The sequence below is a fragment of the Parachlamydia sp. AcF125 genome (genome assembly GCF_018342475.1).
GTDB lineage: Bacteria > Chlamydiota > Chlamydiia > Chlamydiales > Parachlamydiaceae > Parachlamydia.
In genome coordinates, this window is sequence record NZ_JAEMUD010000002.1 from 230,687 (window position 1) to 288,357 (window position 57,671).

Annotated in this window: 42 protein-coding genes, 3 tRNA genes and 2 pseudogenes (2 of these 47 running past the window's edge); 25 read left to right on the forward strand and 22 right to left on the reverse strand. The window is 40.3% G+C overall.

What is annotated here, in order from left to right; all coding sequences use genetic code 11:
- The 5 genes from PARA125_RS05150 to PARA125_RS09965 form a co-directional block, all read right to left on the reverse strand.
- Nucleotides 1-353, reverse strand: the 5' portion of a protein-coding gene (locus PARA125_RS05150) for a citrate (Si)-synthase (protein WP_213157663.1). The gene continues 811 nt to the left of window position 1, outside the view; the window shows 353 of its 1,164 coding nt (coding positions 1-353); the start codon lies at nucleotides 351-353; its stop codon lies off the left edge, out of view.
- Nucleotides 354-376: 23 nt separating this feature from the next.
- Nucleotides 377-1,366, reverse strand: a complete 990-nt coding sequence (locus tag PARA125_RS05155) for a malate dehydrogenase (RefSeq protein ID WP_213157664.1) — start codon at nucleotides 1,364-1,366, stop codon at nucleotides 377-379.
- Nucleotides 1,367-1,791: 425 nt separating this feature from the next.
- Nucleotides 1,792-3,315 (reverse strand): F-box-like domain-containing protein, encoded by a 1,524-nt coding sequence (locus PARA125_RS05160; RefSeq protein ID WP_213157665.1) that lies wholly within the window; start codon nucleotides 3,313-3,315, stop codon nucleotides 1,792-1,794.
- 159 nt (nucleotides 3,316-3,474) lie between these two features.
- Nucleotides 3,475-4,671: an F-box protein gene (locus tag PARA125_RS05165; RefSeq protein ID WP_213157666.1), complete on the reverse strand. Its 1,197-nt coding sequence runs from the start codon at nucleotides 4,669-4,671 to the stop codon at nucleotides 3,475-3,477.
- A gap of 520 nt (nucleotides 4,672-5,191) precedes the next feature.
- Nucleotides 5,192-5,323, reverse strand: a complete 132-nt coding sequence (locus PARA125_RS09965) for a hypothetical protein (RefSeq protein WP_283248334.1) — start codon at nucleotides 5,321-5,323, stop codon at nucleotides 5,192-5,194.
- 125 nt (nucleotides 5,324-5,448) lie between these two features.
- Between PARA125_RS09965 and PARA125_RS09795 the strand changes: the two are divergent.
- The 3 genes and pseudogenes from PARA125_RS09795 to queC form a co-directional block, all read left to right on the forward strand.
- Nucleotides 5,449-5,652, forward strand: a pseudogene (locus tag PARA125_RS09795) (hypothetical protein); the annotation flags it as partial.
- A 1,100-nt stretch (nucleotides 5,653-6,752) separates the two neighbouring features.
- Nucleotides 6,753-7,427 (forward strand): radical SAM protein, encoded by a 675-nt coding sequence (locus PARA125_RS05170; RefSeq protein WP_213157667.1) that lies wholly within the window; start codon nucleotides 6,753-6,755, stop codon nucleotides 7,425-7,427.
- Nucleotide 7,428: 1 nt separating this feature from the next.
- The gene (gene queC / locus PARA125_RS05175; RefSeq protein ID WP_213157668.1) at nucleotides 7,429-8,091 is read left to right on the forward strand and encodes a 7-cyano-7-deazaguanine synthase QueC; all 663 of its coding nucleotides are present in this window, start codon (nucleotides 7,429-7,431) and stop codon (nucleotides 8,089-8,091) included.
- Here the strand turns inward: queC and PARA125_RS05180 are convergent.
- Together PARA125_RS05180 and PARA125_RS05185 are read right to left on the reverse strand one after the other, a co-directional pair.
- Nucleotides 8,088-9,353 carry a DNA-directed RNA polymerase subunit alpha C-terminal domain-containing protein gene (locus tag PARA125_RS05180; RefSeq protein ID WP_213157669.1) on the reverse strand — a complete coding sequence of 422 codons (1,266 nt, stop codon included), beginning with the start codon at nucleotides 9,351-9,353 and terminating at the stop codon, nucleotides 8,088-8,090. The genes queC and PARA125_RS05180 overlap by 4 nt on opposite strands.
- A gap of 176 nt (nucleotides 9,354-9,529) precedes the next feature.
- Entirely contained in the window at nucleotides 9,530-12,724 is a 3,195-nt protein-coding gene (locus PARA125_RS05185; RefSeq protein WP_213157670.1) for a coiled-coil domain-containing protein, read from the reverse strand.
- A 214-nt stretch (nucleotides 12,725-12,938) separates the two neighbouring features.
- Between PARA125_RS05185 and PARA125_RS05190 the strand changes: the two genes are divergently transcribed.
- Entirely contained in the window at nucleotides 12,939-15,014 is a 2,076-nt protein-coding gene (locus PARA125_RS05190; RefSeq protein ID WP_213157671.1) for a thioredoxin domain-containing protein, read from the forward strand.
- A gap of 188 nt (nucleotides 15,015-15,202) precedes the next feature.
- Nucleotides 15,203-16,021, forward strand: coding sequence for a hypothetical protein (locus PARA125_RS05195; protein ID WP_213157672.1), 819 nt, complete (start codon nucleotides 15,203-15,205; stop codon nucleotides 16,019-16,021).
- 138 nt (nucleotides 16,022-16,159) lie between these two features.
- Here the strand turns inward: PARA125_RS05195 and PARA125_RS05200 are convergent, their stop codons facing one another.
- From PARA125_RS05200 to PARA125_RS05210, 3 genes are all read right to left on the reverse strand, one after another.
- Nucleotides 16,160-16,462, reverse strand: a complete 303-nt coding sequence (locus PARA125_RS05200; protein ID WP_213157673.1) for a hypothetical protein — start codon at nucleotides 16,460-16,462, stop codon at nucleotides 16,160-16,162.
- A 143-nt stretch (nucleotides 16,463-16,605) separates the two neighbouring features.
- Nucleotides 16,606-16,884: a type II toxin-antitoxin system YafQ family toxin gene (locus PARA125_RS05205; RefSeq protein ID WP_213157674.1), complete on the reverse strand. Its 279-nt coding sequence runs from the start codon at nucleotides 16,882-16,884 to the stop codon at nucleotides 16,606-16,608.
- A complete protein-coding gene (locus PARA125_RS05210) occupies nucleotides 16,862-17,173 on the reverse strand; it encodes a hypothetical protein (protein ID WP_213157675.1) in 312 nt (103 codons plus the stop codon). Before PARA125_RS05210 ends, PARA125_RS05205 begins: the two co-directional genes overlap by 23 nt.
- Nucleotides 17,174-17,530: 357 nt before the next feature.
- On the opposite strand from PARA125_RS05210, the gene PARA125_RS10155 reads away from it, so the two are divergent.
- Entirely contained in the window at nucleotides 17,531-17,749 is a 219-nt protein-coding gene (locus PARA125_RS10155) for a type IV secretion system DNA-binding domain-containing protein (protein WP_213157676.1), read from the forward strand.
- Between the two features lie 395 nt (nucleotides 17,750-18,144).
- Nucleotides 18,145-21,453, forward strand: a complete 3,309-nt coding sequence (locus PARA125_RS05220; RefSeq protein WP_213157677.1) for an ankyrin repeat domain-containing protein — start codon at nucleotides 18,145-18,147, stop codon at nucleotides 21,451-21,453.
- 689 nt (nucleotides 21,454-22,142) lie between these two features.
- Here PARA125_RS05220 and PARA125_RS05225 read toward each other — a convergent pair.
- Nucleotides 22,143-24,290 (reverse strand): mechanosensitive ion channel domain-containing protein, encoded by a 2,148-nt coding sequence (locus PARA125_RS05225; RefSeq protein WP_213157678.1) that lies wholly within the window; start codon nucleotides 24,288-24,290, stop codon nucleotides 22,143-22,145.
- Between the two features lie 125 nt (nucleotides 24,291-24,415).
- On the opposite strand from PARA125_RS05225, the gene PARA125_RS05230 reads away from it, so the two are divergent.
- The 5 genes from PARA125_RS05230 to PARA125_RS05250 all read left to right on the forward strand — a co-directional run bounded on the left by PARA125_RS05230 (nucleotide 24,416) and on the right by PARA125_RS05250 (nucleotide 28,335).
- Complete coding sequence (locus tag PARA125_RS05230; protein ID WP_213157679.1) at nucleotides 24,416-26,671, forward strand: Tex family protein; 2,256 nt, start codon at nucleotides 24,416-24,418, stop codon at nucleotides 26,669-26,671.
- A complete protein-coding gene (locus PARA125_RS05235; RefSeq protein ID WP_213157680.1) occupies nucleotides 26,668-27,960 on the forward strand; it encodes a 3-deoxy-D-manno-octulosonic acid transferase in 1,293 nt (430 codons plus the stop codon). The genes PARA125_RS05230 and PARA125_RS05235 overlap by 4 nt, the downstream gene beginning before the upstream one ends.
- A gap of 93 nt (nucleotides 27,961-28,053) precedes the next feature.
- Nucleotides 28,054-28,126 (forward strand) — tRNA-Met (locus PARA125_RS05240).
- Nucleotides 28,127-28,130: 4 nt separating this feature from the next.
- Nucleotides 28,131-28,203 (forward strand) — tRNA-Met (locus tag PARA125_RS05245).
- 59 nt (nucleotides 28,204-28,262) lie between these two features.
- Nucleotides 28,263-28,335 (forward strand) — tRNA-Met (locus tag PARA125_RS05250).
- 100 nt (nucleotides 28,336-28,435) lie between these two features.
- Here PARA125_RS05250 and PARA125_RS05255 read toward each other — a convergent pair.
- Complete coding sequence (locus PARA125_RS05255; RefSeq protein WP_213157681.1) at nucleotides 28,436-29,587, reverse strand: hypothetical protein; 1,152 nt, start codon at nucleotides 29,585-29,587, stop codon at nucleotides 28,436-28,438.
- Nucleotides 29,588-29,602: 15 nt separating this feature from the next.
- Nucleotides 29,603-30,454, reverse strand: coding sequence for a hypothetical protein (locus PARA125_RS05260; protein ID WP_349305681.1), 852 nt, complete (start codon nucleotides 30,452-30,454; stop codon nucleotides 29,603-29,605).
- Between the two features lie 235 nt (nucleotides 30,455-30,689).
- On the opposite strand from PARA125_RS05260, the gene PARA125_RS05265 reads away from it, so the two are divergent.
- From PARA125_RS05265 to PARA125_RS05290, 6 genes are all read left to right on the forward strand, one after another.
- Nucleotides 30,690-31,427, forward strand: a complete 738-nt coding sequence (locus PARA125_RS05265; protein WP_213157682.1) for a DUF8085 domain-containing protein — start codon at nucleotides 30,690-30,692, stop codon at nucleotides 31,425-31,427.
- A gap of 84 nt (nucleotides 31,428-31,511) precedes the next feature.
- Entirely contained in the window at nucleotides 31,512-32,660 is a 1,149-nt protein-coding gene (locus tag PARA125_RS05270; protein ID WP_213157683.1) for a DUF3419 family protein, read from the forward strand.
- A 507-nt stretch (nucleotides 32,661-33,167) separates the two neighbouring features.
- Nucleotides 33,168-33,671 (forward strand): tetratricopeptide repeat protein, encoded by a 504-nt coding sequence (locus PARA125_RS05275; RefSeq protein ID WP_249274210.1) that lies wholly within the window; start codon nucleotides 33,168-33,170, stop codon nucleotides 33,669-33,671.
- A 193-nt stretch (nucleotides 33,672-33,864) separates the two neighbouring features.
- Nucleotides 33,865-35,925, forward strand: a complete 2,061-nt coding sequence (locus PARA125_RS05280) for an SEL1-like repeat protein (RefSeq protein ID WP_213157684.1) — start codon at nucleotides 33,865-33,867, stop codon at nucleotides 35,923-35,925.
- Nucleotides 35,926-36,565: 640 nt separating this feature from the next.
- Nucleotides 36,566-38,611 carry an SEL1-like repeat protein gene (locus PARA125_RS05285; RefSeq protein ID WP_213157685.1) on the forward strand — a complete coding sequence of 682 codons (2,046 nt, stop codon included), beginning with the start codon at nucleotides 36,566-36,568 and terminating at the stop codon, nucleotides 38,609-38,611.
- 203 nt (nucleotides 38,612-38,814) lie between these two features.
- On the forward strand, nucleotides 38,815-39,270 hold the full coding sequence (locus tag PARA125_RS05290; RefSeq protein ID WP_213157686.1) for a DoxX family protein: 456 nt from the start codon (nucleotides 38,815-38,817) through the stop codon (nucleotides 39,268-39,270).
- 4 nt (nucleotides 39,271-39,274) lie between these two features.
- Here the strand turns inward: PARA125_RS05290 and ribH are convergent, their stop codons facing one another.
- The 6 genes from ribH to PARA125_RS05320 all read right to left on the reverse strand — a co-directional run bounded on the left by ribH (nucleotide 39,275) and on the right by PARA125_RS05320 (nucleotide 45,180).
- Nucleotides 39,275-39,739, reverse strand: a complete 465-nt coding sequence (gene ribH, locus PARA125_RS05295) for a 6,7-dimethyl-8-ribityllumazine synthase (protein ID WP_213157687.1) — start codon at nucleotides 39,737-39,739, stop codon at nucleotides 39,275-39,277.
- Nucleotides 39,740-39,750: 11 nt separating this feature from the next.
- Nucleotides 39,751-40,962 (reverse strand): bifunctional 3,4-dihydroxy-2-butanone-4-phosphate synthase/GTP cyclohydrolase II, encoded by a 1,212-nt coding sequence (locus PARA125_RS05300; RefSeq protein WP_213157688.1) that lies wholly within the window; start codon nucleotides 40,960-40,962, stop codon nucleotides 39,751-39,753.
- Nucleotides 40,959-41,594, reverse strand: coding sequence for a riboflavin synthase (locus PARA125_RS05305; RefSeq protein WP_213157689.1), 636 nt, complete (start codon nucleotides 41,592-41,594; stop codon nucleotides 40,959-40,961). The genes PARA125_RS05300 and PARA125_RS05305 overlap by 4 nt, the downstream gene beginning before the upstream one ends.
- A 2-nt stretch (nucleotides 41,595-41,596) precedes the next feature.
- Nucleotides 41,597-43,456, reverse strand: coding sequence for a hypothetical protein (locus PARA125_RS05310; RefSeq protein ID WP_213157690.1), 1,860 nt, complete (start codon nucleotides 43,454-43,456; stop codon nucleotides 41,597-41,599).
- Between the two features lie 26 nt (nucleotides 43,457-43,482).
- The gene (locus PARA125_RS05315) at nucleotides 43,483-44,337 is read right to left on the reverse strand and encodes an AAA family ATPase (RefSeq protein WP_213157691.1); all 855 of its coding nucleotides are present in this window, start codon (nucleotides 44,335-44,337) and stop codon (nucleotides 43,483-43,485) included.
- A 99-nt stretch (nucleotides 44,338-44,436) separates the two neighbouring features.
- Nucleotides 44,437-45,180: a tRNA lysidine(34) synthetase gene (locus tag PARA125_RS05320; RefSeq protein WP_213157692.1), complete on the reverse strand. Its 744-nt coding sequence runs from the start codon at nucleotides 45,178-45,180 to the stop codon at nucleotides 44,437-44,439.
- A gap of 365 nt (nucleotides 45,181-45,545) precedes the next feature.
- Between PARA125_RS05320 and PARA125_RS10160 the strand changes: the two are divergent.
- Nucleotides 45,546-45,614, forward strand: a pseudogene (locus tag PARA125_RS10160) (SEC-C metal-binding domain-containing protein); the annotation flags it as partial.
- 594 nt (nucleotides 45,615-46,208) lie between these two features.
- Nucleotides 46,209-46,544, forward strand: a complete 336-nt coding sequence (gene rbp, locus PARA125_RS05330; RefSeq protein ID WP_213157694.1) for an RNA-binding regulator — start codon at nucleotides 46,209-46,211, stop codon at nucleotides 46,542-46,544.
- Between the two features lie 67 nt (nucleotides 46,545-46,611).
- On the opposite strand, the gene PARA125_RS05335 is transcribed toward rbp, so the two are convergent.
- The 3 genes from PARA125_RS05335 to PARA125_RS05345 form a co-directional block, all read right to left on the reverse strand.
- Nucleotides 46,612-49,380, reverse strand: coding sequence for a hypothetical protein (locus tag PARA125_RS05335; RefSeq protein WP_249274211.1), 2,769 nt, complete (start codon nucleotides 49,378-49,380; stop codon nucleotides 46,612-46,614).
- 77 nt (nucleotides 49,381-49,457) lie between these two features.
- Nucleotides 49,458-50,735 carry a YihY/virulence factor BrkB family protein gene (locus tag PARA125_RS05340; RefSeq protein ID WP_213157695.1) on the reverse strand — a complete coding sequence of 426 codons (1,278 nt, stop codon included), beginning with the start codon at nucleotides 50,733-50,735 and terminating at the stop codon, nucleotides 49,458-49,460.
- Nucleotides 50,736-50,863: 128 nt separating this feature from the next.
- Nucleotides 50,864-51,214 (reverse strand): DUF488 domain-containing protein, encoded by a 351-nt coding sequence (locus tag PARA125_RS05345; RefSeq protein WP_213157696.1) that lies wholly within the window; start codon nucleotides 51,212-51,214, stop codon nucleotides 50,864-50,866.
- Nucleotides 51,215-51,778: 564 nt separating this feature from the next.
- Between PARA125_RS05345 and PARA125_RS05350 the strand changes: the two genes are divergently transcribed.
- The 5 genes from PARA125_RS05350 to PARA125_RS05370 form a co-directional block, all read left to right on the forward strand.
- Nucleotides 51,779-52,018 carry a type II toxin-antitoxin system Y4mF family antitoxin gene (locus tag PARA125_RS05350; protein ID WP_213157697.1) on the forward strand — a complete coding sequence of 80 codons (240 nt, stop codon included), beginning with the start codon at nucleotides 51,779-51,781 and terminating at the stop codon, nucleotides 52,016-52,018.
- The gene (locus PARA125_RS05355) at nucleotides 52,005-52,322 is read left to right on the forward strand and encodes a HipA N-terminal domain-containing protein (protein WP_213157698.1); all 318 of its coding nucleotides are present in this window, start codon (nucleotides 52,005-52,007) and stop codon (nucleotides 52,320-52,322) included. The genes PARA125_RS05350 and PARA125_RS05355 overlap by 14 nt, the downstream gene beginning before the upstream one ends.
- A 132-nt stretch (nucleotides 52,323-52,454) precedes the next feature.
- Nucleotides 52,455-53,027 (forward strand): HipA domain-containing protein, encoded by a 573-nt coding sequence (locus PARA125_RS05360; protein WP_213157699.1) that lies wholly within the window; start codon nucleotides 52,455-52,457, stop codon nucleotides 53,025-53,027.
- 421 nt (nucleotides 53,028-53,448) lie between these two features.
- Nucleotides 53,449-55,314 (forward strand): F-box-like domain-containing protein, encoded by a 1,866-nt coding sequence (locus PARA125_RS05365; RefSeq protein WP_213157700.1) that lies wholly within the window; start codon nucleotides 53,449-53,451, stop codon nucleotides 55,312-55,314.
- Between the two features lie 758 nt (nucleotides 55,315-56,072).
- Nucleotides 56,073-57,671 carry the 5' portion of an F-box/WD repeat-containing protein gene (locus PARA125_RS05370; protein ID WP_213157701.1) on the forward strand. It continues 270 nt past the right edge of the window, so 1,599 of the gene's 1,869 nt are visible here — the first part of the coding sequence; its start codon is at nucleotides 56,073-56,075; its stop codon lies beyond the right edge, outside the window.

Genomic DNA, 57,671 nt, shown 5'->3' on the forward strand with positions numbered 1-57,671 from the left:
TCATTTTGTCCTTCAACCATTCCGCATATAAATAAGGCGGCACAAAATAGCTGCATAGGATGGCCTTCACTGGGAAGCTTGCGAATATGCTCAATCACCTTTGAAGAACAAACCGCATTTTTTTTGAGCGACTGGGAAAATTCTTCGATTTCCTCGGCGGAGCCATCTTTTCCGGCATATAGTAAATGGATAGCGCGCTCAGGTTCCCAGTAAGCAATGTCTGCTACTGGATAGTTGAGATAGAATAAACCTTTGATTGGATCTACGTGTGATGTTGTGCAATAACCGACAGGATATCCCCTTAACCCTGTGTCGAGATTGTCCTCTGTTATTTCAAAAAGAACCTTACCCATTTTGCTCTCTCCTCACCAAGTTTTTATGACTGTTTTATAACGATATTCTTTTCTTCAATCAACTCTTTCTCTGTTAAGCGAATTTTTTCTTCTAAAAATGGATTGAGTTCTAATCCTTTTACTATTTCCCAGCCTCCCTTTTGGTCGAGGCGGCAGGGGAAAGAAAAAATGAGGTCCTCTTGGATTCCATAAGGATTTCCATCGCTGCAAACAGCCGAAGAAAACCATTGCCCTTCGGGTGTAGGGAGAATCAAGGCTTGCACGGCCTCAATCAGCGCATGCGCAGCGGAAGCAGCAGAAGACTTGCCCCGAGCCGCTATAATGGCGGCCCCTCTTTGCTGAACATTTCTAATAAAGGTTGTTTTTAGCCATTCTTCGTCTTTAATCACTTCAAGCACTGGCTTCTCGTGAATGCGAGCATGATAAAAATCAGGGACTTGAGTTGAAGAGTGATTTCCCCAAATGGCAAGTTGGCTAACTGCCTGAATCTCTGTTTTGGCGTAATTCGCTAGGGAGGCAACTGCGCGATTTTGATCTAAACGGGTCATGGCATGAAAATTTTGACGCGGAAGATGAGGGGCGTTTTTCATGGCTATCAGGCAATTTGTATTGCAAGGGTTTCCCACTACAAATACTTTTACCTGGCGATTGGCGCTGACATTGAGAGCTTTTCCCTGGTCGACAAAAATTTTGCTGTTTCCATGGAGCAATTCCACCCGCTCCATGCCAGGACCGCGAGGCTTAGATCCAAGTAAAAGGGCGTAATCGACATCGCCGAATAGCTGGAAAGGATCGGAGCCCAGCTGGATTTCTTTTAGAAGAGGAAAAGCGCAGTCCTCTAATTCCATTTTAATTCCCTCTAAACTTTTCAGAGCTTCGGGTATTTCTAAAAGATGCAAAGCGAGCGGTTGATCCTTTCCGAGCATCTCTCCATTTGCAATTCTAAATAGCAGACTATAAGCAATTTGGCCTGCTGCTCCGGTCACAGCCACGCGCTTTAAGGGTTTTGGCATCGCATTCCTCCTGGTCACTTGATTGCATATTAAGGCGAAGAGAGAATTATTTCAAAAAAGTTATTTCAAAAACGAGCTTTGTATGTTTGTAGTTTTTTTTAATCCATTTTTTAGAGGAGCTGGGTTTTACCTTGCTTTCTGCCATTCCCAAATGGGGTAGGCAAAAAATACTGAACAAATCTTAAAAATTTAAAAAAGGATTCAAAAGAGAGGGATGAAGCTTAAGTGAAAGAATTTTATAGGATTAAATGCAGGCTACAAATGATGAAATAACGTTAGTTCAATGCTTGGTACGCCAAGCAACTTGTTTTAAACATCCTGTCCTAGCCCGATGCACCTACATTAGGCCTCTTCTGAAACTCACCGAAGCCGCTACAAATATAAGGTGTAGGAGAACATCACGAGTATCAGCCTATTTTGACCTGCTAGATAGAGAAAATCTTACTTAAAACAAGGCTTTTAATAACCTCATCATGAATCATGCATGCAACTTCTGTTGCTTCTTTGAGCTGGTGTTTTATTAATAAGTTAAAGGATATATTTTCGAGAAATTCGGGACGAGTAATTTTTTTAGCAATTTTAACCACTAGTTCGTATTGGCCTTTCCCTATTAATTTTAAAGATATTGCTGTGAGTTCTCTTCCTCGGGAAATAATTTTTTCAGAAATTTTAACCGCTAGTTCGTATTGACCTTTTCCTATTAATTTTAAAGATATTTCTTCAAGTTCTTTTCCCTTGCATGGAGCAATTTTTTCAGAGATTTTAACTGCTAGTTCGTATTGGCCTTTCTCTATGAATGCCTCAGATATTAATCCGAGCATTGTATCACGAGAAATGAACTTCTCAGAGATTTTAGCCGCTAGTTCGTATTGCTCTTTTTCTATTAAATTATAGCAGGCGTGGCCGAGAATTGCCTTTTCAAAGGAGACCCCAGGCTTAGCACTCTGAAGGGTGCTGATTATCTCAGCGACCTCAAAAACTTTTTCATATTGTTTTTTTTCGATTAACCTTGCAATTTTTCTATGGGTATAGCAGGGGTCATTAACAGTACCTGTGTTAAAAATATCGTTAAAGAGCCAAGGTAACTCTATGCTTTTGGCTTTGGCTTCTAAAGATTTGCAGAAAAGTTTCCCGTTTCCCAACATAGCTAAAATTTTTATTTTTTCACCCAGCAGAGAAATTTTCAATTGAAAGAGGGTTGCCACATTTGAAAAATTGAGGTCATTTAACACTTTTTCTAGATAGTCTATCAGTTCTTGTGGGGTATTTTCTGTAGCCTTCCGGCTAAGCCTGAGATTTTGGTGTGGAATTAAACCTTTTATTAAAAGTTGGATAAAGCTTTTAATTAAGAAAAATTCTTTCCTTTTAGCTTCTTCTACCATTACAGCGTACCATTCTCTCTTCACTTGGGCGCAATTTTCATAGTCTTTACTTGTAAGATAGCTAAATATATGGCTAAGCACTTCTGGAGGAAAATTTTTGAGGGAGGCTTGGTTCTCATTTTTAAGCAAATTTTCGGGTTTAGCGCTTATGGGAAGGGGCGGTGGGGGCGCTTTTTCAGATTTTGTTTCTTTAGTTTGCAAACCTCTAATTTTTGCGATTATCTCATCAATCGCTTTTTTTTCTTTTCCATGGACGTATTTGCGACATTTAATTTTAAGCCTCCCAACAACATCCATTAAAACTGCTCGATCATTCTCGAGTAAGAATTTTTGGTGCTTTATTGCGAATTTACTCACCTCTCGAGCGACTTTTAAAGGGGCTGTTTGAGCAATATGCACCTTAGGAAAAAGAGAAAGGATCCAATACACTATTCTGCGGAATTTGCCTTGCTCAGCAGAGCCTCTTAATTTGGTATTGAGAAAGAGGTCTTTTGAATCACTGATTTTTTTTAAGTTCATCACTTCTGTGTGGAAGTTATCTTGAGTGGCACAAACCCGAAAAGGCATAATCCCTCGCTTACTTTTGTTTATTTTCTAAAAGGGCTAAAACATGCCTACTCATAGGCATGGGGTCTAGTTGAAGCCAAGAGAAAGCTTCGATATATCTTGCAATTTCCCCTAAAAAATAGAGAGGCAAAGGATTTACTAGGAATTTCATTTGCAGTTTTATAATTCCCTACTTTTTGCTAATTCATCTTGAAAGTTGAAGAATTGTTGGCTTACTCTTTTTCTCGCTTTTTTTTCTCTAATTCTTTTTGCGATTTCGATAGCTTCGTCAACTTTGTATTTTTTTAATAAGCTAGAGGATATGTTTTCGAGAGCTTCGGGATGAGTAACCTTTTTAGAAATTTTAACCGCTAGTTCGTATTGGCCTTTCTCTATTAATTTCAAAGATATGTTTTCGAGAGCTTTGGAACTAAAGGAGTATATTCCTTTCATCTTTTCAGAAGTTTTAACCGCCAATTCGTATTGGCCTTTCTCTATTAATTGTAGAGATATTTTTTCGTGCTCTTCTTTAAAAGTAGCAAACTTTTCAGAGATTTTAACTGCTACTAGTTCGTAGTAGCCTTTCTCTTTTAATTTTAAAGATGTTTTTTCGAGTTCTTCTTCAAAAGGAGTAATCTTTTCAGAAATTCTAACCGCTAGTTCGTATTGCTCTTTTTCTATTAATTTTAAGCAGATATGGGCGAGAATTGCCTTTTCAGAGCAAGTTCCAGGTTTAGCTCCCTGATGAGTACTAATTGTTTCTGCAATTTCAAAAACTTTTTCATATTGCTTTTTTTCAATTAGCTTTTCAATGCTTTTAAGAATAAAGGAATCATTAGCCATATCCGGATTAAAAATATCGGTAAAAAGCCAAGGCAACTCTAGGCTTTTGGTTTTGAATTCTAAAAAATTGCAGGCGAGCCTCGCTTTTTTCAACATAACCAAAATTTTTATTTTTTCACCCAGCATAGAAATTTTCAATTGAGAAAGGGTGACCACATTTGAAAAATTGAGGTCATTTAAAACTTTTTCTAGATAGTCTGTTAGTTTTTCTAGGAAGCTTGTTGTAGCCTCACCAAGATGATCTTTATCCAGGATAGATTTTTTGTGTGAAGTTAAACCTTCTATTAAAAATTGGATAAAGCTTCTCATTAAGAGAAGTTCTTTTCTTTTAGCCTCTTCTACAGTTGCATTATACCATTCTCTCTTCACTTGGGCGCAATTTTCATAGTCTTTGGCTGGCAGATAGCTAAATATGTGTCTAAGCAATTCTAGGGGAAAATTTTCGAGGGAGGCTTGATTCTCATTTTTAAGCGAAATTTTTGGCGTATCGCTTATGAAAAGGTTGTCTTGAGGCGCACAAACTCGAAAAGTCATAATCTCTCGCTTAAATGTGTTTATTTTCTAGAAGGTAAAAATTTAAATCCTATTTAAACTATTATTCCCAACGGTATAAAAAACAATCATTAATTCCAATATTAATTACAGTCTTAGATGGCGTTTTGGAAATTTGCAATATGCTAATAATTAACAATTTGTATTACAAATCATAAAAACTAGTAGATAAAATGAGTAAAAAAGCTTGCCCCGATGATTTAACGGCTGAAGAACGGGAAAAAACAAAAATAGATAGAAATTAAGCATACGAAAAGAGGCCGAAAACTGAAGGGGAGCAAAAGAAGAAGGATGTCCTTGTAGACATATGGCACATGAATTTCCTCATCAGACATTGACGAGACAAGGCCATATTTGGAAGAATCCATAGCAATTAAGGGAGCTTCTTGGCAAAAATATAGAAGCCTCGGGAGTGGTTATCGATAGCCAATCCATTAAGATCCAGAAAGGAGCTCTGTAGGATTTGATGGGGGAAAAAGTAAAGGGCAGAAAAAGGCATGCTTTAGTAGATACCCCAGGCTTTTTGCTCGATATCTGTATCGCAAGTGGTAGCGTGAGTGATAACCAAAGGTTTTTCAGTAAACTCTATTGTTTTTCTATCGGCTCGGAAAATATAGGGGATCATAGTTATCAAGGAGCGCCTCTAAAAAAATCGCTTCTAGTTAGAGTGTTGAGCTTGAAATTGTTAAAAAGCCACCTGGTAGGTTCCGCATTTATAATGAAAAGTGGGAAGTTGAATGGATCCCTATTCAGAGGGAATTTACCATTTTGCCTAGGCGATAGGTAGTCGAGCGAACATTTACTTGGCTTGGAAGATATCGTCAAATGAGTAAAGATTATGAATCCCTGACTTCAACGAACCGAGCAGAGGTTTTTATGTGTAGCTTTAGGGCAACCTCAGACCCTTATGTAGAAAAGGATAGTATTTCAAAACGCCCTTTTAGAGACTGTCTACGAACCTAGCATAAATTACTTAATCTTTTAGGCATTATTCTACATATTCCCAAATAAAACCTATTCAAGCTCGTATCCTCGCGTTGGACTCGTAGCCTTTGCTTAACTGTTGTAAGTTTCTTAGCCAAGCGAAAGTTCTTTCAACTTTTCGGTTCTATCTCAAATGTTTTTATATTTTCTTTCTACTGGCTCCCGCTCAATTTCATCTAATAACATTCTATCTTTCATATCATTTCTTACTGGAACCAAGATCTGCATGAACCTTTTTTAGGTAGGTTTACTCGCTTTTGATTTAACCAGCATAGGGCTCCTCATCCATCACGATCTATACAGCTGTTTTTACACCTTGGCTATCAACTATTTCGACTGGACCGTTGCCATTTCACCCTGATGCCTTTCGCAGAATATACCTCAAGTGCTCATAGAGGGTTATGAACAGCCTCTTTTTCTTCCGTCGCATAAATTGGGTTTAAGGCAGCTTTCCATAGAGGAAAAGTGCGAGGCATGTCTCCCTATTGGCATCCTGCGCGTAAAATATAAAAAATAAGATTCAACATTTCCCGCCTGCAAAATTTAGGATGGCTCTTGGGATCCCAACAGCTCTCTTTTTTTATTAAAGGCTCTCTTCTATTCATCCTCGGAAGGTTTGCTCGGATAGACAAGTGGTTTCTTATTTTTCATAGTATTGCTTCTTGTGAGAACAATTCCTATACAGGGATTAAAATTTTCGTAGACAGTCTCTAAATAAAAATTGAAAATCTTTAATTTTCTTTTATTCAGAAATATTAATAAAAGTTATTCTGCATCAAAATCTCGCTAATAAGACACGTATTCTTCGATAAATAGCAAGAATTGCATGCGCTCCTAGAAAAATAGCTCTTAAATTTTGTTTGTTTGTCAGAGCTTATTTAGCTTGCTGGAATTTGCTGACTTAGTGGAAGTGGGGATTAGCTTATCTTCTTTTAAATAATTGAAATTGCGTTAGACGATTGAGTTTTCCTCTTTTTAAATTCCACTCTTCAAATTTAATCTTCAGTAGTGCTATAATCCGTACCTTTCATGCGTATTGATTGCAAGATATAAAGTAAACGCTCTTTAAAAGGAATGGGATGACAGAACCACTCACATTTGCTTCGAAAGAACAATTAAATATCATTGAGGTTTTCTCAAGTGTTCAAGGAGAAACAAGCTTTGCTGGTCTTCCGACAACTTTTATCCGACTAGCTGCTTGTAATTTGCGTTGCGCTTGGTGCGATACTTCCTATTCGTTTGGAAGGGGAGACGCCCGCTTGATTTCCCAAATTTTAGAACAAGTAGAAGCTTTTGGATGCCAAAATGTTTGCGTGACCGGTGGGGAGCCTCTTTTACAAAAAAATGTGCATATTCTTATGAGCTCCTTATGCGACAAAAACTATACAGTAAGCTTGGAGACTGGAGGTTCATTGCCCATCGATCGAGTTGACCCACGCGTGCATATTATTTTGGATGTGAAATGCCCCGATAGCCAAATGAGCGATCGCAATTTTTGGCCCAATTTAAGCGAAATACGCCCGCAAGATGAGGTTAAATTTGTAGTCAATGGGTACCAAGATTATTTATATGCGAAAGAAGTTTGTGAAAAATTTCAGCTTTTTTCTCGAAAAATCCCGGTTTTATTATCTCCTGTGTTTGATGTTTTGGAGGCCAAAGAGCTTGTAGGTTGGATTTTGCAAGATAAGTTACCGGTACGCTTAAACATGCAATTACATAAGTTTATTTGGTCTTCAACAACTCGGGGAGTATAACATGCAAGCAATTGTGTTATTGAGTGGAGGCTTAGACTCTACCGTGATGCTTGCCCGTCTTCATGAGCAGCAAATAGAAACCCTAGCGATTAGTTTTGATTATGGGCAGCGCCACCGCATTGAATTGGAATGTGCTAAAAAGATAGCAGCTTTCTATCAGGTTGAACATGAAATTATTCCGATTGAACCATCTATCTTCCAGGGAGGCTCAGCTTTAACCTCATCCACGGCACCCCAAAAAGGAAAATCCAAAGGCGATATTTTAAAGCAAAGTATTCCCATCACTTACGTGCCTGCACGCAATACTCTTTTTTTAGCTTATGCTTTAGTTAAAGCTGAAATGCATGGGGTTCAGCAGATTCATTTTGGTTCAAATGCCATGGATTTTTTGTCTTATCCAGACTGTCGCCCAGGCTACTTTGAAGCAGCTCAGAACCTTTTCAATCAGGCTACAAAACAAGCTGTTGAAGGAAAAGCTCCCCAAATTGTGACCCCTCTTTTGAACTGGTCGAAAGAGGAAATCGTCAAAGAAGGTTATCGATTAAAAGTCCCTTTTGAATTAACTTCAAGCTGTTACGATCCTACGGAAACGGGATTAGCATGCCAGCAATGTGATGCTTGTGTGTTGCGGCGTGAGGCTTTTCTTTCTCACTCTTTAGGCTAGCTAAGCCGGATTTCCAATTGATGGGAGGCCCCTTTTCTTACACTAAAGAGGGGGGATAAGCGTAACATTTTTTGCATATCGGCTCGCGCGTAACAGTTCCATTCTTTCATGGCTTCTTTTTCAAGTAAGTCTATAAAGTGATCCAAGTTGTAGCTGACTTTGAGAGAGTAAAAATAGGTCGAAGCTTTTTTTGTTAAATCTTCATAGACCGCTGCGGTAGGGCGATCCACGCAAAAAAGATCTTTTTCCACTTCAGGCAGGAAAGAAGCTAAGCAAAAATGGTTGGAATAGAAAAGCTGATTAAAAAATTCTAGAGCGCGAGGGGCGATTTTAGAAGAAGAGGAGACTTTTTGCAGGCGTTCTTTTAATTCTTGCAAAGTAGCAATGCCTGATCGATTGAGCATCCAAGGCTTAATGAAAGTGTCTACAACTTCCTGCATGCGCTTCTGAACTTGGGCGCATTTCAAAGGAGAGGTGCAGAACTGTTTTACATCTAAACTCCACTCTTCTTTCTTTTGAGCGCTTAATTTTCTGATTTCCATACTTTCTAAGGGAGAAAGCGAAAGAAGACTACTTAGATCAAACTTTTCCAAAAAGATATAGCTTTTTTTTCGGTCGTAAGATCCCACCAGGCTTTTAATCCAGGACCCCCATCCTAACGAGTAATCCTTCTCAAGAGAGCGATTTTTTAAATATTTTTTAAGAGCTTGCTGAATCTCATCGATATGCCCTTGCCCCATCCCTTTTAAAAATACCAGATCTGGCGTATCTGCTTTTAAAAGATCTTGGAGCGTATACTTCCCATTTTTTTCTAAACATTTCTCAGCGGGAGAAGATAGCCCTAATAGATGAATGGGTTCTTCTAGAAAGAGAGGGGCCATCCACTCGCGAAAACCCTGGCCAAAATCAAATTCTAATTGCTTTTTTTCTAAAACTGTAAATTCGGAAACCTCTTCTGAGATAGAGGAGGATAGGCTTGGAGAAGTTGTTGGGGTAAGCTTTCGAATGGAATTTATATTGACAGTTTCTAACGCATAAGTTTTTTCCAGGCCGTGTGTATAAGCGGTTTTGTAAATCTCGGCAAAGGGAATAGGAGCAGGAGAGGAGTTTAAGTTTTGTTTAAGCCCTGCATCTTTGCTAGGATGAGAGAAGGCAGAGCTTTTTCCGCTATCAAGAGGGGGAAAAAATTCTTCTTCCCCATCCTCTTTATCAGGATTTATTAATTGATCAAATTGTTTCTTTAGATTTTCAAGTAAAGCCATTGTCAACTCGGATGATTTGTTCCTGATTTATTTTTAAAGAAGTTGAGAAATAATAGGAACAAAAATCCATCTTAAACCGTTTTAAATTATAACGCATTTTTATTTTTTGTTTGAGGGGAATGGGGAGGAGAGAAACCATACCTTCAACTAAGAAGGTACGGTAGATCGCGTTAAGCCTAACCTTCATCGGAAGCTATGATTTCCGTATGGCTATTTTCAAGCTGGTTAATCAAATCAGTCTGCTCTTGTTTTTTTGCGGAAAATTCCCGTTCGATTTGCTCAATTTTTTGCTGCAAAGAAAGAGCTTCGCTTTCTTTTTGCGAAACTAAGGTTTGATAGCTGTGCTCCATGGAAGCTATTTTCAGATCCCGTTCCTGCAACAACGCCGTGAGATGTTCAAAGTCTTTTTGCAAAGCAGCGGCCTGTTGTTGTTTCTCAAGCTCTTTATGCTCATGAATAGTTAAGGCAAGTAAGTAATTGTTTTGGAGTTCCCGATGTTTATCTTGCAAAAGTTGAATCTCATCCTCGACCCGGGTAATGTGCGTTTCTTTTCCTTGTAGAGCCGATGAAAGAAGCTTAAGCTCACTTTCTAAAGCGTGCAATTCTTGCTCGCGCTCTTCCTGATTAGCCAAGTTTGTATGAAAGCCGCTCAGTAGCTCTCGGTGCTTGTCTTGTAAAAGTTGAACTTCTTGCTCCATGTTACCGAGGTAAGTCTCGTTCTCTTTTAACAAAGAGGAAAGCCGTTGGATTTCATCCTGCAAGAGATGCTCTTCTCCTTCTTTCTCTTTATCTTGAAGGGGGGCTTCTTTTGCTTGGAGTAAAGAGGTCAGTTCCTCCACTTCTTCCTGCAGCAAAATGACTTCTTTTTCTTTCTCGTTTTGCAAAGCCATAGCGTTTGCAAGGGCTTGCTTAGAGTGCTCTTGAGCAACCATGATCTCTTGATAAGCTTCTTTGAGTTGATTCCTTTCTTGCTCAAGAAGCGTGATAAGGGTTTCTTTATTTTGAAATTCAGATGTTAAAGAGGTAAGTTTTTCTTCTAATAAGAGGGCTTCTTGCTCTTTTCCCTTATATAAGCCATTTGCCTTTTCAATTTGATTTGTTAGCTCTTGCAGCAAATTTTCTTGCTGAGAGCGTGTTAAGAGGTAATCATTCTGTAATTCTTGGTATTTTTCCTGTAGTAATAAGATCTCTTGTGCCGTATTGAAAGCGTGTAATTCCTTCTCTGCAAGAGAGAGCGCAGTTGCTTGGAGCTCCGCTTTCAAAGCCGTTGCTTGTTCTTCTTGTTCTTTTTGCAAAGCTAAACTGTTTTCAATTTGCTTACTCAGATCTAGTTGCAAAGCTTTCTGGTTGGAAATTTGCCCCTGAAGGTTATTTTGAAGGTCTTCATTTTGGGCTTGTAAAGTTTGGATTTCTTGCTCTTTATTTTGTAAAATAGAAGTCAAATTTTGGAATTCTTCCTGCAACCGTTTTGCTTCTTCCTCGTGTTCTTTCTGGCGCACTAAAGTTTGTTCCATTTGTTGCCCAAGCTCTTTTTGAGAAGTCTCTTGGTGTGCAAGCGACTCTTTAAACTGCAAGATTTCTTGTTCAAGTTGGCGATTGAGGATTTCTTTTTCTTGCACTAAAGAGGCTAGATGCTCGACTTTTTCTTGCAAGAGCAAGGCTTCAGTCTCTTTTTCTTTTTGCAGGGCTAAAGCGCTCTCAGTTTGAGTGGATAGCTGTGCTTGCGCACTCTCTTGTTGAGCTACGGCTAATAAATACTGCGTATTTAATTCTTGATATTGGCCATGTAAAAGCTGTAATTCTTGTTCGATACGAGCGAGATCTGTTTCTTTTCCCTGTATGGTAGCTGTTAAAGATTCTGCATCTTTTTCCAACTGATGGGAGGCGAGCTCTTTTTCTTTTTGTTGCGCAAAGGCTATTTCCAATTGAGCAGCATAATCGGCTTTAGTGCTTTCATGGGCGTCTAAGGCGGTTAAGTAGTTGTCTTGCAAGGCTTGGTATTTCTCGTGCAGCAAGGCAACTTCTTGCTCCATATTTTCTATCGCGCTCTGTTTTTCAGCTAGCAAAGAAGTTAGCTGCTCACGTTCATCCATACTTTTTAGAGAGGAATGGTTAAACATTTCGTTTGAAGCTATTTGAGCTTGATAATCCTCTTGCAAGTCCTTAAAAGCCGTTTTTTCAGCTTGAATCGTTGCCTTTAATTGCTCAATGTTTTCTTCGGCTTTTTGTAAAGCTTCAGCAAGATGCACATAATTTGCCTGTTCTTTTTCTAGGTTTTCTAATTTGAAAAGGGTGGCAGCTAATTCATTAGCTAAGCTTTGGGAATGGGCGCGTTCCTTTTCGATATTTTCTTGCAGGGAAAGCTCTAACGCCTTGAAATTTTCGATTTCTTGCTTTTGAGCCAGGATCATTGGATCGTATTCATTTTTTTCATCCACAAGCTCTGCAAGCTCTTGACTTTTGGGGTTAATTAAAGCCGCTACGAGTTCTGATTGCCCTTCGCTAGGAGAGTGCAAAGCTTGGATTTCCATTTGCAATAAGTGAATCGTTTTCTCATTTTCGGCCTGGGCAAGAGAGTGTAAATGGAGAAGCTGATCGTATTCTTCTTGGATGGTTTTCAAAGCGAGCTCGCGCGCGCCAAGTTCTTTATCAAGAAATTCAAGTTTTTCATGAGCATCTTCAAGCTTAGCAAGTTTACTATCGGGTGGCCCTAATTCATCCGGCTGTTTTGAGGAGGGGAAATTTTCTGCGGCTAGGCGCGTATTCAACGCTTCATGAACCTGGTGGAGGGCGAGGATTTCCTTATTTTTTTCTTCCACCATTTTTTTTGAATTTTCCAGATCTTGCTGCAGGCTGGCGATCACCTGATGTTTGTTTTGTAAAGAATTTTCAAGCTCTTTTTGATTTTGGCGCGCCTCTTGAATTTGTGCTTGCAAAGCTTCAATTTTAGCCTGTTGCTCGGGATTAAGCTGGTATCCGAATAAATCCACTTTTGCGTGCAACAATTCGTAGGAAAGGTTTTGCACTTCCTCACTTAGATTTTTAATTAAATGCTTGTCATCCTGCGTTTCTTGCTGCAGCTGTTGAATCACTAAGGTTTGTTTTGTTAATTTTTCTTTTTCTGCGGCTGTTAAAATGGCAGTTTGAGAAGGAATGTACAAATCGGAAGGGGTGAGATGGTCTGAATTGGTTTTACCGTCTCGAATGATTTCAAATCCAATAATCCCCATTAGCAGGCAAGTCGCCACGCTTAAACCAATGGCTGTTTTCCTTTGTTTTTTTTTAGGAGAATAAGAAGGGGGTTCCGAGAAGCGACTTGATTGAGTTGCAGGGTTTTCAGAGTCTTCCGAAGGGTTAGAATTTATTTTCATCGTTTTTTTCCACCAATTCATACGTGATTAGTAATTGAAGCAAGATTTGCAAGGATAATCCATAATCTCTCGGCGATTAAAAACTCAACATAAAACTTAAGCAAGGTTTTAAGTTTGGAAAGGAAAGCCATTGAAAAATTTATAAAAAAACAGTAGGATCTGGCCAAATGCTAGCTTAAAAAAATGGGCTACCGAGGACAAAAAAGGAATATTCATGGCTGAGCATCAGCGTTATACAAATAGACTCATCCATCAAAAATCTCCTTACCTTTTACAGCATGCCCACAATCCTGTGGACTGGTACCCTTGGGGAAATGAAGCTTTTTTGGCAGCCAAGGAAACTGATAAGCCCATTTTTTTATCCATTGGCTATGCGACTTGCCATTGGTGCCATGTCATGGAGCAAGAGTCTTTTGAAAATGTGGAAGTTGCGCGGGCTTTAAATAAAGCGTTTATTAATATTAAGGTAGACCGGGAGGAGTTGCCTGAAATTGATAGCTTATACATGGAATTTGCCCAAAGCATGATGTCTGGAGCAGCAGGCTGGCCTCTCAATGTTATCTTAACCCCAGATTTACACCCTTTTTTCGCGGCAACTTACTTGCCGCCCATAAACAACCATGGACTTATAGGACTAATGGAGTTAGTCCAGCGTATTCATGAGGCATGGCATGGAGAAGAACGGGAACGGATTTTGGTTCAGTCAGAAAAAATTGTGGAAATTTTTGAACAGCACGTGCATACCAGCGGCGAATGGCTTCCACCCCTAGAAATCATTGAAAAAACAGTGGAGATGCTCATTAAGTTGGCCGATCCTATCCACGGAGGAATGAAAGGGGCTCCCAAATTCCCGATTGCCTATCAATTCGTTTTTTTACTTCGTTATTCCATCGAAAAAAAGGATAGCCGTTCCTTATTTCTGGTTGAGCGCACTTTAGAAATGATGCAGAGGGGAGGAATTTATGACCATTTAGGAGGAGGATTTTCTCGCTATAGCGTGGATGAAGCCTGGCAAATTCCCCATTTTGAAAAAATGCTTTACGATAATGCTCTTTTAGCTAGCTGCTATCTCGAAGCGTGGCAAGCCACCCAAAATAGGCAATATAAAAAAATAGGCGAAGAAATCTTACACTATATTTTGCGAGATATGACTCACTTTCAAGGAGGATTTTATTCTGCCGAAGATGCGGATTCTGAAGGGCATGAGGGGCGCTTTTATACATGGACCTTAGAAGAAATAGAAGCGTTGTTAGGAGGGAATGAGAGTAAACTTTTCATCGATTATTTTGACGTTACTCCTGAAGGAAATTTTGAGGGGCGAAACATTTTGCACACGCCTCTTAGCCTAGGGGAATTTGCTAAAAAGGTAGAGGGGGATGCGCAGCAGCTTGATCTCTTGTTTGCTGAACAAAAGCATATTCTTTGGAAAGCGAGGGAAAAGAGGGCTCATCCTTTTAAAGATGATAAAATTTTGACTGCATGGAATGGTTTAATGATTCATGCTATGGCCGAAGCAGGTTGTGCATTTGGCGATAAGCGGTTTTTGGCAGCTGCACAAAATAGTGCTAAATTTATCAAAGCTAAATTGTGGAACGAACAAGGATTGCTGCGCCGATGGCGAGATAATGAAGCGATGTTTGCCGCAGGGCTAGATGAGTATGCATTTTTGATTCGCGCCTTATTGACCTTATTTGAAACGGGTTGCGGTACAGAATGGCTGCAATGGGCGCTTGAACTTAACGAGATTCTTGAGTTGCAATTCAAAAGCGAAAATGGAGCGTATTATCAGACTAACGGACAGGATTCTTCCTTGATCATCAGGAAATGTCAATTTTCAGATGGAGCAGAGCCCTCCGGGAATGCCATTCAATGCGAAAACTTGCTCCGCTTTTATCAATTGACTCATGAGTATAGCTACCTAAAAAATGCTAGCGATATTTTACGGGGGGCCAGGAAATTGATGGAGCATTATCCTCCAGGCTATTGCTATCACCTGATGAACCTTCATAAATATTATGCTAAAGATCGGTTGCCCACCATTACCATCGCCTTAAATAGCCAACACGCCCATTTTCAAGAATTGTGCCAAAATCTTTACCAGCATTTCATTCCTCATAAAGCGGTTATTTGGAGGTATCCTGACGATGAATTGCTGTTTAATCTTTTACCGTTTGTAAAAGAGCAAGTTCCTCTCCATGATCAAACAACTCTTTATATCTGCTATGGTAAGCAATGTGATTATCCACTTGTCAACCTATCGGAGATGCTTAAAGCAATTGGCAAGCTTTAATCTATATTTAAAAATTTATTTTAACCCGTATTTTGGGCAGCTCACACAAATTTTCTTGTGCTCAGTCCAAAACTTTGCTAACATGCTGCCTTGAAATAAGCGAGTCATTTGCAAGGGACAGGGGTCATTTCTTTCCTCTTGGTAGCCTATGCAGCGCTGAAGACACGATAAATAAGGAGAAATTTTTTATGGGCGTTTCCACTCTGAAATTAGATTCAAAGGTACCTTTAACCGATCTTATTGAGAAAGCCAACCAAACACTCACTGATAATCCGACCTGGACCGTTTCCACTCGCTTGAATGTAAGAAAACCGGGTAATTGCTTCATTGAATGGTTGCGCTATATTTTTTGCTTTGATTCCACTTCTTCATGGGGCTATAAAAAGACAGCAGCAAAGCTTCATGCTTTAATTGAAAATAACCCTGTTCAAATTCCTCATGCAGGGCATTCCTGGAATTCTCAATTTAAAAGAGAGATGGGAAATATTTTAACAAGGGTTTTACGCATCACCGAAATAGCCGAAGGTGGAGAAATTAAGGTTGACCCCGCGTTTACAAAAAGGCAGAAGAGGGTAGATGAAATTAAAGCCATCTATCGCCGCACGATGGATCTTTTAGATAACATTTCTCATTCTGACGAAGTAAAAGACGCTCAAGATAAATACGCAGAAGCTTGGGAGAATGTAAAAAAGGTTGAAGCCCAACTAAGAGCGAAAGAAGAAGCAATCAGCACCCTAACGGATCAAATTAGCGCTACAGAAACAAGTATCCAAGAAAAGCGAGAGGCTCTAAATAAACTTGAACAGGAGAAGGGGGACTCCCCAGAAATAGAGGGTTTAAAGGGCGAGGTAGAGGTTCTTGACTCTCGTTTATCAGACCTTCAAGAAAAGCTTATAAATGTGAAGAAAGAGAAATCTGCAGCTGACCAAGAAGAAACTAACTCTGTAATGGAAAGAGGCCAACGATATAGCCAGCTAATTAGTCTACAGACAAAAAAGACCGCTTAAACGGCAGACCAGCCAACCTATCCAATTCTTGTGTGCAAGGTTGTTCCTTTGCATTATAGAAAAGGGTTTTATCATCAAAGGAGCTAAGGCTCCTTTGATGTTTTTAATGGCAGGGGATCTATCTTTGAATGATCTCCCTTAAGTTGTCCTAGACAATACTTGACCTGACAAACGATTGTCTATCGGAGTATTTATTTGGCTTCGTCCCATCCGGCCAGTTGCGTGGCGTCCGTTGAAGTCGATCAGGTCGCTATCTTTCATTTCGCCTAGGCGTACATCAGCCTTTTTGGCTAGTTGATGGTCTTCGTATTCTTCGACCTCCCGAATAAGCAGCTCAGAAGCAAAATTTTTCAAGGATTGTCCTTTCTTGGCGCAAAGCATCTTGAGAAAGGGATAATGCTCCCTAGGGAACTCGAAATTTAGTCGAACGGTATTTTTCATGGTTTTTTTTCCTTCAATTTCCCACAGATGAAGCTTTATTTAAAATGTTATTTTTAATAGCCCGGGACGTTTCTAAAAATGGAGATAGCTAGGCTTAACACATGACTGGAATGATTTACCCTGAAAAATTGACAGATTCTTCTTTACATTTTTAAGAGTTCAGAATGAGATCCTATCCTTTCAAACAAGGCTTCCCTGCTCTCTGGAAAAATTTTATAGATTAATAAGACGTCGTTCTTAACATGACATTCCCTTCTGCCCATCCAATTTCCTGTTAAGGTGTGATCTTTATAAATTACTGGTAAAGGTTCTTCTTTTAAGATATACATCATCACTATTTTTAGTTCTTTCAAGACTTCTTTTTTATGCTCGTATTTTTTAAGATCTTTTTTAAATTGCTTAGTGTTTATCGGTGTCAACATTGTCTAGTCCCATTGCTTCCCAAAACTCATCATTATTTTTATAACGCTCTAGATTCTCTCCTTTGTCACTCTCTTTCATTGTTTTAATGGTAAGTTCATTTGGTCCATAAGTTTCACAAAGTGGGCAACGTTTTTCTTTTTCTTCTACTAAGGAAAGCAAAAATTCATTCATGCTTTTATCTTCTTGAGCTGCTAGCATGCGAATTTTTTTTCTTTGTTCAGCTGAGCAAACCAGGCTTATCCTCACTTCTGCATTAGGGGATTTTTTTGATTGTTTTGGTATAGACATATCTCCTCCTTTTCACTACATTTTCATGATAACATAAAAATTCAATTTATGCAAATACTCAATTTACTCAATTTAGTGATAAACTCTCATAAATCAATTCAGTTAAGAAAACTAGATTTATGTTTTTATTCCTCGTGCCTGATATTCCAGCGCTAGAGGCTTGATTACTAAAATAGGCGATCAGGGGATGTTCAAACCTAATGCAAAACTCTCGATAGGTCAAGAAATGCTAAGGTGATCGAGCTTGGAGAAAGCGATAGATCGGGAACTTATTAAAATTGATGTCCTCAGGAGCGTCAAAATTTAGACGAGGAAGCTATTCGCTTAGTCTCTCAAAGCCTCTTTTTGAGAGATCCTTTGCTGCAAAATATAAGAGATAATGGACAAAAAGCTCTAATAGTGGACACTACAGGGGCATTCATCAAAAGATTTTACAAAGAGGGTCGAGACATCATCCTCAATCCTTTCGATGAAAGAGGGCTGAAATGGCATCCTTACGGTTGCAGAAATTACCGAATGTTTTCCAAGTGTTTCATTTGCTTTTCGGGAAGAATTCAACCTGCAAGCCGCTTTTAGAGCTTTCTAGGAAACTTTATAGCCGAGAGAGTCAGCGGCACAGAAGTTTATGGGTTCATTTGAGAGAAAACCACAATGGAACTTGCGGCAGATGCGCGGCATAGAACTTTTCGAAATTACAGTAAGCTGCATTGCCCTTGTTAAAGTCGCTGATCCAAGTAAACGGTTGGTACTAAAGTTCAAAGAAGCTGCCTATTCCTTTTCCTTTCGTCCTAATTGCTTAGAGTGAATAACTTAAGGATCCAATTCTGCTCTCCTATCAACGAAGGGTTGACCTGAATTTTGTTAAATTATATATAGTGTTATAAAATTTTTCCAAAATGGACGCAAAAAAACAAATAGATAGGGAATACCGCATTAGCGAGTAGGAACGGGGTAACACAAGGAATAAGGGTATGATGTTAGACGTAGGCGGATATGACAGAAGAGATTTTTATCATGCGGGAGAGGTAGACGCAACAGAATCAAGTTCTTTATCACCCCGAATAGCGCGCAAAAATTTGGCTCCAGAAGTGAGAGAATACCAATTAGATGAAAATCTTGCCGTAAAGCGCTTCGTAATAAATGATCTAGCAAAAAATTTGATTGGTCAAGCTCTTAAAAGCGGGACATTGCACCCAATTGAAAAAGATTTATTTGAAGCTGCCTTTAAAGAATTATCCAAAAAACCTTCTAGCGAGGCTTTTTTAAAAACTGAACGGAAAAGCTTTCCAGCCAATGTGGTGCTTGTAGATACTTTTGTTAGAGAAAACGATAAAATTAAAAACGACAGTGGGAAACCATCTACTCACACCATTTGCCTATGGAAAAAAAAAGAAAATTCTTTCTTGCTGATCGACCCCACTAATTCAAGTTTTACCCAAGATTTTGAACGCATTTTAGAAGGTGAGTTCCGGGGCGTTCAGATAGAAATAAACCGACCTAATAAAGGAAAGTTTTACGCTTCAAATCTTGCTTGTCCTTTAATAGGAACTGAGCCCGATAAATTTAGAGATTGCATTGACATTGCCCTTAAAATTGCATTTAAGCTAAATGAATCTCACTTAGAATTGGGGTTCAATGGATTCACCTTGGAAGCAGACCTTAAGAAAATACAAACTAGCATCAACATTTTGTCCAATCAAAGTGCGGTTAATGAAGAGACATTAGGGAAAGCTAATGCTATATCTTTAAGAGAGTTACAAAGCTCAAATTCAGAAGAAAAAGAACGCGCCCTAAAATTATTAAAGGATAATAAAGAATATATAAAGTCATTAGAAATTCAAACGTTACAAGATTTAGAAGATTTGGATAAGGAACGAGAAAAATTAGGTAGGGGCCTGGATGAACTTTTGGAAAGAAACGAGCCAACTTTAAAAATTATTGGCAGGATTTCGTTTTCTAAATTTAATAAACTTAATCAACTTCAAGATAAAATTGACGAGCTTAACCGAGAACTTGCTGAAGCGCAGGCGTTCCCTAACTTAAAAATAACACTTGGTAAAGGAGATAAAACAGAGGATTTTTCCAAATTTATTGTAAATGAGGAAGGACACACAGGATTGCATATAGCTGCTAATAACGGGGAAAATGAGAAAGTTAAAAATTTTCTAGATACGTATAAGAAAGATCAGAAATTAATTGGTTTAAGAGATAAGTACGGCCAGACAGCTTTGCACTGGGCAGCAGCCAAAGGTAAAGCAGTAGCAGCTGATCTGCTTATTAAAGCAATGTCTCCTGAAGACATTGTTAAACCAACATTTGAACACAAAACTACCGCATTGCATTTTGCTATTCACCATGGGGATAATGAAATATTAAAAAAATTAGTGAAGAGAAAGATTTCTGATCTTTATAACATGGTCGATAAATACGGCCAAACAGCTTTGCACTGGGCAGTCGTTAAAGGCAATGTGGAGGCAGCTAGGTTGCTTATTGAGGTAATGACAGAAGAGGCAATCACTAAGCAGCTGCTTGAAGATGGCACTACAGCCTTACATGGGGCTGCTTGTAATAGCCATACTGGAATAATCGAGGCCTTAGTAGCTAATAAACGGTTTCCAAACATTTACGGCATGGTTGATAAACGCGGCTGTACAGCCTTGCATTGGGTTGCCAACAAAGGCAATGCAGAAGCTGCTAGGTTGCTTATTGAGGTGATGACAGAAGAGGAAATCGCCAAACAGGTGCTCGAATATGGCACTACCGCCTTACATGAGGCTGCTTATGAAGGCCATACTGAAGTAGCCAAAGTTTTACTAGCAGAGGAAAAGTGCCAAAAGCTCTACGGTATGGTTGATAAAAATGGTTGTACAGCCTTGCATGGGGCCGCTTACAAGGGCCATACTGAAATAGTCAAAATCTTAATAGCAGAGGAAAAGTGCCAAAAGCTCTATGGCATGGTTGATAAAAATGGTTGTACAGCTTTATATGGGGCAGCTTGTAACGGCCACGCAGAGGTAGCTAGGCTGCTTATTGAGATAATGGCAGAAGAAGAAATCGCTAAACAAACATCTGAACATGGCACTACCGCCTTACACGAGGCAGCTTACAAGGGCCGTACTGAGGTAGTCAAAGTTTTACTAGCAGAGGAAAAGTGCCAAAAGCTCTACGGTATGGTTGATAAAAATGGTTGTACAGCCTTGCATGGGGCTGCTTGTAACGGCCACGCAGAGGTAGCTAGGTTGCTTATTGAGATAATGGCAGAAGAGGAAATCGCTAAACAAACATCTGAACATGGCACTACCGCCTTACACGAGGCAGCTTACAAGGGCCGTACTGAGGTAGTCAAAGTTTTACTAGCAGAGGAAAAGTGCCAAAAGCTCTACGGTATGGTTGATAAAAATGGTTGTACAGCCTTGCATGGGGCTGCTTGTAACGGCCACGCAGAGGTAGCTAGGTTGCTTATTGAGATAATGGCAGAAGAGGAAATCGCTAAACAAGCATCTGAACATGGCACTACCGCCTTACACGAGGCAGCTTACAAGGGCTGTACTGAGGTAGTCAAAGTTTTACTAGCAGAGGAAAAGTGCCAAAAGCTCTATGGCATGGTTGATAAACGCGGCTTTACAGCCTTGCATGGGGCTGCTTGCAATGGTCACGCAGAGGTAGTTAGGTTGCTTATTGAGGTAATGGCAGAAGAGGAAATCGCTAAACAAGCATCTGAGCTTGGTACCACTGTCTTACACGAGGCAGCTTACAAGGGCCATACTGAAATAGTCAAAGTTTTACTAGCAGAAGAAAAGAGTCAAAAGCTCTATGGCATGGTTGATAAAAATGACAGCACAGCCTTACATGGGGCTGCTTACAATGGACATATTGAGATAGTCAAAGTTTTACTGGCTGAGGAAAAGTGCCAAAAACTCTGCCGTATGGTTGATAAACGAGGCTGCACAGCTTTACATTTTGCAGCAGACAACGGCCACGCAGAGGCAGCTAGGTTACTTATTGGAAGAATGAGCGAAAAGCAAATCACAAAGCAAAACTTTGCAGTTGGTGCTACTGCGTTACATATAGCTGTTTTTAAAGGCTATAATGAAATAGTTGAAGCTTTAGTAACTGAGAAAAAGTTTCCAAGCCTTTACGGCATGGTTGATAAACGCGGTCGGACAGCCTTGCAACTTGCAAAAGTCTCGGGCAATACGGAGGCAGCTAGATTGCTTGCTGAGATAGGAGAAGAAGATGAAATTGCTAAACAAACATCCGAACACTCTAATACTGCATGACATTTATCTATTTACTGCACTAATAGTGGAATAGTAAACCTTTTTATAGAAAAAATTCTAGTGCTTATTAATCTATCTGATAGGAACGGTTGGAAAGTGTTAAATTGGCAAAAGGCAAAGGTTAAACATTCCTTCACTCCCTTTCTAAAGTGCAAGCTCGCCATGTGTGACTGAGCCTACCGGATTATCTAAGAGGTGTCATAAGAAGTCTTTTAGATAATCCTGTATAAATATAGTTAAACGATAGATAAATTTTATCTTTCCCCTCATTTCTCGACTAATGAAATTAGTTTATTTTTCCTTTTCTTTTTCTACCTTTTCTACCTGTTTTTATAGCGGTTGGAGATGTACTTGAACTGCTTCAAACTGCCGATAATATTTCCATTAAGCACACGTTCACGGTAAAGTTGGCGATTATTCTGTTGCCCTCCTTATTCTCGCGTGTGTTTTAGGGCCCACAAGTCGTGCATTTTCCGGGCCGAGCTTCTTTTTCCTTCCGCTATTAAAAATTCTGCTTTTTATAGATTAATTTAAAATATCTACCAACTTATTGGATATAGATCGCTTGGATAGCCTTAAGAGCATGAAATTTTCGCCATCTAAGTTTTATTATTTTCAATTTCATAGCATCTCGCACACCTAAATAAAGCGAGTGTACTAGAAGAATTTAATTTCGAAAGCCCTCTCGTTTATTCTTCTGTTGCATTTAAGGATTCGGGCATAGATAGAATCCGCACATCGTGCTGCGGATAAGGCATGGTAATATGATGCTCTCGCAAAACAGTCTCAATGATCTCGAGATAAGTGGAAAACATATTTTTACGCGCAGCTCGTTGGTCAATCCACACGGCTAATTCCAGCTTCATGCCATACTCTCCAAAACCGGTCAAAAAAACAGCCGGTTCTGGAATCCCTGTTTTCAAAAGAGTCATCGGTTCTTTTTTGGCTGCGGCGGTAATTAACTCTCTTACCCGCTCTTTGTCCGTTCCATAGGCTACGCTAAAAGGGATGTGGAGTTGTTTAAAAGGATCGCTTAAGGTCCAATTGGTCACTTTAGTGGTGACAAGCTCTGCATTGGGCACCAATACCTCGATGCCGTCACCTGTGCGTAAAATCGTGCTGCGCACATTGATGGCGCGCACTTCTCCTATTACGCCGTTTTCAAGCTGTACCACATCGCCAATTTTTAAATTGCTTTCAAATAAAATGATCAAGCCAGAAACAAAGTTGTTAAAAATAGATTGCAACCCAAATCCCAATCCCACGCCGAGAGCTCCCGCAACCAACAAAAGATTGGAGAAATCAAAGCCAATCGACGAAAAAGCAACCAGGGTTCCAACTAAAAGAATGAGGTAATAGATCAATCGATTGACTCGATAAAGAACTGACTGTTGCACGCCCCGTCTTTTCTCTCCTAAGGTGGTGAGAGCTCTCACTACCAAATTGGATATCCAAAACGTTAAAAATAAAATAGTTATGAAGCGAAGAATAGAAAAAATCGTGACAGGATAATTTCCCACATAAAAAAGGGTATGCCCCATCGAATCCACGAGTGAGCTATAAGTAGAAGTTAAGTAAGAAAAAAGGCCTTTAATCCACTCGGGATGGTAAGCCAGGAGCGGGGAGACATTTTCTTCAAAACTTTCCAATAAAAAAGAGGCATCGGATAGTTCGCTTTCGAGATTGGAGATTTGCTGGAGGTTTTTTTTCCCTAGATTCACCAGCTGGTCGTGCAGCTGGCGCATATCCTCGCCATGGTTTTCAGGAGCCGGCTCTTTTAAGCATAAAATTTGCTCATTTCGTTGGGTAATTCCCTCGGCGCGTTTACGCCATTCGCTGAAAACTTTTTCATAGTCATTTAAGAGGGTTTTCCATTTTTTTCTTTCCTCGTCGAAAGTGGCGAGTGTATTTTCGTCGGGAGTGTGGGTCACTAATTGGGACAAATTGAGGAGTAAGGCTGTTTGAATATAGCGAAGCTGCGCCCCGGCCTCTTCAATGGCGGCGCTAAATCCTTGTAAAATGTTGAGCTGCTTTTTGACTTCAGGGGGGTTGCAAGAATTTAGCAAGGAAGCTGTCATAAAGCTTGCATCTTTTGTGCTTAAAATTTGCTTCTTTTCTTCCCACTCTTTTTGAGCAGCTAACATTTGGTGTTCAAATTTAGAGACTTCGGTATGGCTGCTCACCAGATGCTGCTTGGCATAGTCTTCTTCATTTTTGCGCAGGCCTAAAGCCGTTTTGACCGTCTCATAATTTTGGTTGAGAATTTCTAAGTCTTTTTTGTTAGCTTCTAATTCCATGCGGGCGGCTATCCATTCTAAGCCTTGCAGAAATTTAGCTTCAGAATAAGGGGAGGACCTGTCATAATTCACCACAAGTTTGTCGACTTTTTCTTGAATTTTTTGTACCAGTTGGGTTTTTTGATCCCGATCTTCTTCTGTGATTTTCATTTCTATGCGGTTTTTTCTTAGGGCGTGGTGAATATCCACTAAACGATCGATGGAATAAGTCGACGCTATAGGAGCCGCAATTTCGGTAGGTTTTGCTTTTACCGCCGTCTCTTTTAGATTTTGGAAATGGTTTTTAATGCTTTCCAGTAATTTTTGAGCCTCTTCTTGATTTTCGGGGGAGAGATTGCCAATTTGTTTTTTTAAGGTGGTAAAAAAATCTTCCCCATAACTCGGCTGCGCATTGTTTGCACGCTCAAAGTCATCCCACCATTTAGAAGAAAGGTTAGCTGGATCGAGAATTTCGGTGCGTGGAGAAGCCTCTGGATCATTTGCCGCTAGCGACCCAAGGGCTAAGGAAAAAATCAAGTAAAGAGGAAGAAAAAAACGCATGCTCATTACATTTTTAAATTTGTTTATTTAAATTATCCATTTAATTAGAAAAGCTGTGAAAGGTTGAAATTACAAAGCATTCCGCGTATACTTTTCTATTTCCCAAGAATAGGAGAATTAGCCTCATGTTACAATATATTTTTGATCCAATTACACAATTAACCCAAGAACTTCAAATTCCAGCCCGCCATATTGCCGCTGTGATTGAACTTCTGCAAGCTGGAAATACGGTGCCTTTTATTGCGCGCTATCGAAAAGAAGCCACGGGAAATTTAGACGAAGTGCAGATCAGAGATATCCAGGAGCGATACCATTATTTAAAAGAACTAGAAGAGCGCAAGCAATCTATTCTTCAGTCGATCTCGGAACAAGGGAAATTAACGGATACCCTCAAAGCGCAAATTTTAGCATGCCAAACCAAAAATGGATTAGAAGATCTCTATCTTCCTTATAAACCTAAAAGGCGCACGCGGGCCTCAATTGCTCGCGAAAAAGGGCTGGAACCTTTAGCAGAAAAGATTCTAGCTCAACCGATCGGAGAAGAAGCTCTGCAATTTGCTACTTCTTTTATTAACAGTGAAAAAGGGGTTGAAACCGCAGAAGATGCTTTTCAAGGTGCTCAAGATATTGTGGCTGAACAAATTGCCGAAACAGCAACCATTCGAGCTTTAGTGAGGGAAGAATTTGCGACAAAAGGGGTCTTAGTTTGTCAGGTGGTTGAGGGTAAAGATCAAACAGCTACGAAGTATGAACAGTATTACCAGTATCAAGAGAAGATCGCCAACATCCCTTCCCACCGCTATCTTGCCATTAGAAGGGGTGAGCGGGAGGGAATATTAGACTTTTATCTGGAGGTAGAAGCCGCCCCTTTGTTAGGCGAAATTGGCCGCCTAGCCAGGCTAAACCCCGCTTCTTCTTATCATCCTTACCTCCAGGCGGCTATTGCAGATGGTTACAAACGGCTGCTTGTTCCTTCTGTGGAAACAGATTTGCGGGTGGAGTTGAAAGTAAAATCGGATCGGGACGCCGTGCATATCTTTGCCGAGAATTTACGCAATCTTTTGCTCAGCGCTCCTTTAGGAGAGCATTGCGTGCTTGGGATCGACCCGGGGATGAGAACTGGCTGCAAATGCGCTACAATTGATGCCACTGGGAAATTCTTAGGAAATATGACGATTTATCCTTTCACAGGCGATAGCGAAAAAGCTGCCCGTGATTTTATGGCTTTTGTGGATAAATATACCCCCTTTGCCATTGCGATTGGCAACGGAACGGGTGGAAGGGAGACGGAAACCTTTGTGCGAAAAGTATTATCAGACTATAATAAACATTCTATTTTAGTCGTTTCTATAAGTGAAGCGGGAGCGAGCGTGTATAGCGCCTCTGATGTCGCTCGTGAAGAATTTCCCGACCTCGATTTAACGGTGCGAGGCGCTATTTCGATTGCGCGCAGATTGCAGGATCCCTTGGCGGAATTGGTTAAAATTGATCCCAAAGCGATTGGCGTAGGGCAATATCAGCACGACGTGTATCAACAACTTTTGCACGATCAGCTTAGCCAAGTGGTGGAAAGTTGCGTAAACCATGTAGGGGTAGAGCTCAATACAGCCAGTGCCTCGCTGCTTTCTTACGTTTCGGGCATTGGAGCCTCTGTCGCTGCAAAAATTGTGAAATACCGAGAGCAATTTGGGGCTTTTAAAAAACGGCAGCAGCTTTTATCTGTGCCTGGCGTAGGCCCTCGCACTTTCGAACAAGCGGCGGGTTTTTTGCGGATAAGAGGAGGAGAACATCCCCTAGATGCCTCTGCTGTGCATCCAGAACGTTATTCGCTCGTTGAGCAAATGGCCCAAGATTTACAAACTCCTTTGCATGCGCTGTGTGCAAATGGGAATTTGGTTAAACAGATCGATTTAAACCGGTATGTGACCGATCAGGTGGGATTGCCTACCTTGAGAGATATCCTCGAAGAGCTTAAAAAGCCGGGTAGAGATCCTCGCGCCACGTTTGACTCTGTTAAATTTCGAGAAGATGTTTTGACATTGAAAGATTTAAAAGAAAAGATGCAGCTTGAAGGGATCGTGACGAATGTCACCGCCTTTGGCGCTTTTGTAGACATTGGGGTTCATCAAGATGGCTTAATTCATATCTCTGAATTATCAGACCAATTTGTGAAAGATCCTTCCGAAGTGGTTAAAACAGGAGATAGAATTAAAGTGACTGTTTTAAGTGTAGATATAGAACGCAAGCGGATTGCATTGTCGGCACGCTCACAAGGGGGATCTTCATCCAAGCCTCCTTTAAACAAAGGAAAGGAGCCAACTAAGCAGGCTCTAAAACCCGCATCTAAAAAATTCTCTAACAACCCATTTGCCAATTTATGAGAAAGTGGTACGCCATATTATATGAATGCGCCCTAGCTATAGCCGGGGTGCTTGCATTACCTTGGCTTTTTTACCAAGTGGTTTTTAAACAAAAATACCGCAAAAGTTTTTGGAAACGGCTGGGATTTGGTTTCCCGCATATTCAAAAAGGACAGCGGCCTGTGATTTGGATGCATGCTGTTTCAGTGGGAGAGACAAAAGCAATTGCCGGTTTGGCGAAATTGTTTAAAGAACGCTTTTCCAATCCTATTTTAGTGATTTCCTCTATTACAGAAATGGGACACGAAGAGGCTAAGCGGAGCCTCCCTTTTGCCGATCATCATGTTTATTTGCCTTTTGATTTTAGCTGGATCATTAGGCCGATTGTAAAAAAAATTTCTCCCGACATAATGGTGGTATCTGAAACAGATTTTTGGTTTAATTTTTTGCACCAAGCTAAACAATTGGGCGCCTTTCTTGCCTTAGTCAATGGGAAGCTATCGGAGCGCTCTCTAAAAAGATACCAAAGATTGAGGGCTTTTCCTCTTTTCTCCTTATTTGATTTGTTTTGCGTGCAAAATAGGCAATATCAAAATCGGTTCTCCGCCTTAAATATCCCTACAGCTAAATTAGCTGTCACAGGGAATTTAAAATGTGGATCTATGCAGCCTTACCTGTCCGAAGAAGAGATGGTCGTATGGAGAAACAAGCTAAGCCTTACAGCCCAAGATCTGGTCTTAACGCTTGGATCCACGCATGAGCCAGAAGAACAACAGGTGTTAGAGCGTTTGCAGCCTCTTTTGCATAAGTTTCCCAAGCTGAAAATTTTGCTTGTCCCGCGGCATCCTGAAAGATGCCCGCAAGTGGCGCAGCTTTTGCATCAGCTAGAAATTCCTTATGCAAGGTATAGCCAGGCTTCCTTTAATCCCTGTGCAAGGGTGGTGCTGGTGGATGCCATGGGAGTTTTACTGAAGTGCTATCAACTCTCTCACCTGGCGGTCGTAGCGGGAAGTTTTACAGAAAAGGTAGGAGGGCATCATATCCTCGAGCCTTCCTACTATAAGGTGCCTGTCTTATTTGGCCCTTATATGCATTCGCAAAGGGAATTTGAAGCCCTTTGTCTTGAGCGGGGAGCTGGCCTTCAAGTGAATTTAGAGACTATCGCGCAGACGGTTGAAAGGCTATTAGGGCAGGCAGATTTACGCCAAAATATGGGCGAAAAAGGATTTCGATTAATGTTAGAGTTGCAAGGGGCTCACGAAATGACATTTAACCTCCTCCAAGAACAACTTAAAGCCTCTGAACGTTAAGAGAAGCCATTCTTTTATTTTTTTTTATTTCGCTTGAAACAAAATAAGCTCTTTTGTTATGGTATTGTTTCTTGATCGTTTAGATCGTGTTATCGCGGGGTGGAGCAGGGGTTAGCTCGTTGGGCTCATAACCCAAAGGCCGGAGGTTCGAATCCTTCCCCCGCTATTTCGGCGGTATAGCTCAGTCGGTAGAGCAATGGAATCATAATCCATGTGTCGTCGGTTCAAGTCCGGCTGCCGCTAAATCGTTCAAGTCAAATGTTAATTTAACCCATTTATTAGCCATTTCGGCTGTTAATTATCGCGGGGTGGAGCAGGGGTTAGCTCGTTGGGCTCATAACCCAAAGGTCGGAGGTTCGAATCCTTCCCCCGCTATTCTTTTGAATTTCAAGAGCGGTCTTCCCATAAAAGTTGACATCCTTATCCATCACTTTGCCTGTTTGGGTTAAAGTTTTCATCTAGCTGGCAAAAAGCTTTAATATTTTTCCATAAAAGGGATAGCGATGGAGTTCATGGTATGCTTCAGTAAAAACCAGGGGAGTTTTCGCATGTAAGGAAGGTGCTGAGCATAAATGGCCATATATTCTAAATAGCTCTCCGCCCGACGCACCTTTTTATAAAAAGAAGCCCCAGAGCTTTGATGGAGGATTAACCCTTTTTCCTTAGCTTCTAAGGTAAGGATGGTTGAAAGCAGCCGATAAAGTCCTGTAGAGGTCGGGAGCTGCGCATCATACCCGAAAAAAGGGGAGGTCATCAATCCATTGCGCATATAATATCCCACCACCCCATCAATTTTTCCCTCTTTTTTTAAAACCCGAAAGTGCATTAAATTTTCCTTAATTAAATGTTTCAAAAAATGAAGGTTAAGTTTGGGATTTAAATCGGAGTATTTATCGATATAAAGTTGGCTATACAAATATAAAACGCGCTCATACTCTTCATCAGCCAACTGGTTTTCATTTAAAATTTCATATTCGCTTTCGCGCAATAGTTTAAGATCGCTTTTAAAAATGCGCGTTTTGAAAACTTGCTCGTTTTTAGTGTCCGTTAAGAAAACCTGCCTGCTTACAATCATATCAAAGTCGTTATCTTTCAGGGCTTTTAATGAAAGGGCGTTTGTATAAGAATTGATGGAGCGAAAAGCAATGGCATGTGAGGGGAAAAGGTTTTTTAAAGTGTGCGAAATTAAGTCAATTTCTTCGGGGGTAAATTCAGTGGGGTATAAATCCGTGGAAAATAGCCAATTATTGACATACACCACTTGATTGATTTTCCCCGCTTTTAAAATTTTGCCAAATCCACTTAAGGCATTTTTCGCAAACGATTGGACCCATTTGCCTTCAATGAGATGCAAGGATTGGCTAGCGTAAGAAATATAATGGCCATAAGGGGAACACACATACGAGCCGGAATAGGTGTCTTTCGCGATAACAAGGGGCAAAATATGGTCATTGACTTTTAATAACTGCATTTCGGCATCGACATTGTCAATGTAAGGGGTCACCCCATTTTTAACTAGAGGGCTCAAAAATTTGCGGGCATACTCTCCATCAGGAGTGGCAGGCCATATTAGCTGATCGAGGGTTTTAGCATTAAAAATCTCGATAGAATTTTGTTTAAGTTTCATCCTCTTCCCTTAGTTTTAAAGTCGATAGATAAATTGCAAGTGGACTCCGTAATTTTTTATTTTAGTATCGGCAAATGAGAAGGGAAAACTGAAGTACCTTCCATAATGGCGCAGCTCATAAAAAGGCACTAAAGCGATATCCATATGGGCGCAGGGAGGGCTATAATGATAAGTAATAGGAAGCTCTGCGCGATGGCTTGTCTTATCTTGGATTTTGAGAGATCTGGATCCAAAGGCAGGATCGTGAGAAACTTTGCAATGAGCATTATACATGAACCAAGCTTTGTAATTAAGTCCTATCCCCAAGTTTGCCAAGACTTCCATATTCGATAAAAAACCGATTGCACAATAGGGATAGCGTGTGAGAAAATGTAAAAGAAGGGGGGAGGGGCGTCGATAGGCGTTTTTTTCCCAAATGTAGCCTATTCCCATGTAAGGTGTAAAGGAAAGTTGGCACCCACGCTTCTGTTGTAGGGTATATCCAAAACGGCCTTCCACGTTGTTATCAATAAAAGTGGATTTTAGCTTGTGCCCATTGCCAGAATGCCCAGTTAAAGTTCCTGCTGCCAACCGCCCCTCTAAACCCCAGTAAAAACCAAATCTTTTGATCCGTTCATAATTCAACCGCGCCCCATAAATCCAACCTGTTTGCTTAGTGCCTCCTTCGCGGGTTCTATGCACATGATAAAAGGTGGGACCGCAAGAAAATTTATGGAAAAGCGGGAGCGGTTCCCAGCAAGCATCTTCCTGCTCTACGGCAGTTAGAGTTAAGGAGTTGATAAAAAGGAGAGATAAAGTGGAAAAAATTGCAAAAACTGCAAAATAATGTCTCTTCATATAACCTAGGGGTTGCACAATAAAAGTCACGCCCTTAACTTTTATTGTAATTTTTTTCGTTATACCTGTGAAGGTATAGGTTGTCAACTTTTCGAGAAGAGAGAGGGGGCGGCGAATATTTTTTTTAAAATCACCTTGAACACAATACTCAAATGGACTATAGATCTTTTTTTATCTAGATTCCGGTGCAAAAGTACTTCCCGAAAAGATTGGAAACATATCCAAAATGCTATGTGAAGTGCGTTTTTAAATAAAGGAAATAAAAATGAAGGCCAAAAAAATTGCCTTATTAATGGCTAGCACAGTGACAACTCTACTTAGTTCGTCAGCTTTTACCCATGAAATGGTGCTAGATAATGCAGTGGGTGAAAAGACTGTGATTCAGATTCAAGAAAAAGACCATTTTCTATCGCTGATGGAGGTAGTCGGGGCTTATTTAGATTTGCAGGATGGGGAAGAAAACAGCGAACTTTCTCCTTCCGCCGAAAAAAATTTTAACATTGAAGTTTGCCTATCTCAAGAAGGTGTAAAAGCTAAAGTTTCAAAAGGCAAACAAATGCAGCGCAATTACTACAAGGGACTAACCCAGCAAGAAAGGGAGGATATTTGCTATATCGTTAAAACCTTAGCCGCTCATAATGTCCTTGAAATTTGGGGACATAAATCTGCTTTGAAAAAAGCCGGCGATCGGATTGACCATGTGCATCCCTTGCGCTTTCTGGAATGTATTTTTTCGGATAATGAGCTAAAGACAAGCGCTGCAAGTTTAAAAGGAAAAACGATGGTTTGGGATGACTTTTTAAAAGGGATAAAGAAAAGTCTTAGCCAGGAATTCAGAAACAAAAATTTAAGTGAACCGTTTATTCAAGACTTTGCCAAACAGGTAAATGTAGACCCCAATCTCCTTATTCCACTTATTCAAAGTCAAGAATGGGAAAAATTTGTGAATGTCCTAATTGCCAACGTACCAGGCACACAGGGAGATAATCGATATAATATGTAGAGTTTACCGCTATATCGCTTAATCAATCATAAGGAATGAGATCTTCAAATTTGCAAACGATGCTTTTTAGCCAATGGAGTAAGGATGCCTGATTTTTTTGAGAGACTTAATTATAGCTTTGGGAACGAAGATTGGCGTACAGAGCAGCAAGCCCTTAACATTCAACCACAAGATACAGTTTTATGTATTACAGCGAGTGGGGACCGGCCTTTACATCTACTTTTAAATGAGTGTAAAAAGCTCATTGCTGTAGATGCAAACCCTATCCAGAATTATCTTTTAAGTTTAAAATGCGCTGCCATGCAGGCATTTGAGTTTTCAGATTATCTGGATTTTTTAGAAGGATGCATGGAAAATCGCTCTTCCGATTATCTCCATGCGCTTTTGCCATACATGGATGAGGATGCTGCGCATTTTTGGATGCATCAACCCTCTCTATTAGATAAAGGGGTTCTTTTTCAAGGACATATCGAGCGAATTTTTAGGCATGTCTCCCGACTATTTCGGTGTTTAAGGCCTAAAAAAATCAAGCGCCTTTTTGAGTTCACCAATCTGGAAGAGCAAAAAACATTTTTGCGCACTGAGTGGGATACAACTTTTTTAAGAAAACTTTTTATCTTTGCTCTAAATCCGATTTTCCCCCGTATTTTTTTTAATGATCCCGGCTTATTTGCTCACGTGGATTCTACCATCCAAGTAGGGGCTTATATTTACGACCGTATGCTGCAATGCTTGCAAGGGTGCCTAGCAAGCGAAAATGCGTTTGTCTCCTTGATGTTTCAGGGAGCTTTAAAAAAAGAGTTTTATCCTCCTTACTTGACTGCGACGGGAACAGAAAGCATTAAACCTCGCTTAAATAAAATCAAAATTAAAACAGAAAATGTGATCAGTTATCTGAAAAAGGTTCCAGACCGAACTTTTGACGCTTTTTCTTTATCCGACATAGCTTCTTATATGTCTAAACAAAGCTTTGATGAGCTTATGCAAGCCGTTTATCGCACGGCAAAACCGGGAGCTCGTTTTTGCATACGGCAATTTTCTTCCAACCATCAAGTTCCTATACACCTCAGGCCTTATTTCCAAAGAGACGTAAATCTGGAGAAAAAGCTAGAAGGTGAAGATGGATTTTTTGTTTATCGTTTTTTTGTCGGCGAAATATTTGTCCCGGCGAATGAAAAAGCTCAGAGGGTTAATTGCCTTAAATCGGGAGAGCTGCAAGCGGTTGCAAGCTAACCTGCCTATCTCAACCCAAAAATGCATGCGTATGCTTCAGATCCCAAGGGATTATGCATTTTTGGGCTCCACGGTCTCTCTTTTATTGTCTTGCTTGCCTTTACTCTCTCTTTTTGGCTCCTAGCTTTTTGTTATCCCACTAGATCTTCCTCCTTATTTTTTGCGAAAATTTTTCACTGGCAGCAAAAATGAGGCCTTTTCTCCACTCTTGATAAAAACCCCACTTATCTAGCCTGGCGAGCTTATTTTTACCCTCAAATCAGAGGAAGGATAAGCAAAAGCCCGATCCATTTATTTAGAAGAATAGCAGGGTGCAAGATGGCTATTTTAGTAAAGAATAAAAGCTTACAAATAATAGAATTAGCAGGGATAAAACTTCATAATTTTCTCTTAACGGTAAGTTAAAATCAAACATTATTCTTGATATTTAATTAAATGTTTAAATATGAGTTATAATGCGCCTATTATGAAAAAGTTTATAACTGCTAAATAATGGAGGTTTAAAAGATGAAGCTTCACTTTCGACTTATACTCATGCTGATTTTGGCCTTAGGTTCAACAAACTCTCTTAGCGCCCGTCCTCTGGCTGCAAAAAGCTCGCAAAAAGAATTAACCGAAATGAATTATGAACTTTTAAAAAAAAGGCTCCATAAGAGTATAGAAGCAGGCTACACGGATCAAGCTTTAAAAGAAGTCAATGCTTTGATTTCTCAAAGGCCTGATTCTCCTTGGGGCTATAAGTTACGCGCCAATATTTACTTTTCTGACAAAAAGTATTCAGAAGCTTTAAGCGATTTTAATCAAGTTATCAAGTTAAGCCCCTCTTGTGCGAGTGCTTATATAGATAGGGCCATTGCCTATCTGGCCATGCAAGATCTCGATTCAGCCCTAAGAGATATTGAAAAGGCTATTGAAATTAAACCTATGAGCGCATTTGCTTACTGTGTACGCGAAAAGATCTATCTGGCAAAAGCCCAGACTGCCGCTAAAACTCGGGGCAAGAAAAAGTAATTTATCTTAGCTTTAGCCATAAGCCATCTCGCTATTATGGCTTATGGCTTCAATCAACTTTTGCATGAAAAAAGCAAAGTAAAAACATATCCAACCCTTTTTCAGCTGCTCACCTTTTTATTCAAGCGTAGCGTGAAAGCATAGAAATAGGTTAAAGTAGGTTTCATTTTATTTTTATCGAGGAGAAACAGATATGTTTGTGGATGGTTTTGTACAAAATAAAAGGTTACATTTTTCTGGATTGTCAGAGGATAACGGCATTCGAGCAGAAAGCAACGCCCTGATCCGTTGTGTGAAAAATATTCTAGCGCACTTGGGGATTGGAAAAGGAACGCTTACCTTAAGGAGTTTAAACAAAACTTGGCATCTCAACAAACAAAGTGCCCTTAATTGGATCTATAAGAATGGCGCAGCCGCAGATCGCAACACTTTAAGTGAGAAAAACAACCAAAATATCGTCGAAAAAATTAATTATTTGTATCTGAAAAAAAATGCGGAAAAAAGCCTAGGTGAAGCATGCTGCGATGCAGAATCCTTAAAAAATGCCAGCAAAGCGTATTTGGAGCTGGGATGGGCATATGAAACCGGAACGGGGATAAAGCAATCGTTTGAAGAAGCCTATAAGTGGTATAAAAAATCGATCGACATTGCAAACCAAATATTTACTGCTAACAAACCGATTTTTTATTATCTTGCGCGTTTAAAAGTGGGGAATTTATTAGATAAAGGGCTTGGAATAGCGTTTGATAAAACCTGGGCTTTCTCTCTTTATAAAGAAGCGTTTAGGGGGATTGAGCGTGAAGTTGGAAGTGAAGTCGGAAAAGGAAATCCTCAATTACTCGCTCTTCTTGCTGATATGTACGAAGAAGGAAAAGGGGCTCCAAAATTTCCCGAAAAAGCCACTGAGCTATATCAAGAAGCTGCTAAGCAAGGAGATGCTTATTCTTTGGCTGCACTAGCGATGAAATACTTACAGGGGAGTGGAATTGGCCGCTCAGAAGATAAAGCCTTTGCACTTGCTTCTCAGTCTGCCAAGCAAGACCACCCCTTTGGACAATATGCGTTGGGATTAGTTTATCACGAAAAAGGGAGAGCCAAAAAAGCGGAAGAATGGATTGCAAAAAGTGCCAATCAGGGCTTTGCTCTGGCCCAGCAAAAGCTTGCGCACATCTATGCAGCGCAGGGCCCAAGCTATGATACGCAAGTTGCGCAATTATATAAAAAAGCTGCCAGCCAAGGATTAGCCGAAAGCCAATATGAGTTAGCGAAGATGTATCAAGAAGGACTTAGAGGTTTTAAGCTTTCTAAGGAAGAGGCTGCCGCATGGTATGAGAAAGCAGCCCAACTTGAGCATGAAGAGGCGAGAATTGCTTTAGGAAGGATGCTTTGTCAAGGAGAAGGAGTTGAAAAATCGTTTGAAAAAGCTCTTTATTGGCTAAAAAAAGTGGAAGAAAACAATCCAAAAATAATTGAGAAAGATATTGTGCAGCTCATGAACGCTTGGGAGAAGCTGGCTAATGAAGGCGATCTGCAAGCTCAATTCGATTTAGGCTTGCATTATGAAAAAGAGGCCATCTTAAAATGGGATAAAGCTTCGTGGGAACGCTCTAAACTCGCGGCACACTTAAGAATCAAAGCAAGCGAGAATGATGAAACAGCGGGAGAGATAGACTGCGAAAAAGCGTTGCATTGGTATGGAAAAGCTGCTGAGCAAGGATCAGCTGAAGCCGACTATCTCATGGGGCGTTTGTTATCTATAAGAGACTACTATAGGATCCCAAAGGAAAACGAAGTGAGTAAATTTCTTGAATATTATAAAAAAGCCGCTAAGAAAGGGCATGCTAAAGCTCAATTAGAACTAGGGAAGTGTTATTTTGTTGGACTTACCCCTGAGGAAACATTGGAAGGCGCTGTCCATTTATTGAAACAAGCTGGAGGGAAAGAATTTTTAATTGAACAACAAAACTCTGATAAAGTTTTAGTGAATTGGAAAATAACGTTCTTATCAAAACTAGATCCTGCGATTGACTCCCATTCTTTAACTTATGCCGATTTGTATGAATTAACACAAAATAAGAGAAAAGAAGCTGAGGAAAAATCTCTCGACCACACCCCTATAGATGATGCCGTTAAGACATTAGAAAAATCGCTGCAAAGCCGTTTGAATACTCCCTTAAATTGGGGACCTGAATTGTTAGAAAAAGCCGATGAGCGCGTAAATTTTGCCAACCAAAAGCTATTGGGCGATGCGTAAGGTTTAGATTTTTAACAATCCTCTTTTTTTGAGCCATCTCAGGATGGCTCTGAGTAGGGAAAGCGGGACTTTAGTTGTGGGATTTCAACCATAGAAATGATGGGTCAATACTCAAATGCTTTAGACGCAACGGCTGAAATGGATAGAAGCTATAAGCGATTTCAATCAAGCCATCAAGCTAAGTCTCTCTTGTGCAAGCGCTTATATAGATAGGGCCATTGTTTATCTAGCCATGCAAGATTTCGACTTACCCACACACGATATTGAAAAGGCTATTGAAATGAAGCCCATGAGCGCATTTGCTTACTGCGTACGTGAAAAGATCTATCTGGCAAAAGCCTAGACTGCCGCTAAAACTCGAGCAAGAAAAAGTAATTTATCTTAGATTTAGCCATAAGTAATCTCTTTGGGATTGCTTATGGCTTTAATTACCTTTTTATAAAAAACAAAATCAAACTACATCCAGCGTTTTTTTTACATCTGCTCACTTTTTTAATTTTATGAATATTAAGTAAGTAGATTGCTTTAAAAACTATTCTCAAAAGATCGAATAAAATATTCGTATATTTTTTAATTAAAGATAGTGGGAAATTATAAAAATAAGTTAAAATAGTTTTTACCATTATTTGCGAGGAATAAAATGAATATTCATGTGACAGGTTTTGTACAAAATAAAAGGCTATATTTTTCTGAATTTTCAGAGGATAATGGCATTCAAGTAGAAAGCTCTCTCATCCGTTTTCTGAAAAATATCTTAGCGCACTTGGGGATTGGAAAAGGGACCCTTACACTAAGAAGTTTAGATAAAACGTGGTATCTCAACAAACAAAGCGCTGTCAATTGGATCTGTAAGAATGGGGAAACTACAGATGTCGCTCCTTTAAGTGAGAAAAATAACCAAAATATCGTAGAAAAAATTAATTATTTATATGTGAAAAAAAAGGCTGAAAAAGAGATAGCCGAAGCATGTTTGGATCTAGGATTATTATATGAGGCCGGAAAGGGGGTGCAGCAATCGTTTGAAAAAGCCTATGAGTGGTATAAAAAATCTGTTGAGATAGCAGATCAAAAGTTTGTTGTTAACAAAGAGATTTTCTATTACCTTGCGCATTTAAAAATGGCAAATTTATTAGATAAAGGGCTTGGGATACCGCTTAAGAAATATTCGGCTTTTCTTCACTATAAAGAAGCATTTGAGGGGATCGAGCGGGAAGCCGAAAGAAAAATCGGAGAAGAAAAACCTCAATTACTCGCTTTTCTTGCCGATCTGTACGAAGAAGGGAAAGGAACTTCAAAATTTCCCGAAAAAGCCACGGAGCTATACCAAAAAGCTGCTAGTCGAGGAGATGCTTATTCTTTGGCGGCATTAGCGCTGAAATACTTACAGGGGAGTGGAATTGGTCGCTCAGAAGATAAAGCCTTTGCACTTGCTTCTCAGTCAGCTAAGCAAGGTCATCCCTTTGGACTGTATGTGTTGGGATTAGTTTATTACAAAAAAGGGAGAGCCAAAAAAGCGGAAGAATGGATTGCAAAAAGTGCCGATCAGGGCTTTGCTTTGGCTCAGCAAAAGCTTGCGCAAATCTACGAAGCACGTGGCTCAAGCGACGATAGTCAAATTGCTCAATTATATAAAAAAGCCGCCAGCCAAGGATTACCTGAAAGCCAATATAAGCTGGCGCAGATGTATCAAGGAGGTCTTAGAGGTTTTAAGCTTTCTAAAGAAAAAGCTGCCATATGGTATGAGAAAGCTGCTCGCCTTGGTCATGAAGAGGCGGGAATTGCTTTAGGAAAGATGCTTTGCCAAGGGGAAGGGATTGAAAAATCGTTTAAAAAGGCTCTTTATTGGTTAGAAAAAGCAGGGGAAAAGAATCCTAAAAAAATGGAGAGAGACATTGCTCAACTCATGAACGATTGGGAAAAGCTGGCTAATGAAGGCAATCTTCGGGCTCAACTTGATTTAGGCAAATTTTATGAAGAAAAGGCCCTAAAAAACTGGGAAGAAACTTTGAAATGCTCTAAAGAAACCGAAGAAGGAATGGAGCACAAAGTAAGCGAGCATTATAAAGAAGTAGGGAAACAATTTTGGGAAAAAGCCTTGAAAGGGTATGAAAAAGCTGCTGAACAAGGATCGGCTGAAGCCGACTATCGAGTTGGACGTTTATTCGCTATAAGAAGGGAGCGTAAAATTCTAGCGGAAAACGCTGAGGAAAAATCCATTGAATTTTATAAAAAAGCCGCTGAGAAAGGGCATGCTAAAGCTCAATCCGAGCTAGGAAAGTATTATTTTTATGGGCTTAACCCCTCTGAAACCCTGGAAGGCGCTGTCCTTTTGTTGAAACAAGCTAGGGGGGAAGAATTTTTAATTCGGCAACAACGTTTAGATCAAGTCTTAGTTGATTGGAAAGCGAAGTTTTTATTAAAGATAGATCCTTCGATTGGCTCCCATTCTTTATCCTATGTCGGTTTGTATGGATTAATAGAAAATAAGAGAAAAGAATGGGAAGAAAAATCTCTCGACTACGCCCCTATAGATGGTGCCGTTAAAGAATTAGAAATGTTGCTACAATGCCGTTTGAATACTCCCTTAAATTGGGGGCCTGAATTGTTAGAAAAAGCCGATGAGCGTGTAAACTTTGCCCATCAACAGCTATTTGGCGACGTGGAAGAGATCGGTTTAGATTTTTAGTGAATGTGTACATAGCTTTTTTATCTATCCTAGTAGGGGGTATCAAAAAGCAAGGTTTTGAAAAAGCTCTAATGCTCAAATGCCTGGCTTACAAGGCGATCCAGCTTTTTCGCCTCTCAATAGCTTCAAAGCTGCGTATTAAGGCTGGTGTAAAAATTCACCTTAGGTAACAATATTATTTTTTATTAAAAGGAGTATCGACCATGAATTTTTTGCGAAATTTTTTTAGCCGGCTAAAAGATTGGGGTGAGCGTTTACAAGATGTTTTGTTGCTTGTGATAAGGCTTTTCTGGGGGTACAGTTTTTTTACCATCGGATATGGAAAGCTAGCCAGTATTGGCTCAGCTAGCGCATTTTTTGCCTCGTACGGCTTTCCATTTCCTACGTTTAGCGCGTACCTTGTAGGATCGGTTGAGTGTGTGGGCGGCTTGTTATTCCTACTAGGATTAGCCTCCCGCTTTTCTGCTTTTCTGCTAGGCATACTTATGATAGGGGCTTATCTTACAGTGCATTTAGAAGCGGCACGTCAGATTTTCCAAAATCCCCAGTTTTTTCTCAGCCAGACTCCCTTTCTTTTTCTATTTGCCGCTTTACTTGTGTTTTGTTTTGGTCCAGGAAAATTTTCGCTGGATGCAATCTTTAAAAGAGGGGCACAATAGCCTACTAGACTTTTAATTGATGAATCAAGTCCACCATCTCCAGGGCCGCTAAAGCGGCTTCGGAGCCTTTATTTCCATGCTTAGTCCCTGCCCTTTCCATCGCTTGTTCAATAGAATCGGTAGTGAGAACCCCAAAGATTACTGGTTTGCCTGTTTTGAGGCTGATATGTCCCAAGTTTGAAGCAACTTGAGAGGCTATCAAGTCAAAATGCGCGGTAGCTCCCCGAATTAAAGCGCCTAAAGTGATTACAGCGTCGTAACGACCGCTTTCAGCCATTTTTTGAGCGATTAAAGGGATTTCATAAGATCCGGGTACCCAAGCTGTGTGAATATGGTTTGCCTCAACCCCATGCCGAAGGAGAGTGTCAATGGCTCCTGAGAGTAAGCTTTTGGTGATCAATTCGTTAAAGTGCGCAACTACAATGCCTAAACGGATCCCTTTTCCATTAAATTTGCCAGCAATTTCCATGCAGTGTTTCCTTATTTTGCCTCGATCGTTAATAAATGCCCTAATTTTTCTTGCTTAGTTTGCAAATAGCGTAAATTTTCAGCTGTTGCAAGAGGAATTAAAGGGACTCGCTCCACAATTTGCAAGTCATAACCAGCTAGCCCCCCATATTTGGCCGGATTATTGGACAGCAGGCGAATGGTGGTAAGGCCTAGGTCGGCCAGAATTTGAGCGCCCATCCCGTATTCCCGCGTATCAGCTGGAAATCCTAACTCGAGGTTTGCTTCTACCGTATCGCGACCTTGCTCTTGAAGGGTGTAAGCGCGTAATTTGTGGCCTAACCCGATTCCTCTTCCTTCGTGTCCGCGAAGATATACTAGCACTCCAGCGCCTTCCTGTGCAATTTTTTCCAAGGCTAAATTAAGCTGTTGCCCGCAGTCACAGCGCTTTGAGCCAAAAACGTCGCCTGTCAAGCATTCGGAATGCACGCGCACCAAAACGTTTTGCTTGTGAGCGACCTCTCCTTTAACAAGTGCCATGTGTTCGATCCCATCTAGGGCGGATTGATAAACATAGGCGGTAAATTCTCCAAAAGCTGTGGGAATTTTGGCTTGAGAGACGCAATGCACCAATTTTTCCCGTTTTCTGCGGTAACGAATGATCTCTTCCACAGAAATTAAAGGAATTCGATGCGTTTCGGCAAATTTGCGCAGGTCGGCTGCGCGGGCCATAGAGCCATCGTCGTTTACAATCTCTCCTATAACAGCTGCGGGATATAAATTGGCTAAGCGACACAAGTCCACCGCGGCTTCTGTATGTCCCGCTCGCTTTAAAACACCGCCTGGGCAATATTTAAGCGGAAAGATGTGCCCTGGGCGGCCAAGATCGTGGGGGCGGGTATGAGAGTCGATTAAGGCTTTTACAGTTGCGGTCCGATCATATGCCGATACTCCCGTGGTGGTGCCGTGTAAAGCATCGACCGAGACGGTAAAAGCTGTTTTGCGCGGACCTGTATTTTCGGTGACCATTTGGGGGAGTTGCAATTCTTCCAGCCGCTCTTCAAGCATGGGCATACATAAAATGCCTGTCGTATGTCTAACCATAAAAGCAATCGCTTCGACCGTGACTTTGTCGGCCGCAATCACTAAATCTCCCTCATTTTCTCTTTCGGCATCGTCAGAGATAATAATCATTTGGCCTGCGGAAAAAGCTTGAATGGCGCTTTCAATAGACGAAAGATTCATGATAAATTTTCCTTGTTTGAAACGTTTCGAAAAGGCTCAGAAAGCTTTTCCACATATTTTGCTAGCAGGTCAACTTCGATATTGAGGAGCGCGCCTGCGGTTTTTTGCCCTAAAGTTGTCACAGCGCGTGTATGGGGGATCAGGGTAACAGAAAAAGTGCGTTCATCTACTAAACATACGGTTAAACTCACGCCGTCTAAAGTGATCGATCCTTTTTTTACCACGTAACGCAGCAGGCTAGGGGGAGGGGCAATGATAAAATCATGCGACCCATCGGGTAAAATTTGAATGGTTTCAAGGATGCCTATCCCATCCACATGTCCTTGGACAAGGTGTCCTCCTAGCCGATCATTTAATTTTAGAGCCCGCTCTAAATTAACTCGGTCTCCAGGTTTCAAATGTTGCAAATTGGTGCGCTGGAGAGTTTCGGCTACGGCATCTGCTGCCCACCATTGTCTTAAGCCCTCATTTGCCATTTCGACGACAGTCAAGCAACATCCATTAACTGCAATTGAATCTCCAATTTTGGCGTCGCATAAGACGGTTTTAGAGTCAATTTCAAGGCGCATCCCTTTTTGATGGGCTATCGTTTTGCGAATGGTGCCCGTTTCTTCTACTATCCCTGTAAACATACCTAAAAAATATATTCCCCTGCAATGTCCCTTTTATCCCTTCCACTCAGCACATGAAAAATGCGCAATTTATTTAAGGTGATGGGGGAGAGTTGTCCATATGGAACGTAAACAATTTTTTTCCCGTACCGATTGGCAAAACTTTTCATAAAGGATCGGGGCGGTTTATTAGCCACATAAGTGATGAGAGGTTTTACGGCGTAGTCGATGGCCGCCATTAAAAGAACCTCAGCTTTTGAGCGGCAGGCCGCATAATCGGGATCTGACCACACATCAAACATTCTTCTCGGAGGATAAGACATCATGAACCCCCCATATTCGCACCGGCTAATCCCGGGTCCTACCACATTGTCTGTCATGGGAGTCGCGTAAAAAGCCATATCCGATTCTTGCTCATGCTCCCCTAGCCAAGTAGTGCGCCACGGATAATTTTCGTTTTTGGTAGGATCTTCTCCTTGATCTTCATCAAAAATCACCACCACCGATCCCACACCTCCGGGCGGTTTGCCTTTAATTTTAACAAACAGCTTTTTTTCGTGCCAATGCCGAATTGTCTCTTTGGCATCAATTCCTTCTTCCAAGCTTGTGCTAAAGGGGGCTGTGCGGGAAGTTTCATCTAATAAAACTTGGGTTCCCTTCTTTTTTAAAAATTCTCCAAAGTTTTCAACGGCGATATCCTCAGGGGGATAGGAACAGATGCTAAAGGGGCTGGGAGGTTGAAATTTAAAGGTGGAGCGATCCTTGCGCCGCTTATTAAAGGAAATATTTTTTCGCCCAGGTAACTTCATATGGAAGCGGATGATTTTGCTTGGACCCCAAATATCCTCAATTTTAAGTGAAAGTTCGGGCAAAGAGTCGATATTGCGTCGATGGAGGTATTCTGTGGCTAAAGCCCAAACCTCATAAGCATAGTTGTGGTCGACGCACCCTTTAGCCGCACTTAACAGCTGGAAGAGAGAAGGCATTAATTGATTTTTAATGAGGGCGTAGTTGCGCACAAATTTCATCAAGGTTTGCAAGTGATACGCATGGAAGGGGTGTCCAGTATTTAGCTGATATTGGATGGAAGCTTCTTTTAAGAGGCGGTAAATCAGTTTTTGTCTGTCAGGTGGAAAGGCTAGCAAAGGGGCTTCTGGCTTGAGGGGATTTTGAAGAGCTTCGCAAAATTCGGCGCGCAACTTTTCATATTCGCTTGTTATCCACCCACATTCGGCCATCACTTCCCTTGCTGAATCTTCGGTCAAGGTGCAAAGCTGGATAGTGTCCCGTTGAGGGAGGTCAAAATGGGGAAAGTTCGAGCGGTCGATCCACTCAAGCACGGATTGAATATGGCTCATTCCTCCTACGAATAAAATTTTATCATAGGTAAAGCTCAGCTCTTTGAGCCGTTTGGCCATGTATAATTCCCGATTTTTATCCGCTTGAGAATGGTGAGCTGGATTTCGGCTTTTTTCATAGAGGCTGTAATATTGCTTAAGAGTAATGTGTTGAATGGCATAAGGATCAGGAATGGGCTCCTCTATTGCAGGATAATTTTCCACATCTAGATCGATACAAAAAGCGGGAATTTGGGCATCTTGCGCGCTGCGTAAAGCTTCAAAGGCGGCATCGCAGGGCTCTGCCATGTAATAAAGAGGAGACCCGCTCGATTCGTACGTTAAGATGACACTTAAATCAGGCAATCGAGAAGCGGCATGTAAAATGGGCAGCTGCATGCTTTCGGGAAGCTCTACTGCCACGCAATCGGGTTGGATTTGTTTGAAGGCTAAAAGAACTTGCGCTGCCATTTCCATATTGTAATGGATGATGGGAACGGCATAAACGGCTCCTTTCCGGATAAAAAAAGTTTCTTCAGCTTTCATACGGCTCCTCTAGCAAACCTTAGGTTTTAGATAATATGCTCAAGAGCTTCATCGCCTAAAGTCATCACGACAGCTTGCTGAAGTAAATTGTTGAGGTTAGTGGGCTTTCCTTTTAAGCTGCGGATTCTTTTGGCGGCGTATCGGGCGATATTAATTCCATCTCTAATCGTGTAATTTTCATTTTTATGATGGGCATTTTGAAGAAAATGCACCACGTAATCTACAATATGCTCCTCTACAAAGGGGAGATTTTCCTTTAAGATTCTTTTTTCCTCTTCCGCTTCCGGAAAATCTAAATAGATTTGGGGTTGTAGGCGGCTATGCACATATTCGGGAATTTCAAAAGTGGAGGCATCGTCATTCATGGTTACACAAACTCGGAAGTCTGGATGCGCAGAAATTTTGAGACCCGCTACAATCGATTCGATGTAGCGGCGCGTATCTAACAAAGGAGCAAGAGAAGCCCACGATTTTTCACTCATGCGGTTAGCCTCATCCAAAATGCAAACCTGCCCTCGAATCATTGCTGTGACTAAGGCCGAGGCGACGTACCGAATCCCACCTGTTTTGTCTATCACCGGCGTGATCAATAGATCTTCAGGGCGCGTATCCATGGTACATTGATAAATATACACATCTTTTTTTATTTTTTTGGCAGCTGCATAAGCAAGTGTGGTTTTGCCCACCCCTGGCTTTCCGATTAAGCGAGGGTTAAGAGGGATATCGTCAGGATCGATCACGAGCCATGCTGCTAGGAGCTGATCCATCACATCTTGCTGGCCGATCCATTCAAATTGAAAAACATCTGGAAATCCGAGGGCAAGTTCTACTCCTTGAATGGTGATGCGGCTTTCCTGTTCATTGGGGAGAGACTTTTCCATGTTTATTCCTCATATAAAGAAGGGTTACTAGATTAGAATGATTTGGTATCTTTCTATGCTAAAGGTTTTTCGATTTCTAGAACAGCGGCAGTTGAGATTTTAAGGGGTATTTGCTTTGTCTGACCCGTACAACAAGCCTGCTTGGGCAATGTTTTCCCGCACATGAGGAAAGAGCTCTTCTAATTGGGTAAGCAATTGATCCACTTGGCGCCGCATCGAGTGTTGCCCTACCGGGCATCGACAAGTAATCCTTTTAAATCCATACTGCTCGGCAAAGGCCGAAATTTCTTTCTCCGCAATGAAAATCAAGGGACGGATAAGGGTGACCCCATATTCTCGCATATGTAGTTTAGGGAGATTGCCAGCAAACTCTGCTTTGTGAAAAAGATTCATTAGAAGAGTTTGAGCGTTATCATCCCGATGGTGCCCAAAGGCAATCGTAGTGGCTCCGACACTTTTGGCTGCCTCGAACAATAACCGCCTTCGTTCCCGCGAACAGCTGTAACATTCCAGCGTTTCCAAGGTTTGATTCGATTCTCGCACCAAAAAAGGGATTTCTAAGCGAGCACAAATGGAGCTTAAATAATTCAAATTAACGCCTGCGCCACAGGAAAAAGCACCATGCACGTGCACGGCATAAAGCTCAAACGGGGGAAATCCTCTGCCTGAAATAGCTTTAAGCAAAAAAAGAAGGGCCAAACTATCCTTTCCTCCACTTAAAGCAATTGCCATTTTTGGAGAATCGGGGATCATCTGGAATTTAAATAGCGCTTTTCTCACCATGCTTTCTAGGCGTTTGCCAAGTCCAGTCCAGGGTGGTTGTGCAAGAGGTAAATCTAACATGTGTCTTAACGTGAGTGTAAAAGTTAGAAATTTAAAATTTTTTAAAATCGCAAGATTCTAGGCCGGCATAACCGTTATAGGGATCTCTGTTGAGCTTTTTTGTTTTGTTTTTTTACCTTTACTTTAGGCGTTGCCTGTTTGGTTTGGATAAGCCAAAAAATAAAAGCCCAAAACGTTAAATAACTTTTACAAAACCAAAACAAGCCTCGAAAAAAAGATCTAACTATTTTCTTGCTTTTTGCTTTATGAGTATTTGGAATTGAGGAAACTGGTTTCAAAAAAAACACACCTCATATTAAACTAATTTCACTGAGTAGAGCAACAAAAAAGTAACGAAAACTTCACCAAGAGGGAATATGACTGAAAAAATTGGACGCAATGAACCTTGCACATGCGGATCAGGAAAAAAATATAAAAATTGCTGCTTAAATAAATCCACTGCACCTAGAAAATTTACCGCTAAATGGCTAGGTTCTCCTCAAAAAAAAACAGAGCCTGTTAATTTAATGGAAAGAACCTTTGGAGAAGCAATCGCCCATGCCGCCCAACAAGAAACTCCCCCCTTAATTTCTAAATCTTTTAAACAGCAAAGTGAGGACGTTAAGGAAAATCATCCCAGTTAATCTATTGGTAAAGTCTTTTTATATAAAGTTTTAAAAAAAATAAAAACTTTTGCATCAATCTGATGGAAATAAATCTCGTTTTATGCAAAGATGAGTATAGGTGCATTTTACCAGGAGTATTCGAATAAGAAAACATTCTCAAAACCTTATGTAAGGGTGATGCTGCATAAAAGTTGATACGTCACTTCATCTTGAGACCATGTTTGGATTTAAATTTTCGGGTTTTCCTTTCCTTCCAAATCAAAACTCCGTTAATTCCTCGAGAAATCAGCGTAAACTTAAATGTTATTTTTTTGATAACTTTAAATCAACCTTCCAGTATAAAGCCTTTGATAAAGCTTAAGGATGCAATGAAACTCTCAGAAAACGCATTTATTAGATACAATCCAACATGGAGACTATGTTATGAAAAAGAAAATTTTTGTCGGCAACTTATCCTGGAAAGTGACAGATGATATTTTACGCTCTGTTTTTGAAAAAATAGGGAAAGTTGTGTCCGTAAAAATTATCACCGATCAATATACAGGCAAATCAAAAGGATTCGGCTTTGTTGAGATGGAAAGCTCTGAAGATGCTGACAAGGCTATTCGGGAATTAAATGAAACAGCTGTTTTAGAGCGCAACATTCGCGTCAGCCTAGCTCAAGAGCGTTCTGAGCGTTCTGGAAACCGTGAACCACGTGAAAGCCATGGCGGCGGCCGCGGTGGGTTTAGAAATGCTAGACACTCAACTAACATGTAACCCTTTTTAGGGGAGCTTAAGTAGCTCCCTTTTTTTTACTTTTCCTCTTACTTTGAAAAACTCGTCCTTATTCCCAAGGGAAGGGAGTCGTAGTAGGAGGCGGAGCTTTTTCCTCTTTTAGCTTTCCACTCACCAAATCTAAAAAAGTGCCCACAAGTTGGCCGGTTGAATTCTTTTGACTTTTGGCAATTAAAGCGCTTATTTTTCCGGCTGCTTTTGAAAGGTCTATACTGGCTTTATTGATTGTCCCTGTTAAAGGGATTTGCAAGACATAGTCCGAAGGCAAATTTTGTATTCCAAAGGCATAGTGAATGGCGGGTTGCCTAATGCCGATTATCAATTTAACCTTATCTTGAGGTAAAAAAATGTTTCCCCACAAGGCAATCGGGTAGTGGTCTGCAAAAAGCATATCCATCCGCTCTAACTTTAGGTTTCCCTTTTTCATGCTGAAATAAAGGGGCGTAAACCAGACAGTCAATTCAGAGCTATCATTTATTTTAAAAAAAGTTTGAAGGGTTCGAATGACGCCGTTATTGACAAATGCCATTTTTCCCAAAATAAGCGTTCCTTTTGCCAGTTGCATGGAGGTCCAATCTAAAGGGTGCAGAGTGAGGGAAAAGTCTTTTGGGTCTACTATAATTTTTAACATTTCATCGGATCGAATGACTTGGCTAAAAGGGGGAAGAATATCTGCTAAAATTTCTCTTCCAAATTGAGGAGTGGCTTTTACCTGAATATGCAAGGGTTTAGCAAGCATTAAGCGACCCTTTTCAAGCTGTCCATCTAAAGCTAGCTTTCCATTTTCCCCTGAAACGGACAGCTGCATAGGGCCTTGTAAATGTTGGATTTTAGCAGAAAGATTAGCCGAGACCTCTGAGCCGACTAACGCCTCGATTTTTTTCGCCAGAAGCTCAAAAGTCATTAATTTGGCAAAAGAAGAAAGAGGAAAATGGAGCATGTTGACATCGAGCTCCAAATTTGCAGAAGCTACATGAATTTTTTCATCCTGAATAAAATTTTCCGCTAGCCCTTTAGCGATCAAGGTTATCCGTTGGCTGTCTTCTTCAGCGCTGAGGGAGAACTTAAGGTCTTGAAAAATATTATCAGACGAGAGTTTGAGATTTAAAGGCGGGAAAGAAAACTGCTTCTTCGCAGAGAGATTAACGACCTGTAGGGGAGTTGTAACGCAATTAAAATCGAAGGAGCTATCTGGAATCCCCATTTTCCAATTTTTACCCTCTAGGAGAGGAAAAATGCCCTTGTTGACTTTAAACTGAATCTCACACGGTTGTAAAAGAGCGTATTGGGGAGAGTTTTGAGGAAGGGAAAGCGCTTGTAATTGATCGAAGGCTTTTGGATGTAAGATAAAATTCCCTTTTAAGGGCTCCACTACCTTGAGTTGCTCATCTAATGCTAAGCTCCCTTCGCTTTGCCACTCATTTCCTTTAGCTGTAAATTTTAAATACCCTTTTTGTTGGGCAATATCGTCCAAGGTCAAAGAAAAGTCGGTTTGTAAGAGAGGACCTAAAGCAACTTGTAAGGCAGGAGGAAAATCCCCTAGCTTAAGGTAAGAGAGGGGAAAATTTTGAGCAAAGCCTTTTGCAGAGAAACGCTTTTTATGCAGGAGGTCTAGGCCCCAGGTTCCGTCCATTTTAAGAATAGGATGGCTTTTTTCAGGAGTTTGAAAGCCCTCAAATTCATACGTCAGGAGAAAGGGGCGATCTTTTTCAAAAGCGGCTTTACCTGCGCAGTAAAAATAGAATTTTGGCAGAAATTCATTTTGGCGAGTGGGTTGCATTTGCCCTTGCACCTTATAATGCATGATTTTCTTTTCAAAATCACCAGCAAGACGAAACTCAACCCCCTCAAAATGAAAGGTATTTTTTTGGTCTGAGTTTTCCAGCGTAGGCAAATTAACAGTTGCCTGCACCTCAGCTTTAATAGGATCATTACAAGAAAAATCTAGCTGCCTGATATCAAATTGGATTTTATCCGAGAGGTTAAACGCTACCTGATCGTTAAATAAAAATTGGTTGAGGGCAGGAGTGGCCTGCACAGACACTTGAGCAGGCTTGGCTAAGGTAAAAGAAGAATTTTGTACGATGCCTTCGACTTTTCCTTCAGCTTGCCTAGAATAAAATTTCATTTCAATTTCGGAAATATTTTCCATTCTTTTTTGCTTAATCGAAAGATTAAGTGCCTGTCCAATCATTTGCTTAAGGTTAACTTCTTTTTGGGCAAACAATTCAAGAAGCTCCACGGGAAGGTTTTTGATATCCGCGGAAATGCGCAAGCTCGGATATAAATCTGCGGTGAGTTGAAAATGTCCCGATTGGTTGCCATTGCTAATTAATCCACTGGCAACAGCTTGCTTGTTGTTTGACGAAAAATTTGCATGCACATTTTCTAAGATGGCAAATGAAAGAGGTTCAGCCTGATGAGAAGAAGGGGCTTTAAGGTTAAAAATTTCGTCAAAATTTGTTTGGCGCAGGTTGAACCACTCAATTTTAGCATTCAGATTGCTGACAGTGAAATCTAGAGGAGGGTTCCACCACAATTTCAAAAGAGGCGCGGGAAATAAAATATGGTCGATTGACAGCACTTTTTCCCCTTTTTGGTCAAATAGGGTGATGCCAGAGACATTTTGCGAACTGAACCACCCCAATTGCATCTTGTCTACCGCTAAATGTCCATGAACTTTTTCGTTAAAATTTTTTAAAAAATGATTTTTACCCCATTCGGTGGACAGAATGGTGGGTAGAAAGAGCATCAAAACAATGCTAAACAATACTAAAATACAGAGGCTCCAAAGTAGGGTGCGGGCAACTCGTCTCATAAAAATCCTTTAAATCAAGCTAAGTAAGTTCTCGGCAGAAGATTTTTTGCTAAAATCCAGCCAAACAGCCGTTTCCTTTAAAAATATATGGGCAAAAGGGGGATGGCAAGCTTAGCGTGTTCTTCGTCAAGCTTTTTTAAGTTATCTCGTATTTCTTCTAAATAGGGACTCGGCCGTATGGCAATTTGCTCAATGGATCCTTTTTCAACAGCTTGTAAAACGCGTTGATAGGTAAGCTCTCGCAAGGGTAGAGCAGGTTGAAAGCCTTGCTCGCAAGTGTCGGAGTGGATTTTTAAAAGAATTCCTCCTTCTATTAAGGAATCAGTTAGCTCAAGAGCATTTTCTAAAGGAATACCAAGTTCGCGGGTTAAAGTAAAGACTGAAAGGGGGGAACACCCCTCGATAAGGGACTCCATGCATTTTTTTACGATGAGGAGGGCCGCAGAATTCTTAGAAATCATTTCGGATTTATCAGCCCCAAAACCATATTGCAAAGCATGACTTTCAGCATTAAATGCCAACTCCGCCCCGAACAACACAATTAGCCAACTAATTTGCAACCATATGAAAAACAACGGAATCGCCGCTAGGCTTCCATAAATTGTGCCATAACTTGAAAGATAGATTTGAATATGAATATAAATCCACTGCACAATTTGATAAAATGTACCCGCCACAATCCCTGCAAAAACCCCATAACGTAGCTGAACATACGTATTAGGCATAAGCAAATAAATGGCACCGAACAAAATCCAACTCATCACAAGGGAAAAAAAATTAACAATCACGACCATCACAGGGTGAATAACTGTGGCTCCCACTGCAGCTTGGGTAGCCAGTTGAATTTGAGCGACTAGAAAGACGATGGCGCTGCTTACAATGGCAAAGAGCAAAGGGCTTAAAATAATAAGGGTGATATAGTGCGTAATTTTTTTTCCAAGTGAACGGGCAATCTTAATATGCCAAATCGCATTTAAAGAAGTTTCGATACTTCCTAGCAAACTAAAAACTGACCAAAAAAGAATCAGCACCCCAAATCCTGTAATCACGCTACTTTCTGCATGTTGAAGCGTTTTATTGGCAAATTCTAAAATTTGCCCGGTGATCTCTTTGTTTTCAGGGAATTTATCCAACACGAAAGATTCAAAAGCTTGCTGAAATCCAAATCCTCGCGCAATCCCAAACGCTACAGCTAAGACAGGAACAATCGAAAGAAGCGTATAAAAAGCTAAAGAAGCGCTTTTTGTGTAGCAATCATGCTCAATAAATTTATTTACAGCGTCTTGAGAAACATGCACGATTTTTTTGAAAGTGTTTGAAAGTTTACCTTGAAAGGAAAGTAAGGGGATATTCATAACAATTATTCCTTGTCACATTTCCAGTGTGCCTATTTTTCTAGCAACCGTAAAGATGCCTACCGATCTTGATTTATTTTATCTACCGGCAAACAAGTTTTTAAAGCTCCTTTAAAGTGAAATACACCTTATTTAAGTTTATTTTCCAAGTAATTCTTTAAGCAAACGGCATTATTATGTTCAGTATCTTTAGAGCTATACAGCAAAGTAATCATTTTGCTATTTAAATTTTTAATCTTTTGAATAGCTGCTGGATTTTTATCCAATTCCTCTCGGTATTTTTCTTGAAATGCGCCCCATTTAGCCGGATCATGAGCAAACCATTTGCGAAGATCAGGGCTTGGCGCAATCTCTTTTAACCAAAGATCATACTTGAGATTTTCTTTTTTGATTCCTCGAGGCCATAACCGTTCTACTAAAACACGAACACCATCTTGCGGTGAAACCGGATCGTAGACTCTTTTAAGTTTAATTTTCATTGTACTTCTACTTGTTTTTTTCTTAAACCTTGGCAAGGAAAATTAATTTTTCCAATAAAAAAAATAGACTTTAGCGATTCTAATTTGAAATCCTACCCCAAAAAAGCCTCTCTTGAAAAAACTCAAGGTCTGCTTCAAAATATTCTCATCGCAAATTGGCAAAGAAGGCAAAGGTTAACGATGTGCAGTTCATTAGAAAGGAAAAAATTATCAGACTCTTAAATCTCCTATCTAAAAAGATTTAACATTTTTGCTCAAAGCCAAATAGCTAAACGAGTTTACCTATTCTACCAAAAACAGTGGCGTATAGATGATCGTCATAGAAGAAGGGGAAGGCTAGTCTAATTGGGGAATTTGAGGATGCCTTGCGAAAATGCTTTAGAAAATTGCAAGGTTTATCAGCAAACAGCAAAAACTCCGGCCACTTATAGGCAAAAAAAACTGCCTTTTTTACCTCTTTAGCGGTAATTTTAGCGGATAATTTGCAAAATACCTGTATTTTAATCCTTAAAAAAAGTTATTTTTACTGCTATAGCAGGAATTTATGAGCGTGGATATTTTCTCATGGACGCAACCCAAATAGGAACACTTATTCGATTTCACCGTAAAAAAAGCGGGTTATCGCAAAGTGAGCTTGGAAAATTAGCAGGACTAGGCAAAACAGTGATTTTTGATATTGAAAAGGGAAAGCAGTCCATCCGTTTAAACACTCTTTTGAAGGTGTTAAAAGTTTTAAATATAAAGCTTGAGTTTCAAAGTCCGTTAATGGCCTTATTTAAGGAAAGCTTAAATGAAAAGAGCTAAGGTATTTGTAAACGAGATTTTAGCTGGGGAACTCATAGAGTTAGAAAAAGGGAGACATTATCGCTTTATCTACCTGGAAGATTATAAAGGGCAGCCAGTCTCTCTTGAAATGCCTCTTATAAAATTAAGCTATGACTACGATCGATTTCCTCCTTTTTTTGAAGGGCTCCTGCCTGAGGGGCTTATGCTAGAAGGATTATTAAGGCAGACCAAGCTCGATCGCAATGATTTAATGAGGCAGCTTATTGCCGTAGGGGGAGACCTTGTAGGAAATATAACTGTCGCCGAGGCTGATGATGAATAGATGTCCCATCACATATGAATTGTGGGGCAATCAAAAACATTCTTAAAAAGGTTTTAAGCTTTTATCTAAATCCTTAAAAGGTTTAAAGATTTTCCCTATAACCCTAAAGAGCAAATCCAGCTAGCTGCGCAATTGGCATCTAAGCTCTCTATCCAAGGCGTCCAGCCGAAATTGAGTGTGGTGCTTGATGTAAGAAAAAAGGAATTTAGAGTTGTAGAGAAAGGCGGACAGTTTATCATAAAACCTCCCCACCATTTATATGAAGAAGTCCCGCAAAATGAAGATTTAACAATGCGCTTGGCTAAAATTATAGGGATAGAAACGCCTCTGCATGGGATGATTTACAATATTGATGGCTCATTAAGTTATTTTATCAAAAGGTTTGATCGGTCGAGAAACCAAAAAATTGGGGTAGAGGATTTCTCCCAACTTTTAGGACACTCGCGAGAAACGAAATATGAATCTAGCATGGAAAAAGTGGTATCTGTCATTGAAAAGCATTGCACCTTTCCAATGGTAGAAAAGCTAAAGTTATTTAAGCTTGTGATTTTTAATTTTATTACAAGGAATGAAGACATGCATTTAAAAAACTTCACCCTTATCTCACGAGAAAATAAAGTAGAAATGAGTCCGGCTTACGATCTGTTAAATACCACGATTATTATACAAGCTGAAGAAGAAATAGCCTTGCCTATAAGAGGCTGACACGGGGGATTTAGTAGATTACTTTGGCAGTGAAAGGTTGGGCTTATCCATCTCTTTCTTAAAAAGTGAGCTTTTAAAAATTGAAGGAGCGCTCAATCAATGGGATCATCTTATTGAAGGAAGCTTTCTCTCCGAAAAAATGCGCGCTCTATAAAGAAATTCTCAAAAATCGATGGAGCCGATTGATTGAAAAATAGATGCCTGGTTAGTTACTAGAGCATGCGTGGAGCGAAAAAGCAAATTTATAAAAGCAAGGCCTTTTAGTTTACGCAAAAATTTAATTTGGATTAATTATTGAAACTTACTTTTCCTCAATTTTTATAGTCTAAATTTACATGATAGTAAATAAACCGTAAATAGAACTAACCCTGTTAAAACCCAAATAAAACGGTAATAAGGTGAAAAGAGGGAGGATAAACAAGTGAATTTGGAAAATTCAAGCATTCATCGTTATGTATTTCCGGTCCTTGAGGAAGTAGAAAGACAGCAAAAGCGCCTCCCTACAACTGCGTATAACGAAATTGGTATAAAAATTTTTGCAAAATTAGGCGCGCGCGATCTGTCCCAAGCAGAGTTAGTCTGTAAAGAATGGAAAGAACTGATTCGAGGTCGGCATAGTAACTTAGGGGGGAAGTTTTATACTTTATGGGAGCGGTTTGATGAAAATCGCAGAAGCGTGTCCCAAAATGCTTTTCCCTTGCAAAACTCTCTTATCTCTTCTCCTGCAGAAAAAGAAGAGTATAATAATACGCTTCCTGATGAGATATGGGCGCACATTTTTTCATACTTGGGAGGGAAAGACCTACGTTCCTGCCAGCAGGCTTGCGCAAGATGGGACGCATTAACAACAAACTATCGGTTCTGGAAGCCTTTGCTCGAGAAAAGTTTTCCTTTATTAGCCGTTGTGTCCGAAAAATTAAAGATTCATCCTAAAGATCAATTAACTGCCCAAGCAAATATAATAGCTTATGCAGGAAATAAGCTTGATTGTGTAAAAATTATGGATTTTACCTTTCTAGCAATGGAAAAAGGGCATCAGGAAGACGTACAAGCTCGGTTTTCTCCTAATGGTAAGCAAATAATTATCTCTAGCGACTTCCATACCCTTAATTCTGGCATTATTAGCCTGTGGGATGTGAACACCAGAAAATGCCTATTAGAAGAAAGCTCGTCGTATGGAAGAGTTGGAGCATCCTTTTCCCCAGATAGTCAAAGGCTAGTGACTTTTTCTCCAGATAGACAGGATGTTGGCAAAACTATTCGCCTGTGGGATCCTAATACGGGAGAATGTCTAAAAACCTTAGGAAAAGAAGTGAATATCCAAACGGCATGCTTTTCGCCAGATAGCCAGCGATTAGTTATCCACGATGGCTCTAAATCTATTAGCTTGTGGGATGCTAAGAGTGGAGAACGTTTGCTTGCTTTGGAAGAAAACCTCTCTTGGAGTGACGACGCGTCCTTCTCTTTTTCTCCAAATAGCCAGCGCTTGCTTATATATGATTATGAGTTTGCCAGCCTTTGGGATGCTAATACTGGAAAATGTCTACATACTTGGGAGGAAGGTATAACAGGTGTAGCTGCAACCTTTTCACCGGATAGCCAGCAAATCGCTATGGCGAGAGTTGACTTTATTTGCCTGTGGGATGCTAATACAGGAGAACGCCTACACACTTTAACTGAAAACGATACGGATTCAGAGCTAAGGCTATTTTTTTCTCCCGATAGCCAGCGACTCATTATCGATAATGGGGGCCTTTCCCTATGGGATGCTAAAATCGGAACACGCCTAATCACTTGGAATAATGAAAATTGGTATGATGTTACAAGTTTAAAAACCATTTCCTTTTCTCCCAATAGCCAACGGTTGGTTATCCATAGCCATAGTGGCGAACGCCTTGAATCCATTATTTTTTTGGATGCTAATACGGGAGGATGTCTACACAGGGAGGAAGGGCCTAAAGGTTTCAAGACTTTTAATGGAGCATTTTTTTCTCCAAATGGTCAAAAGTTAGTTATCACTAGCCCGCGTGCACTTCAAATATGGGATGGTCAAACAGGAGAAGCTCAATATTATATATCGGTTCCTAAGTTCCGCAAAGCATTTTTTTCTCTAAGCAGCACCTGTTTAGTTATCTCTGACTCACATGCGGTTTACCTATGGGGCGGAGGAGGGCGGCGCATAGTGGGAAAATACTCAGCATGTCGATCGGTATCCTTTTCTCCCAATGGAGGGCAATTATTGGTGGGGCTGAAGATTTTCGATTTTTTCCCAGCTAAGGAAGGTTAAAAAAGCCAAGAAGATGGCAGCCGTGTTTCAGCTTTAATTTGCCTAAGTACAACTAGGAAGAAAGATAAAGCTTATCTTTCTTCTCAACTAAAATGAAGCGGGTATAGAGTAAGGATATGCGGTTTTTATCACTCCTTCATTTTATCAGACTCAATTTCTAGCTATAGAGTATACTTTTCATCGCTTCAAGCCAAGTCCCACACCAAGCTTGTATCTACTTTGACAACAAAATTCCTCTTTAAAACAGAGTCCTCCTGATAGGCAGATTCAGCCAAATGCACAAGAAAACACACGAGGAAAGATCTGTAGGGCGACATTTAAGCGCAATGCCTTTACATACGCGCCTATATGGGCCTAAAAAGCATAGGGCTCTTTCCTTACTAGTCCTGTCAATTGGTCTAAGCAAGGTTATTGAATTGGAGAAAAATTATCAGACGTTAAATATTCATAAATAAACAAAAAAAATTATTCACCCGGTAACATAAGTAGGGTAAGATAACCAACCTAATAAAAAATAGAAACCTAGCCAAATCTCCTATTAGCTCTTGCTCGCCACGAAATAGAAATCAATTTCTAAAATAAATCACCAAGCGCACTGTCAATAAAAATAAATAAGTGAGTTTCCTTAAATTCAGAAAGAATAGTTTTTGCTTTTTTCATTTCTTTATAGGTGATAAAGTTGTTGCTCTTTAATTTAAATAAATAAGAATTAAAGTAAAAACTTCTTAATAAAATTTATAAGCCGAAGAAGGATCAAAATGAACTTACTACCGACCTCTACTCTTAGTCCTGCGCCAATCCTACATATAGACGAAGAAGTGCATTTCTCCACGCCCAAGTTACTAGATGAAATATGGTTACGCATTTTTTTTTACTTACCTATTAAAGACTTAGCCACAAGCCAACTAACCTGCAGAAGATGGAAAAAATTAGCTGCCGACAACCTCCTTTGGAAGCCTTTTCTTTACCACTATTTTCCCTTTTTGTTTTCTATTCCAGCAATAAGGGAAACGGATTGCAAAAGTCAATTATCAGCTCAATTATCAGTCCAAGTTAATATGAAAGTTAACCAGGCAAAAATTGTCGATCTTACTTCTCAAGTGTTGGAAAAAGGGCATAGGGGGGAAATATACGCTCAGTTTTCTCCGACTGGTGAGCAGATCATCATTCAGGATTCTGATGGTCAACTTATTAGTCTGTGGGATGCCCAAACGGGAAACTGCCTATATACTTATCAAGCGAAAAAAGAGATTTACCCGATAGAGGTATCCTTTTCTCCAAATGGCTGCCAAATAGCCGTTGCAGGCCCTCGCCATTTTTCTCTTTTAGATGCCAAAACAGGCAAATGTCTAGTCGTCTTAAAAGAGAGGAGAATAGCCTATTTTTCTCCAAACAGTCGTCTTCTAATCACTACTAACGGCCAAAATGTTTGCCTCAGGGATCCCCAAACAGGCTTATTTATTAAAACTTTGGAAAAAAACATGCCTTATGGCGGATCAATTTTCTTTTCCCCAAACAGCCAGCGAATAATTGTCAAAAGACCTGAATCTATTAGCCTTTGGAATGCGCTAACAAGAGAAAAACTAAAAGTTTTAGAAGAAGGTGGCTGGGGCTTAAAAGTATCCTTTTCTCCGGATAGTAAGTGGTTCATTACTTACGGCAATTTACCTTACGCTTGCCTGTGGGATGCTCAAACAGGAAAGAGGATACACTCGCTGGGAGACGACATAGGTCTAGGAACTCATTTGCTTTTTTCTCCGGATAGCAAGCGCATAGTTACTGCCACAAATACTAGGATTCAACTGTGGAATATCCAAACGGGAGTTTGCTTAAAAAAGTTAGAAAAAGGCTCTTGGCCCGCCAGAATAACCTTTTCTCCTAATAGCAAATGGTTAGCTGTAGCTATAACTAGCAACGAAATAGCCGGCAACCATGACACTCAAGTGTGGGATACAGAAACAGGAAAATGCTTACATCACTTTGAAGAAGACGTATTTTCGGCTACAAGGCTAGTGTCTTTTTCTTCAAATAGCGAGCGAATAGTTACTATCAGAAGCAATTGCGTATGTTTATGGGACGTTGTCACAGGAAATTGCTTAAGGAAATTAGAAATTGAGGGATGGTACTTTAATGCATCCTTTTCTCCCGATGGCAAACGGCTAGCAGTCTTAGAAGAACTCGAAGAATACGTGCTTCAATTATGGGACGCGCAAACAGGTGAATGCCTAAAATCAGAAAGGCTTGAAAATCCTTTCATGATAGAGTTTTCTCCTTGTAGCCAATGGATAGTGGTCTCTATCGAACAGGAGACTCAGCTATGGGATGCCAAAACAGGACAATGCTTATATGTTGTGGAT

Excerpts from the sequence above, each read along its gene's own strand:
- PARA125_RS05160 (WP_213157665.1), bottom strand. The coding sequence starts at position 3,315 with ATGCCTTTTCGGGTTTGTGCCACTCAAGATAACTTCCACACAGAAGTG.
- PARA125_RS05265 (WP_213157682.1), top strand. The coding sequence starts at position 30,690 with ATGAAGGCCAAAAAAATTGCCTTATTAATGGCTAGCACAGTGACAACT.
- PARA125_RS05335 (WP_249274211.1), bottom strand. The coding sequence starts at position 49,380 with ATGAGACGAGTTGCCCGCACCCTACTTTGGAGCCTCTGTATTTTAGTA.
- PARA125_RS05315 (WP_213157691.1), bottom strand. The coding sequence starts at position 44,337 with ATGGAAAAGTCTCTCCCCAATGAACAGGAAAGCCGCATCACCATTCAA.
- PARA125_RS05255 (WP_213157681.1), bottom strand. The coding sequence starts at position 29,587 with ATGAAACTTAAACAAAATTCTATCGAGATTTTTAATGCTAAAACCCTC.
- PARA125_RS05155 (WP_213157664.1), bottom strand. The coding sequence starts at position 1,366 with ATGCCAAAACCCTTAAAGCGCGTGGCTGTGACCGGAGCAGCAGGCCAA.
- PARA125_RS05300 (WP_213157688.1), bottom strand. The coding sequence starts at position 40,962 with ATGAATCTTTCGTCTATTGAAAGCGCCATTCAAGCTTTTTCCGCAGGC.
- PARA125_RS05210 (WP_213157675.1), bottom strand. The coding sequence starts at position 17,173 with ATGTCTATACCAAAACAATCAAAAAAATCCCCTAATGCAGAAGTGAGG.
- PARA125_RS05345 (WP_213157696.1), bottom strand. The coding sequence starts at position 51,214 with ATGAAAATTAAACTTAAAAGAGTCTACGATCCGGTTTCACCGCAAGAT.
- PARA125_RS05310 (WP_213157690.1), bottom strand. The coding sequence starts at position 43,456 with ATGAAAGCTGAAGAAACTTTTTTTATCCGGAAAGGAGCCGTTTATGCC.
- PARA125_RS05200 (WP_213157673.1), bottom strand. The coding sequence starts at position 16,462 with ATGAAAAATACCGTTCGACTAAATTTCGAGTTCCCTAGGGAGCATTAT.
- rbp (WP_213157694.1), top strand. The coding sequence starts at position 46,209 with ATGAAAAAGAAAATTTTTGTCGGCAACTTATCCTGGAAAGTGACAGAT.
- PARA125_RS05190 (WP_213157671.1), top strand. The coding sequence starts at position 12,939 with ATGGCTGAGCATCAGCGTTATACAAATAGACTCATCCATCAAAAATCT.
- PARA125_RS05185 (WP_213157670.1), bottom strand. The coding sequence starts at position 12,724 with ATGAAAATAAATTCTAACCCTTCGGAAGACTCTGAAAACCCTGCAACT.
- PARA125_RS05195 (WP_213157672.1), top strand. The coding sequence starts at position 15,203 with ATGGGCGTTTCCACTCTGAAATTAGATTCAAAGGTACCTTTAACCGAT.
- PARA125_RS05170 (WP_213157667.1), top strand. The coding sequence starts at position 6,753 with ATGACAGAACCACTCACATTTGCTTCGAAAGAACAATTAAATATCATT.
- queC (WP_213157668.1), top strand. The coding sequence starts at position 7,429 with ATGCAAGCAATTGTGTTATTGAGTGGAGGCTTAGACTCTACCGTGATG.
- PARA125_RS05285 (WP_213157685.1), top strand. The coding sequence starts at position 36,566 with ATGAATATTCATGTGACAGGTTTTGTACAAAATAAAAGGCTATATTTT.
- PARA125_RS05225 (WP_213157678.1), bottom strand. The coding sequence starts at position 24,290 with ATGCGTTTTTTTCTTCCTCTTTACTTGATTTTTTCCTTAGCCCTTGGG.
- ribH (WP_213157687.1), bottom strand. The coding sequence starts at position 39,739 with ATGGAAATTGCTGGCAAATTTAATGGAAAAGGGATCCGTTTAGGCATT.
- PARA125_RS05350 (WP_213157697.1), top strand. The coding sequence starts at position 51,779 with ATGGACGCAACCCAAATAGGAACACTTATTCGATTTCACCGTAAAAAA.
- PARA125_RS05235 (WP_213157680.1), top strand. The coding sequence starts at position 26,668 with ATGAGAAAGTGGTACGCCATATTATATGAATGCGCCCTAGCTATAGCC.
- PARA125_RS05270 (WP_213157683.1), top strand. The coding sequence starts at position 31,512 with ATGCCTGATTTTTTTGAGAGACTTAATTATAGCTTTGGGAACGAAGAT.
- PARA125_RS05220 (WP_213157677.1), top strand. The coding sequence starts at position 18,145 with ATGATGTTAGACGTAGGCGGATATGACAGAAGAGATTTTTATCATGCG.
- PARA125_RS05305 (WP_213157689.1), bottom strand. The coding sequence starts at position 41,594 with ATGTTTACAGGGATAGTAGAAGAAACGGGCACCATTCGCAAAACGATA.
- PARA125_RS05275 (WP_249274210.1), top strand. The coding sequence starts at position 33,168 with ATGAAGCTTCACTTTCGACTTATACTCATGCTGATTTTGGCCTTAGGT.
- PARA125_RS05290 (WP_213157686.1), top strand. The coding sequence starts at position 38,815 with ATGAATTTTTTGCGAAATTTTTTTAGCCGGCTAAAAGATTGGGGTGAG.
- PARA125_RS05280 (WP_213157684.1), top strand. The coding sequence starts at position 33,865 with ATGTTTGTGGATGGTTTTGTACAAAATAAAAGGTTACATTTTTCTGGA.
- PARA125_RS05355 (WP_213157698.1), top strand. The coding sequence starts at position 52,005 with ATGAAAAGAGCTAAGGTATTTGTAAACGAGATTTTAGCTGGGGAACTC.
- PARA125_RS05230 (WP_213157679.1), top strand. The coding sequence starts at position 24,416 with ATGTTACAATATATTTTTGATCCAATTACACAATTAACCCAAGAACTT.
- PARA125_RS05340 (WP_213157695.1), bottom strand. The coding sequence starts at position 50,735 with ATGAATATCCCCTTACTTTCCTTTCAAGGTAAACTTTCAAACACTTTC.
- PARA125_RS05320 (WP_213157692.1), bottom strand. The coding sequence starts at position 45,180 with ATGTTAGATTTACCTCTTGCACAACCACCCTGGACTGGACTTGGCAAA.
- PARA125_RS05205 (WP_213157674.1), bottom strand. The coding sequence starts at position 16,884 with ATGTTGACACCGATAAACACTAAGCAATTTAAAAAAGATCTTAAAAAA.
- PARA125_RS05180 (WP_213157669.1), bottom strand. The coding sequence starts at position 9,353 with ATGGCTTTACTTGAAAATCTAAAGAAACAATTTGATCAATTAATAAAT.
- PARA125_RS05165 (WP_213157666.1), bottom strand. The coding sequence starts at position 4,671 with ATGACTTTTCGAGTTTGTGCGCCTCAAGACAACCTTTTCATAAGCGAT.